Genomic DNA, 56,086 nt, shown 5'->3' with positions numbered 1-56,086 from the left:
TTGTAAATAAGTTTGATGGTCGCCGCCGGAAAGCGGCGATTCGGAACCGAAAACTAGCATGATCGTACATTATGTGCGGAATTAGGGCGTGTCCGCCACGCGACAGTAGAGACTAAAATCGAGATTTTGGCAGATTCCGAGCCGGGAATGTCGAAACTCATCTGGATTCATACCCCTAGTCGTTGTAACACGGCTCCGGATTAGGGCCTGCGAGGGTCCAGATGGGGATGAAAATCCCCGAGGTCACGCTGTTGCCGCATTTTCAAACCAGTGACGGTCTATCGCTGACTTAAATACAGAACGGGAACTATAGATCAGAGTGTTGAAAGGAACCTGTTGATCATGTCCAGCACGAAGACAATCGCTGCCGCATCTGCCATTGCTGGCGCGTTCGCCCTGCTTGCTTCCGCGACGATGCCAGCATCCGCACAGCAGCCGCCGCAGGGCTGGTTCAAGGTCTGCTCGAAGCAGGAAGACAATGATATCTGCAACACGCAGAACATCGTCACCGCGGATTCCGGCCAGCTTCTGACCGCCGTCAACCTCATTGAGATCAAGGGCAAGATCAACCGCAAGATCTTTCAGGTGACGGTTCCTATCGGTCGTCTGATTCCCGCCGGTGTCGGTCTCCAGATCGACAACAATAAACCGGTCAAGCTCGAATACGGCATCTGCTTCCCAGATCGCTGCATCGCTGAAGCTCCGTTGACCGACGATCTCACCAATGCGCTCAAGAAGGGTGGCAAGCTGACCCTGACCTCAGTCAATTATCAGAACAAGCCGAACCCGATTCCGGTTGCACTCACCGGCTTCTCCAATGCTCTGACCGGTCCGGCTCTCAAGCAGTCGGAACTGGAAGAACGCCAGAAGGAACTTCAGGACGCGGTCCAGAAGCGCCAGAAGGACTTTGAAGCCAAGATGAAGGCTGAGCAGGATAAGGCAAAGGGCGCAGCCAACTGAGTTGTTGTACAGTTTGTTATGAGAAAGAGGCGCTTCGAGCGCCTCTTTCATTTTAAGCGTAACTTTAAGAGAAAGCTCTATCTTAGTTAGAATGCTGTGATTTTACGCGATAGGAGCCATTGTCCAGTCGGTCGAATATTTCTGCTATCTGAGGGTGACGCAGAGGCTCGCCACTTAAATCCGGCACAAGGTTCTGTTCGGACACATAGGCGACATATTCGGAATCCGCATTTTCAGCGAGTAGGTGGTAAAAAGGCTGGTCACGATGTGGACGCGCTTCCTCTGGAATGGACTCGTACCATTCTTCCGTATTCGCAAATTCTGGGTCCACGTCGAAGATGACCCCGCGGAACGGGAATAACCGGTGCTTGACGACCTGGCCGATCTGAAATTTCGCGTGCTTTATCTGTGTCATACCCATGCAACACTATGTAGTTCACCGCGTGACAAATTAAAGTCGGCGGGAACCGGCAATCCTATCAGTTTGATGTTTCGGATAATCTGAGAACTATACTAGCTGGAACGTTTTCCGTCGCTTCGGTGTGGGAGGCTCGGCAGTTTCGGCAGCAAATGCGAGAAACCGCTGCCTGGCCGAAGCCCCTCGCGCATGAAGAATGCGCGTAGCGGCGCGAATGAGCGAAGCATTTCCAACCCGACCCCACGCACAATCTGTGCAGGAAGCATGCTGGAGAGAAGCGAACGATTGAGTGCGTCGACCGAGCCGGTGCGGGCCAGAATATCTGGCCGCCGTGCCCGGTCATAGGCACGAATAACCCGATCCGAACCGGGATCGACAGGGTCTCTCTCAATGGCCTTAACCAGCGTTTCGACATCGCGCGAACCAAGATTGAGGCCCTGTGCACCAATTGGAGGAAACACGTGCGCGGCTTCGCCGATCAAGATGGTGCGCTTGGCCGCAAAGATGTGAGGCACGAGGCCGGAAAGAGGCCAGGCCTGCGGCTTGATTTCGAGCGCGATCTTGCCCAGCATGGATTGCATCATCTCTTCGATACGCTGAGCGAGCGTGGCTTCGTCAAGCGCGAGGAGCGCTTTGGCGCGATCGGGATTGACCACCCAGACGAGGCTCGAACGTTTGCCCTTCAAGGGCACCTGTGTGAACGGGCCTTCTTCTGTGTGAAATTCGGTCGAAATGTTTTCATGGTTGAGACCATGAGAGAAGGAAAGGACGATCGCCGTCTGCGGATAGCTCCAGCGGCGTGTGCGGACGCCAGCTGCTTCCCGAGCCATGGAATTGCGCCCATCCGCTGCCACGATCAGCTTTGTGTGCAATGTGTCGCCGCCCGAGAGCGTGACGGTCACATGGTCGCCATTGTGACGATATTCGATGACGGTTGCATTGATGCGCCGGATATTCGGATTGCGTGCAACGGCTTCAGAAAGTTTCTCGTTCAAAACGGCGTTGGGAATGTTGTAGCCGAACGCAGTCTCGTCGATTTCACCGGCGCGAAAGGTCACCACGGGGCTTCTCACGAGACGTCGCGTCGCGTCGATAATGCGCATGGAAGCAAGAGCCGCCGCTTCCGGCTCGATATCCGACCAGACGCCCAGTCCCTCCAGCAATCTGATAGCAGGCATCATGAGCGCTGTCGTGCGACGGTCTCCTTTGTCGGTTTCGGGTCCCAACAACACGGTGCGATAGCCTTTTGCACCGAGCGCCAGTGCGGCCATCATTCCGGCGGGTCCGCTGCCGCTGATGACAATGTCGGTGAGTGGCTTGTTCACAACAAGATCGTTCATCGTGTTTCATCCCTTGTCCGATAGCGCGGACCTCGTGCACCGTCTGATGATTCCAGCCGCACTTAAACCGAATTGCAGTCAAAAGGCCATTCTTCCGTGGGATTATGGCGGATTTGCCTCATGCCTTACTTGCTCTTTTGCGCTTATTCGGGGAAAGCTGCTCAACGAGCATGGCTTTCCCTGGTGGAAAGGCTATTCAACGATCTTGAGGGTTGGGGACGTCAGTTTGTTTGGTGTACGCGTTCCCCATTTGATGAAATATACTCGCTGCCTTGGGGAATGTCTCGGGCGGGATATGCGCGGCGACAAATTGAAATGGCGGACGGCGTGAAAACCAAACTGACCGGAAAACTTAAAGCCAAGAAAGTCACCGCACCGCAAGCCAAGGCGTTTTCGGTTCATCTTCTGACGGCGTCGGGTTCGTTTCTGGCATTCCTTTCCATCGTGGCGGCCAGTGACGGACGCTATACGGCAATGTGGTGGTGGCTCGGATTGGCGCTTTTCGTCGACGGAATCGACGGCCCTATCGCACGCAAGCTCGAGGTCAAATATGTTCTGCCAAACTGGTCCGGCGAGCTTCTCGACAATATCATCGACTATGTCACTTACGTTCTGATACCCGCTTTCGCACTCTATCAAAGCGGATTTATGGGGACGTATCTGTCATTCATATCCGGTGCCATTATCGTGGTTTCGAGCGCGATTTATTATGCCGACACCGGAATGAAGACGAAGGAGAACTTCTTCAAGGGCTTCCCTGTCGTCTGGAATATGGTCGTCTTTACGCTTTTCATCGTCAGGCCGGGCGAATGGGTGGCTTTCGCAACGGTTGTCGTGTCGGCAATCCTGTCGTTCCTGCCGATCAACTTTTTGCATCCGGTGCGCGTCGTGCGCCTGCGACCGCTTAATCTGACGGTTTTCCTGCTCTGGTGTGCCTTTGGCGCGGCTGCGCTCTATTATACTCTTGACGCGCCATTGTGGGTCCGCGTCGGCATATCGGTGACCGGCCTCTACATCTACTTCATCGGCGCTGTTATGCAGTTTTTCCCGGGATTAGGACGGACCGCCACCGTCATCGCGGCTGAAAAAGCCGCTGCCGCAAAGAAGAGTGGAGAAGCATGATGATCAATGCCATTCGCGTCCATCAGACCGGTGGGCCGGAAGTCATGAAATATGAACAGATCGAGATAGGCGAACCCGGCCCAGGCGAGGCGAAGGTGCGCCACGAAGCTGTCGGCCTCAACTTCATCGACGTCTATTTCCGTACCGGACTTTACAAGGCAGCCCAGATGCCTTTCACGCCCGGCAACGAAGGCGCAGGCACGGTCATCGCAGTGGGACCGGGCGTTGACGATGTTCACGTCGGGGATCGCGTGGCATATGTTGCTACGCCGGGTTCCTATGCAGACGAGCGCATTCTGCCAACCGATAGGCTGGTCAAGGTTCCGGATAATGTCGATCTGAAAACCGCCGCATCCATGATGCTGAAAGGTATGACGGCGCAATATCTTCTGCGTCGTACATTCAAGGTGGAACCGGGACAGACGATCCTGTTTCACGCTGCCGCCGGCGGCGTGGGGCTGATTGCCGGGCAATGGGCGAAACATCTGGGCGCCACTGTCATCGGCACGGCAGGATCGGAAGAAAAGATCTCATTGGCCAGAAAGCATGGCTACGACCATGTCATCAACTACCGTACCGAGAACTTTGCCGAAAAGGTGAAGGAACTGACCGACGGAGCGGGGGTTGACGTCGTCTATGATTCCGTTGGACGCGATACCTATATGGGTTCGCTCGACGTGCTGAAGCCGCTTGGCATGTTTGCCTGTTTTGGTCAGTCTTCGGGCGTCATTCCGCCATTCGACCTCGGCATTCTGGCGCAGAAGGGCTCGCTCTTCGCGACACGTCCAACGCTATTCAATTACATCGCCAAGCGGGCGGACCTCGAAAAGACGGCTGCAGAGCTTTTCGATGTGGTGGGAAGCGGCGCCGTCAAGATCGAGATTAACCAGACCTATGCGCTCAAGGATGCGCGCAAGGCGCATGAGGATCTGGAAGCCCGCAAGACGACGGGAACCACCATTCTGCTGCCATGAGCAACATAGGATTGCAGCGGTGCATATGTCCACGGCTGCTTGCTTTTGGGCTTTTCAAGAGCAGACTTGCTGGATAAGGTCGCTTAAAAATACAAACGGGGAACAATGACAGCGCCTTTAACCGACCGGCCTCTTCTGGATGTCCGCCGGCTCACGAAAGTATTTGGTCAGCTGCGGGCCTGCGATGGTATTGATCTCACCATCGGGGAGGGTGAGATTCACGCGCTTCTGGGTGAAAACGGCGCCGGAAAGTCCACTTTTGTGAAAATGCTGTTCGGAGCGCTCCAACCCCTCGAAGGCGAAATCGTGTGGAAGGGGCAGCCAGTTACGATAAACGAGCCTGCTGCCGCAAGAAAACTCGGCATTGGCATGGTTTTTCAGCATTTTTCGCTGTTCGACTCGCTTACCGCCGCTGAAAACATCGCCTTGTCGCTCGACCGTTCATTACCACTTTCAGACGTTGCAAAGCGTGCACATGAGGTTGGCAAAACATACGGTCTTCCGGTTGATCCGCAGGCCCATGTTGGTGATCTGTCAGTTGGCGAACGCCAGCGTATCGAAATTGTGCGCTGCCTTCTTCAGAAGCCGGATCTTATCATTCTGGATGAGCCGACTTCGGTGCTGACGCCGCAGGAAGCCGACAAGCTATTTGAAACGCTGGAGCGTCTGAAAGCAGAAGGCAAGTCGATCCTTTATATCAGCCACCGTCTGGAAGAGGTGAAACGGCTTTGTGACCGCGCAACCGTGCTGCGACATGGCAAAGTTGTTGCGCATTGCGATCCACGTAAAGAGACTGCTGCATCGCTCGCCCGTATGATGGTTGGCAATGACATCAACGTTGTGGCACGCAGCCCCATTGCGGCAGTAAATGCCGGTAATGAAGCGCTTTTGGAAATCAGGTCACTGTCGCAGCCGCCGCGCGGCCCTTTTTCGACGGCATTGAAGGATATTTCTCTCTCGGTCGCCGCGGGCGAGGTTGTCGGTATTGCCGGGGTGGCAGGCAACGGGCAGGGTGAATTCTTCGAAGCCGTTTCCGGGGAAGTACTGCAGTCAAATCCATCGAATGTGCGCATTCGCGGAAAGGATGCAGGCAAGGCTGGCATTAGCGCAAGACGCATGATGGGGGCCGCTTTCGTGCCGGAGGAGCGGCTTGGTCATGGCGCGGTTCCGACAATGTCGCTCACCGACAATCTGTTCTTGTCCCGTTACAGGACGGATGCGAAAATGTTCCTGCGTGGCGGCAAGATGAAGCTGATCGCAGAGAGTGCGCTTCGGGCGGCCGCAAAACGCATTATTGAACGGATGGATGTGCGCAAGAGCGCTGAAAATCCGCCTGCCTCTGCCCTTTCCGGCGGAAACCTGCAGAAATTCATCATCGGGCGTGAGCTTGATCGCTCACCATCGGTCATGGTTGTGAACCAGCCGACATGGGGCGTCGACGCGGGGGCTGCGGCGCACATCCGGCAGGCGCTTGTCGATCTTGCGCGTTCCGGTTCCGCAGTTCTCGTCATCAGCCAGGATCTTGATGAGCTTCTTGAAATCAGTGACCGCATTGCCGTGATGAATCATGGCCAGCTTTCCGATCCTCTGCCGATTGCCGATGTAACTCTGGAAAAGATCGGCCTTCTCATGGGTGGTATTTCCGGAGAAGCTGCATGATGCGGATCGAACTCGTCAAACGCCCGCAGCCATCGAAACTTTTCAGCGCCTTGTCGCCATTGCTTGCGCTGTCGCTGACGCTGGTTTTCGGAGCTATTGCCTTTGCCCTGATGGGCAAGGAACCGCTGCATGCGCTCTATGTCTTCTTCGTCGAGCCGCTTTTCGATATCTGGTCATGGCATGAGCTTCTGGTGAAGGCGGCTCCGCTGATCCTGATCGCGGTCGGCCTTTGCGTCTGTTTTCTATCCAATAACTGGAATATCGGTGCCGAGGGACAGTTTATCGCCGGTGCCATAGCGGGATCGGTCCTGCCCGTCATGTTTCCCGATGTGCAGTCATGGCTGGTTCTGCCCTTGATGATGCTGATGGGGATGGCGGGTGGCGCGGCTTATGCATCCATTCCGGCATTGCTGAAAGTGCGCTTCAATACCAATGAAATCCTGACCAGCCTCATGCTTGTCTACGTCGCGCAGCTGTTCCTCGACTGGCTGGTGCGCGGGCCGTGGCGCAACCCGGAAGGCTATAATTTCCCGGAAACGCGCCAGTTCAACGATAGCGCTATTCTGCCGGAAATCTGGAGCGCATCCGGTCGTGCGCATTGGGGCTTCATCTTTGCGCTCGTTGTGGCGGTTGCCGTCTGGTTCCTGCTCAAGCACACGCTGAGGGGATTTGAGGTCAAGGTTATCGGCCAAAGCCCGCGCGCAGGGCGCTTTGCCGGTTTCAGCGCGGGCAGGATGGTGTTCTTTGTTTTCGCCCTCTCGGGCGCGCTTGCAGGGCTTGCGGGCATTGCGGAAACTTCGGGAGCTATCGGGCAGCTTCGCCCGGTCATTTCTCCGGGCTACGGTTTTACTGCAATCATCGTCGCGTTTCTCGGGCGCCTCAATCCGCTGGGAGCGATAGCAGCCGGTCTGGTGCTAGCGCTTTCCTATCTTGGCGGTGAGGCCGCACAGGTTTCCATCGGCATCTCGGAAAAATCCGCGCGTGTGTTTCAGGGCATGATCCTATTCTTCGTGCTCGCCTGCGATACACTCATCCTTTATCGCATTCGGTTCATATCCGGTCGCCAAGCGGGAAAGGCCTGATCTCATGGATTTGACGCAGGCTATTCTTCTCACGATTGCAACGGCGGCGACGCCGCTCCTGATCGCTGCCATCGGCGAGCTTGTCGTGGAACGCTCCGGCGTTCTCAATCTCGGTGTCGAGGGTATGATGCTGATGGGGGCGGTGTCCGGCTTCGCCATTGCACAAATGACCGACTCGGCCTGGCTGGGCTTGTTTGCCGCTGTTCTGGTCGGTGCGCTTTTTTCTGCCGTTTTCGGCTTTCTGACGCTCATACTCGTCACCAATCAGGTGGCAACCGGACTGGCGCTGACAATCCTCGGCGTTGGCGCATCGGCCTTGCTTGGCGAAAGCTTTGTCGGGCTTCCCGGCGTGCGACTGAACCCGATCCATATTCCCTATCTGACTGACCTGCCGCTTGTCGGGCGCTTCCTCTTCGGTCAGGACCCCATTTTCTATATGTCCATTCTGCTGGTTGTAGGCGTGGCATGGTTTCTGTTCCGCACGCGAGCAGGGCTTACATTGCGTGCCATCGGCGATAGCCATGGCTCGGCCCATGCGCTCGGCGTGCATGTGGTGCGTACGCGCTATCTGGCGGTTCTGTTCGGCGGTGCTTGCGCCGGTCTTGCGGGCGCGCAACTCTCGCTCGTCTACGTTCCGCAATGGGTGGAAAACATGACCGCCGGGCGTGGCTGGATCGCTCTTGCTCTTGTCGTTTTCGCTTCGTGGCGACCGTGGCGCGTACTGATTGGTGCCTACTTGTTCGGCGCGGTGACCATCGGCCAGCTTCATGCGCAGGCGCTTGGCTTTGGCTTGCCCTCGCAGTTTTTGTCTGCGCTGCCTTATCTCGCGACGATTGTGGTGCTGGTCATCATCTCGCGCAACAAACGCCTGACGATGATGAATACGCCGGCTTCGCTCGGCAAGCCGTTCGTGCCGGACCGGTAAAAAGAACGGGTGAGGGGTAAACGCAAACCGTCCCAAGGGTTTTCGTTTTGGTTAGTGGGTAAAAACAAGGAGTGCAGGGAACATGAAAAAGACGCTTATGGCTATGGCCACTGCCGCAAGCTTTATGCTTGGCGGCGCGGCACATGCAGAGGAAAAACTGAAAGTAGGCTTCATCTATATCGGACCTCCCGGCGATTTCGGCTGGACCTATCAGCACGATCAGGCCCGCAAGGAGCTGATCGAGGCGCTCGGCGACAAGATTGAAACCACCTATCTTGAAAACGTGCCGGAAGGTGCGGATGCCGAACGTTCCATCGAACGTTTGGCGCGTGCCGGCAACAAGCTGATCTTCACGACGTCGTTCGGCTATATGGACCCGACCCTCAAGGTCGCCAAGAAATTCCCGGACGTGAAGTTCGAGCATGCGACCGGCTACAAGACCGCCGACAACATGTCTGCCTATAATGCGCGCTTCTATGAAGGCCGTTATGTGCAGGGTGTGATCGCCGCCAAGATGTCGACCAAGGGTGTCGCGGGTTACATCGCTTCCGTGCCGGTTCCGGAAGTGGTGCAGGGCATCAATGCATTCATGCTCGGTGCCCAGTCGGTCAATCCAGACTTCAAGGTCAAGGTGATCTGGGCGAATTCCTGGTTCGATCCTGGCAAGGAAGCCGATGCGGCCAAGGCTCTGATCGATCAGGGGGTGGACATCATCACCCAGCATACCGATTCCACTGCTGCTATTCAGGTGGCGCATGATCGCGGGATCAAGGCTTTCGGCCAGGCTTCGGACATGATCAAGTTCGCACCGGACACGCAGCTTACCGCTGTCGTGGACGAATGGGGGCCGTACTATATCGACCGCACCAAGGCCGTTCTCGACGGCAGCTGGAAGAGCCAGAACGTCTGGTGGGGTATGAAGGAAGGCCTTGTGAAGATGGCTCCTTATACCAATATGCCGGACGACGTGAAGAAACTGGCCGAAGAAACCGAAGCCAAGATCAAGTCAGGCGAACTGAAGCCTTTCACCGGCCCGATCAAGAAGCAGGACGGCTCCGTCTGGCTGAAAGAAGGCGAACAGGCTGACGACAAGACCCTGCTGGGCCTCAACTTCTACGTCGCTGGCGTGGACGACAAGCTGCCGCAGTAGAATTTTTAAGACTGAAATGGAAAAGGGCGCCCAAAGCGCCCTTTTTAGTTTTATCAAAACGGATTGAAGCTGCTTGTTAAAGCGAAAGCTTAAGCCCTTCGTGACTATCCATGAATCCGAGCGACTGATAAAAACGCAGCGCATCGGCGCGTGATTTGTCGGTCGTGAGCTGTACCAGACCGCAGCCGCGCTCGCGGCACTGCTCGATTGCCCACCCAATCATCTGGCGGCCTATTCCACCGCCACGAATGTGGCTTGCAATCCGTACGCTTTCGATCTGTCCGCGCCACATGCCCAACCGCGACAGACCGGGTATGAAGCTGATCTGCATGCAGCCGATAATCTCGCCATCTCGTTCCACGACGGCGAGAAGCTGGTTGGGGTCGGCATCAATTGCCGCAAAGGCGTTGCGATACTCATCCCGCAATGGAAGGCTTGTGTCTTCGCGCTTTGCGCCGAGAGCGTCATCAGCCAGCATGGCGACGATTACCGCCACGTCAGCCGAGATGGCTTTTCTGATCGTTAGGGCAGTTTCCACCGCCATCAGACCGCGATGCCATGCAGATTGTAAGCGTCGCCTGCTTCGATCTCCACCGTCACGATGTCGCCGACGCGAAGCGGGCGGCGCAACTGGATGTGAACGCTGCCGTCGATTTCCGGAGCATTCTCGCGCGTACAGTCCTTGGAGCGGAGGCTGGTGATGATACGTTCCGAATCGACAAGCGCCTTCGGGCAGGCGAGTGAAACGAAACTGACGCGCGGTGCGCTCATGATGATACCTCGCGAGTGTCGGAAAATTGCACGCGGAATATCACGATAAAGGGGCGACGGAAAAGTTGAGATGAGAAAAAAGCCGGAGCAAAAGACGCCGGCTTTCATCAATAATGACGATTGGCTTATTCAGCCTGATCGGCCGGAGCCGCATTGAGCTGACCATAACGCTCTTCGCCGATCTTGGCGAGAAGGTCGAGTTGGGTTTCGAGGAAGTCGATATGACCTTCCTCGTCGGCCAGAAGCTCATCGAAAAGCTGCTTGGAAACATAGTCGCCGAGTTCGTCGCAGATTTCGCGAGACTTCTTGTAGGAAGCGCGTGCGTCGTATTCGCCTGCAAGGTCCGCTTCCAGAACTTCCTTGACGTTCTGGCCGATGCGCAGCGGAGATACGGTCTGCAGGTTCGGGTGACCTTCGAGGAAAATGATGCGGTCAATCAGCTTGTCGGCATGATGCATTTCTTCGATGGATTCTTCCCGTTCCTTCTTGGCAAGACGCGTGAAGCCCCAGTCGTTGAGGAGGCGGTAGTGAAGCCAGTACTGGTTTACAGCGCCAAGCTCGAGGAACAATGCCTCGTTAAGCCGCTCGATGACCTTTGGTTCGCCTTTCATTCCATGAACTCCCGAATTTGTCGCGTAGAGAACGTACACGATCCATGAACTGGACCACGTTTTCGTCCATTTGGTTATGACGAAGATGATACTCTTCAGTCACCCTTATGATCGTTTCTACGACGTTTGGGAAGCAGCCACAGCAACGGCCGCGCTTGGACATGGCATTATAGACGGTGCCAGGAACGATAAGTTGCCAGCAATCCTGATCGAGAAGCTCGATAACAACAGCTTCGATGTCTTTATCGGTAATAACGTTGCAGCTGCAGACTAGCATGAGAAACTATCTTCCATGCTCGCAAAGCTGAAATTAGATGCAGAAAGCATCAAATAGAGAGACTTTACCGGCTCACTTTTTACTTTAACTGTATCGCTGCCTGGAAAGGCTGGCAGCTTTATTTCATTCGTGGCGCGAGGCCGAACTGAACCGGTCAAGGGTTCCTCCAATTGCAAGGGTTAAAGGCCCGAACATTAAAGGCAATACTTAAATGGTGGTTTTTAAACCCACCAAATTAAGTCAAGTTATGACCGGTGAAGCTCCAATCTGTCAATTTTTATGTTTTTGAAACGTTCTAAAAATCAATAACTTAGAATTATTCTAAATATGAGTTAAATAGCTATCTTTAAACGATAATTGGTCGTTTGCCATTGTCATGACGGTGTTCAAAGGGCACCGTCATGATATTGTGCGCTATTTCGCCGCATCTTGTGGATAGTTGTTTCTTTCACCCATCAGGAGCCGAGAACTGAGCTGAAACCTTCAAACTGCGGAGGTCCGAGATAGAGCGGCTTATTGTCTCCAGCGTTGCGATGTGCATCGCGAAACTGTTCGGACTTGGTCCAGGCGACGAAATCATCGCGATTGCGCCAGACGGTATGCGAAGCATAAAGCGTGTAGCCTTCCTCTTCGTTTGTTGCGCCGCGCAGAAGGTGAAAACTCTCAAAACCGGGAAGTTCCGACAGTTTCGAGTCACGATTTTTCCAGACGGTCTCGAAGTCGGCTTCGCTGCCGAGGCGAACCTTGAAGCGATTCATGGCTATGAACATTGCTGATCCTTTTCCATCAGGTTGGGGACTGGCTATAGCGCATCCCGAAAAGTGCAAAGCGGTTTTCGGATGAGATGCGGGTTAATAAAAACAGTTAGAGCATTTTTGACGATTCCCGTCAGGGCTGGAAACGCTTTAACTATACAATTTCCGGCGAGTGCAGCGGTAGGACTGCACTCGCCGCGTCACATCCTGGGATCAGAAGGCCGCCCGCGGTCAGGATGGTCGGACTTCGCAGATGTGACGATCATGAGAGAGGGGGGGAGAAAACACCTCTCTGAAAGTCTAAAATTGGAACTGGGTCGAGACGAGGAATGTGCGCCCCCGGCCAGAACCATAGGTGCTGAGGGCAGGGGTGAATTCCTTGTCGGCAATATTGAGCACCTGAAGCGAAAGATCGACTGTGTCGGTGAATTTGTACTTCGCGAAGACATCGACCAATGTGTAGGGATCGGTATCGTTTCCCGTGATGCTTCTGCCGCTCGAAACGTGCTGAACACGTAGACCGCTCTCAAGCTTGCGTTCGAAGAAGCGCGCTCCGGCTGTAACCGTTACGACATCTTCCGGCAGATACTGGTTTGCCCCGAGGCCCGCCGTTTGTTCCGGAAGTTCGGAGGTGGAATGCGTATAGGCGATGCCGCCGAAGGCGAAGCCAGCATCATAACGCGCGTCAAGTTCGAAGCCCTTTACATCGGAAGTGCCATCCACGTTGATGAACTGACTGTTCGTGCTGGAAGCCGTGATATAGTCTTCAACTCGCATCATGTAATAATTGGCTTTGATGCGCAGACCGTCTTCCGCAGTGAAGATGCCGTCGCGAGCGATATTGACGCCGAATTCCCAGCCCCGCTGCTTTTCGGGACGCAAATCAGGGTTACCTCGCAACCTTCCTGTTCCGGCATGCGCCACGCCGCCAAGGAATGTTTCCTGCAGGCTTGGTGAACGCATTGAATGCGCATAAGTGATATATGGCTGCAGCCAGTCGGTCACATTATAGGCGACGGTGATCTTGGGGCTGAATTCGCTATCGTTGTTGGAAACTGTCCCATCTTCGCTTTCAAGCTTGAAATAATCATAACGGAGGCCGGTAACGACCTGCAGTGCTTGATAATTCCAGGTCGCTTCCGAGAAAACCGCCCCACGATTAGACGTGGCATCTGCGGGGTTAACACCAGTGTTGCTGCCGCCCGCACTATCGTGATTGATTTCAAAGCCGTTCTTCCACGCGACGGCTACATCACCAAAGGTGAAGCGTGACGTGTTCGAGGCGGTCATGCCTGTGGTGTCCGTTGAAATCTGACGCCCGACATAGCTGCCATTGCCGCCCACCCAGTTCTGCAGCGTGCTGTTGTGGTAGATGTTGACATCGAGGTCGATGAGATCGTTGTCGGACGGGTTGTAATTATATTGAGCAAAGAACGTGCGGTTCTGCAGGAACATATCGTAGATTGTATAGGTTCCAGGGCGGTAACCGGTGGCATATGTTCCGTAGTGGTTGTTGTAGAGCACGCCGCCAAGCGTCAGCTTCTGATCTTCGCCAAGGCCGAATTCGGCTTTGAAGAGGCCAGACGTCAGCTCCTCGCCGGACTTCTCGACGGTTGCGCCGTCGCCGTTCTTGTAATCGTTGGAATCGTGACGGCTGATGGCCGCAACAATCCCGATGGAATTGACACGGGCAGCACCTGCCAGCATTTCAGAGAAGCCGGTGCCATTGCTGCCCCAGGAAGCGCGGCCGAGAACGCCCTTGTCCTTGCCGTCGAGAATGACATCATCGACGCCGAGCGTGCGGAAATTGACGCTGCCTGCAAGGGCGGTGCCGCCTTCGGTCGTTACCGCGCCGCGCGTCACGTCGATTTCGGATAGCAGGTTCGGATCGATATAGGCATAGCCCTGCGCATCGTGTGCGGTGTTGCGGTAGTTCTGCGGCACGCCGTCGATCATCATGTTGACACGACCGGAGCCTTCGAAACCACGGATATTGACTGCAACGCCGGGATTGGAACCGTTTTGCAGGGTGAACACGCCAGCCGTGCCACGCAACACGTCATCAAGCTTCGTGCCACCGAAACGATTGATCTCTTCGCGGTCGACCCTACCGACCGGTGCCGCCACGGACGTCGGCGCCTGCGCGTCGGTCGCCCGGCGAATGGTGATCGTCTTCAACGCAACGCCAGCTTCTTCAGAGGCTTTTTGTTCCTGCGCAAAGGCTTGTGACGTCATTGCCACCAGAATGACAGCGAGCCCTGTGCTCGCCAGAATTGATCGTTTGTGAACCCCACCAGTCGCCCGCATTTCCAATGTTTCCTTCGTGAACCAGACGCGCTTCGTCGACCCGACGGGCGACGAAGAAACTAAAAAATTCAATTGTTTATGGCTTCCCCCTCAAGAGAAAGCCGCGTGCTGGCTGGGAAGACGGTTTCTTCCGGGCTTGCGCTGAAAAAAGCGAGATTTAAACTTGACTCGATTATTCCAGTAATGCAGTGATTAATAAACATGACTGTTGATGTCAACAAAACAAATTTGCTGTCATCACCGTGTGAAAAGTCGATGCTGAGGCGAGAAAATGAACAGGCGAATCCATATCGACATGCAGGTGCGGTTACCGCGCGGATCCGTTTCCGACAGAACTGCAAATCGCATTCCTGAAAGCCAGTTCAGCGGCGATTCAACCGAGTCTGTCCCGGCTCAGATAAAACCTCGCTTCGGCGAGAGTGCACTTGAGCCGCAACTGAAAACCTATGGCAGTCGCGAACTCTTCGACGGCTCCCGGGAAGTGGGCATAGAGCACGGCGGCTCGCTCTATCGCCTCAAGATCACCCGCCAAGGCAAGCTCATCCTAAACAAGTAGGCAACCATCAGATGACGACTCATTCCAAGCCCTCCCCAGAGCAGATTCTCAAGGCACGGGCTGATAATCCGAAAATGCGTGAACGCGATTTTGCGCAGAGCCTTGGTATATCAGAAGCCGATTTTGTAGCAGCGCATTGCGGACAAGATGCAGCGGCATCGATTTCGGCCCGGCGTATTCGCGCCGATGTCGAAATGCTATTGAACCGTATTGGGGCGGTCGGCGAAATCATGGCGCTAACGCGCAATGAGAGTGTTGTTCACGAGAAGATCGGACCTTTTGAAAAGACGATTTGGGGGCCGCATGCTTCGCTGGCACTCGGCAAGGAGATTGATCTTCGTATTTTCCCGAAGCATTGGGTTCACGGTTTTGCCGTTGCCAAGCAGGACGGCGAAGCGACGCGCCGCAGCCTGCAATTCTTCGATGCCACGGGCGAGGCGGTATTCAAGATTCATCTGCGTGCGGCTTCCAACGTTGAAGCCTACGAAGCACTTGTCAGCGATTTGCTGCTGGACGATCAGTCGCCTGTCGTTGAGACCAGCCTACTTGCTCCACAAGGGCCGAAGACCGATCTATCGCTTCTCGACATCGACGCATTCCGTGAACGGTGGGGCGCTCTCACCGATGTGCACCAGTTTGTCGGTCTGCTGAAGGATTTCGGGGTGGACCGCCATCAGGCCGTGCATCTTGCCGGTCATGATTTCGCCTGGCGTGTCGATACCTCGTCCGTGGAAGCCATGATGAACCATGCAGTGCAGGAAAAGCTGCCGATCATGTGCTTTGTCGGCAGCCGCGGATGCATCCAGATTCATACGGGTCCGATCCGCGAGATCAAGATGATGGGGCCATGGCTGAACGTGCTCGACCCGACATTCCATATGCATCTGCGCATCGATCACATCGCTGATGTCTGGGTGGTGCGCAAGCCGACGAAGGACGGTCATGTGACATCGCTGGAGGCCTATGATGCCAATGGTGAACTGATGGTCCAGTTCTTCGGCGAGCGTCATGAAGGCGAGGCAGAACTGGCCGACTGGCGCATGATCGCGGAAAATCTTCCGCGTCTGCCGCAGTCGTCTGCTGCATAAGGTGACGGCAATGTCGTTCATTTCCTTGTGCTTCAGGCGCGGAGCTGTTCTGGTTGCCATCGCATTGTCGGTGGCGGGAGGCGGTGCTGTGCGCGCTGAAACCGTCGATCATTTCGACGATACGTCGCGCATCGTTTCTGTCGGCGGCTCGCTGACGGAAATCGTCTACGCTCTCGGTGCAGAAAAGATGCTCGTCGCGCGCGACCAGACGAGTGCTTATCCCGACGCGGTAAAGAAGCTGCCGGATATTGGATATATGCGCCAGCTTGCACCGGAAGGCGTGCTCTCGGTCAACCCGACCGGCATTTTGCTTCTTGAAGGCAGCGGTCCGCTGGACACGCTCGATGTTCTGAAGAAAGCATCCGTGCCGATGATCGTCGTGCCAGAAACTTTTACCGACGAAAGCGTCATCAAGAAAATCGAGATTGTGGGCAAGGCACTTGGTCTGGAAGACAAGGCCAAGACGTTTGCTGCCGAAGTTTCGCGTGATATCGAAGCGGCTGAGAAAGCTGCAGCTGGCCACAGTTCGCGCAAGCGAGTGCTTTTCGTACTGTCGGCTCCCGGCGGGCGCATGATGGCATCGGGTACAGGCACGGCAGCCAATGGCATGATCGAGCTTGCCGGAGGCGAAAACGTCATTACCGAATATCACGGATATAAGCAGCTGACCGACGAAGCTATCGAGAAAGCGGCGCCCGACATGATCCTGATGATGGATACGGGTGCAGACGGGATGACGCCGGAATCGCTGTTGAAAAATCCCCTCATCGCCGCAACACCGGCGGGTCGTGACAAGAATATCGTGTCGATGGAAGCCTCTTATCTGTTGGGATTTGGGCCGCGGACCGGCGCTGCCATTCGTGACCTTTCGGCAAAACTCTACGGCGCTTCCGCGGCGCAATAGCATGATCAGGCTTGCACGTTTGAAAAACATGCAAGCCTGATTGCAAGGATTATTCGAAATGACCAGCCAAAGTCGCGCAGCGCACGAACAGCGCTTTGCAGCGCGCCATTCAGATAATGACGTCACTACCTCCAACGATGGCGTCACGATAGACCGCGCGGCACGTGCGCGGCTCGCCATCATAATGCTCGCAGTTGCTTTATGCATCGCAGCTTTGTTCAGCCTGACGGCAGGCGCTTCAGACGCGTCCGTGCTTTCGGTTTTGCGCGCTCTGACCTCCTCCGGCGCAGCCGAAGGCGCGGATGCATTTCGCCGCGATCATCTGATTATCATGGAGATCCGCCTGCCGCGTATCGTCATGGGCATGCTGATAGGGGCGGGGCTCGCCGTTTCCGGCGCTGTGATGCAGGGGCTTTTTCGCAATCCGCTGGCCGATCCGGCGCTTGTCGGTGTGTCCGCTGGTGCTGGTCTTGGCGCTGTATCGATGATCGTTCTGGGCGGCACGTTTCTCGCGCCCATTATTGCGATCCTCGGTGTTTATGCGTTGCCGCTCGCAGCATTTCTGGGTGGGCTTGCCAGCACTTTGCTGCTCTATCGTGTCGCGACGCGTCGCGGGCGCACCTCTGTTGCAACCATGCTGCTCGCAGGTATAGCGCTTGGTGCCCTGGCGGGCGCTGCGACCGGCGCACTCATCTATCTGGCCGATGACCGGCAATTGCGCGACCTGACATTCTGGGGTCTCGGTTCGCTTGCCGGTTCCACCTGGGCAAAGATTGGCGCTGCTGGGCCGATCATCGCCATAATTCTGGTGGTTTCGCCTTTGCTTGCGCGCGGTCTCAATGCTTTGGCTTTAGGCGAGGCTGCTGCCGGCCATCTCGGCATTCAGGTGCAGCGCGTCAAAAACATTGCCATCGTCACGGTGGCTGCCGCTACCGGCGCGACGGTGGCCGTTGCGGGCGGGATCGGCTTTATCGGCATCGTTGTGCCGCATATGTTGCGCCTCAGCATAGGGCCGGACCATCGTTATCTCCTGCCAGCGTCGGCTCTGTTGGGCGCTACTCTTCTGCTACTGGCGGATGCGGTAAGCCGCACGATTGTGGCTCCGGCAGAATTACCGATCGGCATCATCACCGCGCTTTTCGGCGCGCCGTTCTTCCTCTGGATATTGCTGCGCCAGCGCGGCCTGCTTGATCTGTGAGGCCATCATGATCGAAACAAAGGCATTGGGCGTAAGCCTGTCGGGCAAGACCATCATCAGCGACATCGCCTTTTCGGCTAAGCCGGGCAAGGTGACTGCAATCGTCGGACCGAACGGTTCCGGCAAGACCACACTGTTGCGCGCTCTTTCCGGTGATATTGCCTATACTGGGACAGCCTGTCTGGATGGCCGGTCCTTTGCAGAATTCAAGCCATGGCAAATGGCAGCACGCCGGGCAGTGCTTCCACAGGCAAGCGCCTTGTCGTTTCCCTTCACGGTTCGTGAGATCGTGAAAATCGGGCTTACAGGCGGCTATAGCGGCGTTTCTCGTGATGAAGAGAAACGCTTGCCCGATCTTGCCTTACAGAGGGTTGATCTCGCTAGCTTCGGAGGACGACTTTATCAGGAGCTTTCCGGAGGAGAACAGCAGCGGGTGCAGCTTGCCCGTGTTCTTTGCCAGGTCTGGAAACCGGTCGTGGATGGGAAGGCGCGCTATCTCTTTCTCGACGAGCCGATTTCAAGCCTCGATATACGCCACCAGATCGTCGTGATGGAGATTGCGAAGGATTTCGCGGCGGCAGGCGGCGGGGTGATCGCTATCCTGCATGATCTAAACCTGACTGCCATGTTCGCCGACCGTATTGCAGTCATGAACAGGGGCAAGCTCGATGTGATCGGCACACCGCGCGAAGCACTGACCGACGAACGGCTCGAACGTGTCTATGAATGCACGTTACGCGTGGGCATTCCACCGGAAAGGGGCGTGCCTTTCGTGCTACCGCAATCGGCTTATCGCGCAGCCGCAGAATAAAAAAGGTCCGGCATCAAGCCGGACCTCAGGCTGCTGACAAACCTCCGGCAGGGTCAAAATGACCTCAGATTCACGGAACGTCCCAGATTCAGAACGTGAACAAATCGGAATCAAAACCCCTCGTTTTTGACTGCTTCCAAAAATCGAGGGGTTTGTAATCAATCTGAGGTCCGGCATCAAGCCGGACCTTTTTATTTCAAACGTTGCGTTGAACCGTCAGCTCGCGACGCGCTCTTCTTCCATTTCATCGAGGCCGAGCAGGTGCCGCACATTCGGGCGCGCCTTGACGAGATCTGCAATGCTGTACTTCATCAGCACGCCGAAGAAGGCATTGAGCGCTTCACGGAGCGCTGAATTAAGTGCGCAGCTATCGACCAGCGGGCATTCGGTGGCCTCATTTTCGAAGCACTCTGCCATGGCGAAGTTTTCTTCGGTCACACGCACGACGTCGAACAGCGAAATGTCTTTTGCAGCACGTCCGAGGCGCACGCCGCCATTGCGGCCACGTACAGTTTCCACGAGCTGATGTTCAACCAAAGGCTGAAGAATCTTGAACAAAAACAGCTCAGAAACACCGTAAGCACGCGCAATTTCGGGAATGCGGCTGAGCTTGCCGTCATTGGCGGCGCAGTACATGAGCATACGAACGGCATAATTCGTCTGGCGGGTAAGACGCATCACTGTTCCTTTCAGCACGTCTCGGAGCAATTGCATGCCTCGATGCCGAGGACCACAATGCTCCAATCCTTGAGTTCGCAATTCCAAACCGAAAGCGGTTTATCCCTGTTTCGGAATTGCTCCAAAATTCTGGTCTTGTCGCATTTGCGATCCGGAAAGGTTCAAGGCTCAATCGGATCATGCACTAAAGCAGGTATCTGCTTCTTAACCCACTTTAGAATCGTTCTTAAAATATATGAAATCTTTTCTCACCTTTAAAGGGGAAAAGTTGTTACCGGTATCAATTAACTGCGAGTTCCTCCCAGGCACGCTGCAAAAGCCTATTTCGGCCTACTGGCAAACGTCTATCCATTCGGCGCTGACCAGTTCAGCCATTTTATGCGGGGCAATGCGCACGGCGCTATTGGTCGCTCCGGCTGCGGGTACAACTTCCTCGAAACTCTTCAGCGATACATCGCAGTAAACGGGCAGAGCGCTTGGCAGACCGAACGGACATACCCCTCCGACCGGATGGCTGGTTTCAGCAAGAACGGTTTCGGCATCCAGCATGCGCGGCTTGGTTCCGAATTGATCCTTGAACTTGCGATTATCGATACGCGCATCGCCGCGCGTAACGATGAGAATGGTCTGGTCCTTGGCCGAAAAGGAAAGTGTCTTGGCAATCTGCCCCGGTTCCACACCATGCGCTTCGGCCGCCAGAACAACAGTGGCGGTACTCGTCGGCAGCTCGATCACTTCGATTTCAGGCGCTTTGGTTGCAAAAAATGCCTTTACGGAATCCAGACTCATAGCTTCCCATCTTCTTATTTTGATTATTATACTCAAGTTTATGTCGCAATAAGGAAAAGGACAAGTTCGGTCGTTTCCTTGCGGCATTTTGACAATGCATTTCTATCAGATCGAAGTCTCGATCTGCAACAATGCAGAAGGACGATGAAGGGGCAGAAGAGGTGGGACATCTCATAACACGGCAGCTTGCGGCTCCGTGTTATGAGTAGATTTTGAGGTTGGCGTCAAAGATCGACCGGACGCCCCGAAGCTTCTTCTTCCAAGGTTACAGCCACATCGGCATTGGCAGATAGTCTCACCTTGTTACCTTCGACGTCGGCAACGAAGCCGAGTTCGATATAATGATGATGGTCGCTATGCAGGCCGGAATTATCGGTCTTTTTCAGTTTGATGCGGTTTTCTTCAATGCGGTCAATTGTGCCGACATGCACACCATCGGCTCCGATGACTTCCATATCTTCCTGGATTTTCTGCTGCATGGGGAATCCTCCGTGTTGAATCATACCGGAACGGCAATCTGCGATTGAGGCTGCGTGAAAGAACTTAGTGCGGTTTCTACCGTTGGCCATGGCGTTGGCATAGAAAGTTGTACTTTGAGAGCTGGATCGAGCTTTTGTGACCGGGGCCTGCCGGTAATTTTGTTTGCCAATGTTCAGAATGCTGGCAAATGAAACAGTGCACGTTGACGCGAGAAGAAAAACTGCTAAGAAGTCACTCGCTGAGCGATTGGGCGCAAATCGATAGCTTGCTTCGGTTTGCTGCTTTTCCACACTGCGGGAAAGCATCGATAAAACAATCGCCTGGAGGGGTGGCCGAGCGGTTTAAGGCACCGGTCTTGAAAACCGGCGTGCAGGAGACTGTACCGTGGGTTCGAATCCCACCCCCTCCGCCATGCGCTCTTTCATGCATCATTGATTTGTTTTATTTTTCTTATGACTCATTTGCCTTCTGCATAGGTAATAGAAGCATGCTTTGGTTTAATTACTAAATGGAGCAAGCCCAGGATATGAAACTATCCGTAATGATCGAAATAACCGGAACAGGTCGCAGCAAATGAAAACAGGTAAGTCCGTCCTTTTGATGGGACTACCATCGCTGTTCTTTGTGTTTCTCATCACTGCGTCTTTTTTATTGCCTCTGAAAAGCGAGGCGTCACTCATCTCAGTGGACGGCCAGCTGTCATGTGATGATGAGCAGTTCAGTGAGTATAATAAATACATGCTTCAGGCAGGTGAGATGACTATTTCCAGACAGCCTGATTCCGGCACGCTTCTTCAGCAGCGAAAGATGATTGATGCATTTGACAAGCTGACGCTTCCAAAGGGCAGGACCGTCATCGCTGCGGCGCATGTCGAAACCGGAAAAGTCTATATAGAAGCCTGTAAAAACGAGAAGTGCACGATCGATGAAATGGCAAAGCCCGAACACGCATGTCTCACCGAAAACTGGAATGATTGCCCATATCTGGCAATGCAGTTCAGAGAGAAAAAGTACTGTTTTCTAAAGCCTGCGCGCGAATGATAAGGGCTTCATTGCATTGCTTACGCGATGCCTAGGATGCTTCTTCTTCGATCACATTCTGTGCGACCTGTTCGATACCGCCATTGAAGCGTTCTGCAGCGAGGAGACCGAGCCATACGGCGATGAGGCAAAGGAGGACCGAAAAACCAATATTGAACAGCGCCTTACCGGGTTGGCCAGTGCGCAGAAGATCCATCGTTTGAAGGCTGAATGACGAGAAAGTGGTGAAGCCACCGCACACGCCCACCATGAAGGTGATACGCCAGATCTCGGCTATGGGAAAGCGGCCTTGTTCCAGCGTCAAAGCGCCGAAAAACGAAATTGCGAAAGAGCCGACAATATTGATGACGATAGTGCCCCAGGGAAGTTCGCGGCTTATCGGCAACATCAAGAGGGCAAGCCAATATCGCGCTACACTTCCAATCGCTCCACCGAGCGCCACCATGAGGGTTGCTTGCATTGTTCTGTGTCCATTCAATAATGGGTGGAGGCGTGATCGATAACCTCCGGAAGCTTGATGAAATTGCTTCGAAAAGTCTTGCGACGCACTCTTCTCCTGTTCCGGCAGGAGTCATCAGCCAATTACTGGCAGTTTCGGGAGAACCCCATTCCCATCATGCACCGCGAAAGCAGTCATTGGTTTATACTGAAAATTGAGGTTAACCGTCAATCTGATGAGCGTGGATGCAGTGCCCGTCTCGATCACAAACCAGTAATTAGTTGAGCGAACCGTTCCGGCGGCTCAGTCGGCGCTTTATCGCGTCGCTTGCCCGATAGATGAACGAAGCCGGCGCTGGCAAAGTACGTCGCATGAAAGCGACCTTGCGCAGATAGGTGTCAATTTTCCAGGTTGCCCATGTGCCACCGCGAAAATAGGCAACGTCGCCAGTCCGCAGGGTACGTGTGCCGCCGTCTGCGTCTGTAACGTGGACTTCGCCTTCCAGAATATATACGGTTTCATCCCAACCGAAATACCAGCGGAAGGTGCCTGCAGTGCAATCCCAAATGGCTGTATAGGCCGCACGGTCCTTACTGGCCGATTGCTCGCTGGAACGCGCCTGCGGATTGCCCTCCAGTACCCAGTCGGGGTTGATTGGCGCCGATTTCAGTTCCATTTCCATCGCATTATCGGAGACAACAACTGGTCCCTTGGGCGCGACGTAAATCCTCGGTATCGTCCGCGCAACAGCAAGAACGGCGCTGGCAAACATGAATTTCCAAGCCATGGTTTCTCCCGATTGGCGATTATAATCCAAAATAACAGCTAATCGTCAGAAATGCGTTAAAGCTAATACGGTGGATTTGAAGTTCCTGTCATTTGCATGGCATCTGCGTTCAGGGGCTTCAAATCCGTAAACCACATCAGGGAATAAACTGACCTTTCTTTGCAATTACTTGGTATCTTTCCGATGCCTAGCATATCTTATTGATTTATTACATTTTTATAAAAACAGAAACCACTTGTTCTTCAGGAAGCGGGCGGAATGCCGCCGGAATTGCTTGACAGCAAAAATCATGCGGCGACTATGCCGTCGCGGCGGGCCGGCAGTTCGAAAAGTCTGGCACCGTTATCTGTTCCCTTCTCCACATAGCCGATGATTTTGAACCATTTCACAATGTCGGAACGGTCCAGCCAGCTTCGCGAATGGACCGGCAGATCGCCTGCCAGAGCTTGAATCTGCCGGATATGCCGCTTACAGAAACGCACTGTATTTCGGTTGAAGAATTCTTCCTTCGCCGCAAAAAGCGTTTCTGTTGCGCCGTCTGCTTCGTTCCAGGCGATGATAGCGACCGCCTTGTCGCTTTGTAGCAAAGCGTGCGCACGACCTTCCCGCAAATTCATCATTAGATTGTCATAAGCCGCCTTTGTATCCTTACCAGCGGCGATATATTCGATGGCCATGCGCCTTGAAAGGTCGTGAAAAACACTTTCAAGATCGCCGACGGTCGCTGTGCGTGCCTTCATTTTTCTGGCCTCCCTTCGTTTCACTCTGTCATGTGAGAAACACGACTTCACCATAATGGGCACTTCCAGCCACGGCTTTCAACGTAAAAAGCCGCTACTGGTTCCGATCCGTCGGAGCTGATGATCCTCCGGCACGAGGCTGTAGAGCGTCAAGCCGAAAGAGGCTCGTCTGCAGGCTGAGGGCGGAATGAGATTTCCGTCGTTTTCCTGCAACCCTATCTAAGCCGCTTCGATGTCGCGCATGGGCGGGTTTCCATAGAAGCGGCTATATTCGCGGCTGAATTGCGAAGGGCTTTGATAACCTACGCGGTGGCCAGCCGTACCGGCATCCAGCCGCTCGACCAGCATCAGTCTGCGTGCTTCGTTCAGACGCAGCTGCTTTTGATATTGAACTGGCGTCATTGCCGTGATCGCCTTGAAATGATGGTGAAAGGACGACGCGCTCATATTGACGTGCTCGGCAAGCTGTTCGATCCGCAATGGTGCGGCAAAGTTTTGCCGAAGCCATGCGATTGCCCGCGCTATCCGGTTAGCCTGGCTGTCGGCAGTTGCGATATTGATCAGTCGTTCGCCGCCCGGACCTGTCAGAAGACGATAGAGAATTTCCTGTTCGATCAGAGGGGCCATCACTGGAATGTCGGCAGGGCTGTCGAGAAGGCGCAGCAGACGCAGGGCCGCATCCAGCAGTCCCGCAGGCGCGGCATTGACGGCGATGCCCCATTGATCGCCGTCGGTCATCATGTGCCTGCGAACGTCGGCGCGCCCGATCAGGTCGGTGAGCTTTTCGCTGTCGATGGCGAGGGCCAGACAAAGATGCGGCGCTTCCGGGCTTGCCTCCACCACCCGCCATGTGACGGGCAGGTCGAGTGACGTCACCAGATATTCGCCCTTGGTGTAGTTGATCGTCTCGGAACCGAGACGCAGGGATTTCGCGCCCTGCAGAACCATGGCGAGACAGGGCCGATAGCTGCTATGGCATGGGATGCTTGGCGTTGTCCGCCTGCTGATCCCCAGACCTTCGATTGGTGTGCGATATTCACCGTCCTGTCCGGTGAAACGCTCAGCCAGAGCGGCCAGCTCATTATAGGTGTCTCTCAGTGACGTCATAGGTGATCCGCTTCAGATGAGATAGAGTACAGCAATTATTGATCAGGCAGGCATACATCAGCAATCGTGAAGCAGGCAGTTTTGCAGGATCGTGCAAGAAGCTTGCAGGATTGGTCTACCGCATCTGCCCTTGCTTCCGGCATATTCCGTGTGCTTTCCAAACCCAATAAATGGAGACTAACATGGCCATAGCAAGAGGTTACGCTGCTACGGATGCAGATGAACCGTTGGTTCCGTTCACTTTTGAACGACGTGAACCCAATGCGGATGACGTGGTCATCTCGATCCAGTATTGCGGTGTTTGCCATTCCGACATCCATACCGTCCGTAATGAATGGAAGAATGCCGTTTATCCTATTGTTCCGGGACATGAAATCGCGGGCATTGTCACTGCAGTCGGCGAAGCGGTCACCAAGTTCAGGGTCGGTGACAAGGTAGGCGTCGGCTGCTTCGTGGATTCCTGTGTCGGCTGCGCCAGCCGCGATGTGGACAACGAGCAGTATCTTCCGGGCCTCATCCAGACCTACAATACATTCGATGCGGAGGGAAAGGAGCGGACGCAGGGCGGATATTCCGACCATATCGTCGTCAAGGAAGGCTATGTCCTTTCCATGCCGGATAATCTTCCGCTCGATGCAGCGGCACCGCTGCTTTGTGCTGGCATTACGCTCTACTCGCCGCTACGTCACTGGAATGCCGGTCCCGGCAAGCGGGTCGCAATCATCGGCATGGGTGGGCTCGGGCATATGGGCGTCAAGCTCGCCAATGCCATGGGTGCGCATGTAACGGTTCTGAGCCAGTCACTTTCCAAGAAGGAAGACGGCCTCAGACTTGGTGCCCACGAGTATTATGCCACCAGTAATCCTGCCACCTTCGAGAATCTGGCAGGATCGTTCGATCTCATCATCTGCACGGTTGGCGTTGCCATTGACTGGAATGCTTATCTTGGCCTGCTCAAGGTAAATGGCACGATGGTTGTGGTCGGCGCTCCGGAGCATATGGTGCCGGTGCATGCGTTTTCGCTCATTCCCGGTCGCAAGTCGCTCGCAGGATCGATGATCGGCTCGATCAAGGAAACGCAGGAAATGCTGGACTTCTGCGGTCAGCACAACATTGTTTCGGAAATCGAGAAGATCAATATCCAGCAGGTCAACGAAGCCTATGAGCGCGTTCTAAAGAGCGACGTGCGCTATCGTTTCGTCATCGATATGGCATCGCTGGCAGCTTAAATCGATAGCCTGCACGGCACTTCTTCACGGTGCCGTGCAGGCGAAATTGCGTATCAATTAGCCCTGGTTACATCGTTATCTGCGCCGGAGATCGAGATTGTCGGTTCGGTGGAGCCGTCGGCAAGCGACCAGGTCACCTGATGGTTGGCGCCGCTGACGTCGAATTGCGAAGGTCCATCGATCTTCACATTGACGATGTTCTCTGCGCCCGATACCTCCAGAACTGAAGGTTCCGTTCCTTTCTTCAAGGTCGCGGTTACCAGATTGTTCGACACTTCCACGATCAGATTTTGCGTTGCTCCGCCTGAAACCGTGTTGTTCGTTCCGGATATCGAAATCTTCCGGGTGTTTTCAAAGGTCACCTTATGGGAAACGCCGTGAACGGTCACGTGGCCGCATTCTCCCATGAGCTTGACGGTATTCTCCGCACCGTAGATCCCGACATCTCCAGATTCACAGGTGATTTCCCTGCCGAGGCCCACACCTTCGATTTTCTGTTCGTCGGCAAAAGACGAGGCAGCAGCAAGAAGTGTCAGACTGCTTGTGATCAGTGCAATTTTCAACATCTCGATCTCTTTTACCAAACCCATATGCGGCGATTATTAACCATATCATATCTGTTCTGTATAGATACGACATCATGTCAGTCGATGCCTGCTCGATATATGCATATTATTTATCGCTTATTATCGAGAGCTGAACTACACTTGACTGTGCAACGCGCATGCGGTGGGGGAGCGCTCATTGGGACTCGATCAGAACACGATGTTTTTTGCGGCAGGCATCTGCTCTTTGGCGGTCGCGGCGACGATCCTGAGTGTCTGGTATCAGAACTCACGTGACAAATTTCTGCTCTGGGGCTGCCTCGGCATGATTTTGCTCGGCACGGGGGCTGTGCTTTACTATGCGGGGCCTTTGCCGCTGGCCACGGCCTCCATTGTCGCTTTCGGTCTGGAGAGCGTTGGTTTCATCTTCCTGATCGTCGGATCGCGGCAGATTTCCGGACGTCCGATAAAACGGAGCTTTCTGTTCGTTCTGGCGATTGCCGTCATATGCGCAACGACGCTGCCTATTCTGGCCGGACAGACGGGCACCGGCACGGCGATCTTCAACCTGACTTCGGCTCTGTTACTCCTGCTAACGGTAAAGGAATATTTCCATGTCTATCGGGAAGCGCCGGTCCCGGTCATAGGCATGATCGTTCTTTATACCCTGACGGCGGTTTCGTTCTTTCTGTGCGGCGCTGTCATCCTGCATGAACGACAATGGATCATGACTGCGATCCCGAGCAATTGGGCCGAAGATATCAATGCCATTACCGTCATCATTGGTATTACGGGCATTGGCGCGCTGTCACTGAATTTCACCCAGTCGCGCATTGCGCGCCGTCATGCCAACGAGGCACGCACCGACAGTCTGACCGGACTGCTGAACCGACGCGCGCTTTACGACGTGTTGGACGATAATGAACTGCAGCTCGGGGATTCAGTCGTGATCTTCGATCTCGATGCGTTCAAATCCATCAATGATACGCATGGTCACATTGTAGGCGATCAGGTGCTGGGCACCTTCTCCGATGTTCTGCGCAGCCATGTCAAAGGCGCGGCCCTCATCTCTCGTATCGGCGGCGAGGAGTTCGTTCTGATCCTGAGGCAGAAGCATAATAGCGATGTTCTCGCTCTGGCCGACACCATCCGCAAAGCTTTTGCAGCGATTGCCTTCGAGGCTTCGGCTGGAGAATTTTCAACGACGACCAGTGCCGGAATTGCTTTTTGTACACCGGGAGACGATGATTTCCAGATGGTCTTCCGCAGGGCCGATGCCGCACTTTATCGCGCCAAGCATATGGGCCGTAATAAGGTCTGCACGGAACTGCACAGCGTCGCCTGAGTTCTTCCACATGAAAAAGGGCCTGAAATCAGGCCCTCAGATTGATTACAAACCCCTCGATTTTTGGAAGCAGTCAAAAACGAGGGGTTTTGATTCCGATTTGTTCACGTTCTGAATCTGGGACGTTCCGTGAATCTGAGGTCATTTTGACCCTGCCGGAGGTTTGTCAGCAGCCTGAGGGCCTGAAATCAGGCCCTTTTCACTTTTTATTCCGTCATGATGTCATGTCCCGAAGCGCTCTTCGCTGAGCGCTGCGGCCATCAGGGCTTTGGTGTAATCTTCGCGTGGATGATCGAAGACCTGTCCGGTATCGCCCTGTTCGACGATTTTTCCGTTCTTCATCACGATCACATAGTCCGAGACCGCACGCACGACCGCCATATCGTGGCTGATGAAGAGGTAAGAGAGGCCATAATCCTTCTGGAGGTCGCGCAGCAGGGTGACGATCTGCTTCTGTACCGAACGGTCCAGCGCACTTGTCGGCTCATCAAGAACGATCACACGCGGTTTCAGGATCATCGTGCGCGCAATGGCGATGCGCTGGCGCTGGCCACCGGAAAACTCATGCGGATAGCGGTTGCGCATGGCCGGGTCCATGCCAACCTCCCGCAAGGCTTCCTGCGCACGGCGATCACGTTCCTTTGCCGAAAGGTTCGGTTCGTGGATCAGAAGCCCTTCGGTGATGATGCGCCCAACGGTCATGCGCGGGCTGAGCGAACCGAACGGATCCTGAAAGACGAGCTGCAATTCGCGGCGCTTCGGACGCATTGCCTGCGATTCCGTCGGCAATTCCTTGCCAAGATAAGCAATGCGACCTTCTGACGGGAGAAGACGCAGAATGGCGCGGCCAAGCGTTGATTTGCCGGAACCGGATTCACCTACGATACCGATGGTCTGGCCTTCCTTCAGCGTCAGCGAGACATTGTTGACGGCTGTGAGATAGTTTGCAGCGCCAATCCATGGCTTGTTGATGAGGAAATTGACCTTCACATTGTCTGCGCGCACAAGCACCGGGGAATCGTCGCGGGGAGGGGCCTTTTCACCTTCCGGCTCCGCATCGAGCAGCATCTTCGTATAGGGATGCTCCGGCGTGGTGAAGAGCTTTTCCGTATCGTTGGTTTCAACCACTTCGCCCGAACGCATCACATAGACCCGGTCGGCAAAGCGCCGCACGATGCCAAGATCGTGCGTGATGAAGACCACTGCCATGCCAAGCCGCTTTTGCAGGTCGGCTAGCAAGTCGAGAATCTGCGCCTGAATGGTGACGTCGAGCGCGGTCGTCGGTTCGTCCGCGATCAGGATGTCGGGTTCGTTGGCAAGCGCCATGGCGATCATGACGCGCTGGCGCTGCCCGCCCGACAGTTCATAAGGGTAGCTGTCGATGCGCCGCTCCGGTTCGGGAATGCCAACCAGCTTGAGCAGTTCAAGAATGCGCGGGCGCGCCTGCTTCCTGTTCATGCCGCGATGATAGCGAAGCGGTTCGGCAAGCTGGTCGCCGATCCGGTAAAGCGGATCGAGCGAGGTCATCGGCTCCTGAAAGATCATGGTGATCTTTGCGCCGCGGATATTGTTCAGCTTCTTTTCGGACATGCCGATCAGATCCTGGCCGCGATAGAGCGCCTGGCCAGTCGCCTTGCCGTTCTGGGCCAGAAGACCCATCATCGCCATGGTGGTCTGGCTCTTGCCGGAGCCGGATTCGCCCACAATGGCGATGGTTTCTCCGGCTTTGACGTCGAGATCGATGCCGCGCACGGCCTCCACCGGCCCGTCATGCGTGTCGAAGGTAACGCGCAGGTCGCGCACGCTCAGAATGTTTTCGACTGTCATCTCAGCGGTCCTTCGGGTCAAGGCTGTCGCGCAGGCCGTCGCCAAGGAAGTTCAGCGCAAACAGGATGATGGTGAGCGTTACAGCAGGCCAGATCAATTGCCAGCTTGCGCCGCGCATGTTCTGGGCACCTTCGGAAATCAGCAGCCCCAGAGAGGTGAGGGGATCCTGAACGCCGAGGCCGAGGAAGGAGAGGAGACTTTCAAGCAGGATTGCCTTCGGCACCAGAAGCGTCACGAAAACGATAACCGGGCCGAGCGCATTGGGAATGATATGGCGGGTGATGACGCCGCGCCGCGTCGCGCCAAGCGCTTCCGCCGCCTGCACGAATTCCTGACGCTTGAGGCTCAACGTCTGTCCGCGCACGATGCGCGCCATATCCAGCCATTCCGTCGCGCCAATGGCGATGAAGATGATGAAAATGGATCGTCCGAAGAAGACGAGCATCAATATCACGAAGAAGATGAATGGCAGCGAATAGAGAATATCGACCAGCCGCATCATCACATTGTCGATGCGCCCGCCAAGATAGCCGGAAATCGCGCCATAGCCGACGCCGAGCACCAGAGCCATGGCCGAGGCAAGCAGACCGATGGCGAGCGACATGCGCACGCCTATGAAGATGCGTGTCATCAGATCGCGGCCCAGATTATCGGTGCCGAGCAGGAAGTAATTGCGCGCCACGTTGAGGGTCAGCTTGCCGCTGAGACCGTCCGCGGCCAGTTCGATCTTCGGGTTGCTGAAAAGATCGGAGCGCTGGAAATAACGCAGCACACGTTCATCGGTAGGACGTTGCGACGTTACATCGACAACAAGCTTATCGCCGGAGAGTTCCGGTTCGCCGGACGCTTTCAGTCGTGCGCGGGCGAGTTCCCGTTCAAGGCCCGGCATGACCGTGTCTTCACGCGGATAGGCCTCAAGGCTGGGTGCTACACGCACGAATTGCGGATAAATCTTGTCATAGGGGTGAGGGCTCAGCATCGGGCCGAATATGCCCATAAAAGCCATCAGAAGAAGGACAATGGCGCTTGCCACGGCAGCCTTGTTCTTGCGCAGGCGCAGCCATGCATCCTGCCAGAGTGAGCGGCTGGGAACCTCCAGCTGGGCTGTTTCCGTCGGTACAGAAAGATCAGTCATAGCGAACCCTCGGATCAAGCCATGCATAAAGAAGATCGACGATCAGGTTGAAGACCACGACGAAGACCGAAATAACGACAACGGTTCCCATGACGAGGGTGTAATCGCGGCTGAGCGCCCCCTGCACGAAATAGCGACCGATGCCCGGAATGCCGAAAATCGTCTCGACCACGACCGAACCCGTGAGAAGGGCTGCAGCGGTTGGGCCAAGATAGGAGACGGCAGGGAGCATGGCGGCGCGCAAGGCGTGCACGCCCACAACTACGCGCGAAGGCAGGCCATAGGCGCGGGCGGTGCGCACGTGATTGGCGCGCAATGCTTCGATGGTCGCGCCGCGCACGAGGCGCGCAATGACGCCGACTTGCGGCAATGCAAGTGTCAGAACCGGCAATATCCAGTAGGTTATATTGGCCGACGACCAGCCGCCCGCCGGAACCCATCCGAGAATGACGCCGAACAGGAGACTGAGGAGGGGGGCCACCACGAAGTTGGGCGTGGTGATGCCGAATGTAGCCAGCGCAACGACAAAATAGTCGATGGCCGAATTCTGTTTCAGCGCGGCCAGCGTGCCGAGAAACGTTCCGATGATTGCGGCAAGCGTCAGGCCGAGGGTGCCGAGCATGATTGAAACCGGCAGGCCGGAAGCGAAAAGATCGTTCACGGTGAAATCGCGTCGCGTGAAGCTCGGTCCAAGATCGCCGTGCAGAAGGTTGCCCAGATAAATCAGATACTGCTGCCACAGCGGCGCATCCATATTATAGGCTTTTTTGAGGTTCTCCAGGATCAATGGATCAATCGGCCTTTCAAGGTCGAAGGGGCCGCCGGGCGCAAGCCGGATCAGAAAGAACGTCAGCGTGATGATGATGAATATCGTGGGTATCGCACTACCCAATCGTCGGAGCGTATAGCCCAGCATGTTTTTGTCCCTTCTTTGCCGAACTGCCTTGGGACGGTTCGGCAAATCCCACTAAGGGTATCTTTTGTTTTAGTTTTTAATCGACAGCCACCGCGTGGCATGTGAGTTCATGAGGTTATTGTCGTAACCCTGAACCTTGTCGGCGACCAATGCGGTTGATGAGTAATAGAGCAGTGGAACGACACTGGCGCCTTTAAGAAGAATCTTTTCGGCATCGGCGAGTACCTTTGCTCTTGCGTCGAGATCAGTCATGGTTGCGGCTTTTGCCATCAATGCGTCATAGTCTTTGTTCGACCATTGGGCATAATTGAAATAGCTGTTGCTCTTGAACAGCTCCAGGAATGAATTGGGATCGTTATAGTCCCCGATCCATCCGTCGCGGGCGATATCGAACATGCCCTTCTCTTGGAGATAGTTAAAATAGGTCGTCGCATCGACCTCGTTGAGTGAGGCATTAATGCCGATATCCTTCAACATATCGGCAATTGCCGCCATTGTATTCTTGTGGTTTTCAGAAGTGCCATACCTCAGTTCGACCGAAAGACTTCCAGGCGTGACGCCAGCTTCCTTCAAAAGTTTTTTGGCCTCATCCTGACGGTCCAGAATATCTTCATCGGCAAAGGAAAGGCGGGGCGTTTCCTTGACGTAATCTGCAATTCCGGGTGGTACCATCGAATATCCTGGCAGCATGATACCTCGCCAGACCTCTTCCGAGAGGAAATGGCGGTCAATCGCCATTGAAATAGCGTCTCTTACACGTGGATCGCGCAATTTGCTGTCGGGCTTTCCCTTGATGTCGATATAATAGACTCCGAGATAGGGGGCGTGACGGAATTGCTTGCCAAAATTCTTCTTCACATAATCCATCTGCTCAGCCGCGACATCGGAACAGATGTCGACCTCTTTTGCCTCAAACCGGCGCATACAGCTTGAGCGATCCTGGAATGGTATCCAGTTCACCTGATCGATCTGCACATGGCTGGCATCCCAGTAATAGGGATTCTTTTTCATGACGATCTTGTCATTGGGATTGAAGCTGACAAGTTCATAAGCGCCATTGCTGATCATTTTTCCGGGCTGAGTGAACTTGCTGCCATATTCCTTGACCGCCTTCGGATTTACTGGATAGGCCGTATTGTGCGTCAAGAGCTGAATGAAATAGGGGGCGGGGTCTTTCAGCGTAATCTGTAGGGTCTTGTCATCGAGCGCTTTGACGCCGAGCTGGTCTACCGGCATTTTGCCTGTCGCTATCTGTTCGGCGTTCTTGATTGCATAAAAGACGCTGGCATAGCCGGCAGCGGTTTTGGGGTCCATAAGACGGCGAAACGAGAACTCGAAATCACCCGCCGTAACGGGATCTCCATTCGACCATTTGGCGTTTTCACGCATGTGAAATGTATAGGTAAGACCGTCTTTCGAAACTTCCCATGACGAGGCTGCACCGGGGATTGCCTCTCCTTTCGCATCCTGTGCGACAAGACCTTCGTAAAGATCCTTTAGAACGCGGTCCTCCTGAACCGTTGTGGTGAGTTGTTGATCCAGAGTAGAAGGATCTGCGTCGTTGCCGCGATTAATAACTGTTTCAGCCGAAGCGGAGCCAGCCAGTAAGGCAAGGCAAACACCAGCCAATAAAGCTCTGCGAGACATTGAGAAAACTCCCATATAATTTTTAAATAAACCGCCCCGTAAAAAGAGGGACCCTTCGGCTTCTCTGACCGAAAGAAAAAAGGGCCGCGCCGACAGGCGCAGCCCAAGCTGAAAATTTATTGTTTAAACGAGAGCCAGCGCGTCTTGTGGCTGTCCATCAGGTTGTCGTTCCAACCGTCGATCTTGTCCGAAACGAGGGCGCGCGACGAATAGTAAAGAATTGGAATATTGCTCATCTCATCGAGCTTCAGTTGTTCGGCTTCGGCCAGAACCTTTGCGCGCTCGTTGAGATCGGTAATTTTTTCGGCCTTCGCCAGCAGCGCGTCGTAATCGGCGTTCTTCACCTTGGAATAGTTGAAGCTCACATTGCTCTGGCTGATATAGAGGAAATTCTGCGGATCGTTATAGTCGCCGATCCAGCCGGCGCGGGCAATATCGAACGGACCGTCTTCACGCAGGAAGTTGAAATAGGTAGCACCTTCGGTTTCGTTGAGTTTGGCCTTGATACCGATATTGCCAAGCTGATCGGCGATGGCGGCCATCGTGTTCTTGTTGTTTTCCGAGGTGTTGTACAGCAGTTCGATCGAAAGCGTGTTCGGCTCGACGCCCGCTTCCTTCAACAGCGCCTTGGCCTTGTCCTCACGATCCAGCATATCGTCGGAATAGTCGAGTTTCGGCGCATCCTTCACATAATTGGCGATGCCGGGCGGAACCATCGAATAGCCCGGAAGCATAGTGCCCTGCCAGACCTGATCGGCGATGAAGTCACGGTCGATGGCCATGGAAATCGCCTGTCGGACGCGCGGATCCTTCAGCTTGCTGTCCGCGGTCTTGCCCTTGACCGGCAGGTAATAGACGCCGAGATAGGGCGCCATGCGGAATTCCTTGGACAGGTTCTTCTTCACATAGTCCATCTGCTCGGCCGGAACGTCGGAGCAGATTTGCACTTCCTTGGCCTCGAAGCGGCGCATGCAGCTTGCGCGGTCCTCGAAGGGTATCCAGTTGACCGTATCGATCTTCACTTGATCCGCTTCATAATAATGCGGATTCTTCTTCATCACGATCTTGTCGTTCGGGGTGAAGCTCTCCAGCATATAGGCGCCGTTCGTCACCATCTTGCCGGGCGTGGTGAACTTGTCGCCATTTTCCTCGACGCTTTTCTGGTTCATCGGGAAGCCGGTCTGGTGGGTCAGAAGCTCGAGAAAGTACGGAGCAGGGGCGTTCAACGTGATCTTGAGCGTGTGGTCATCAACGGCTTCGACGCCAAGCTGGTCGGTCGGCTTTTTGCCGCCGGCAATATCTTCGGCATTCTTGATGATGAACAGCATGCTGGCATAGCCGGCGGCCGTCTTCGGGTCCATCAGGCGGCGGAAGGTGAACTGGAAATCTCCAGCTGTAACCGGATCGCCGTTCGACCATTTTGCATCGTCACGCAGATGGAAAGTGTAAACCGTGCCGTCCTCGGAAATATCCCAGGATTTCGCCACGCCGGGAATGGCCTTTCCGTCGGCATCCTGAATGGTCAGGCCGTCATAGAGGTCGCGCAGCACATTGCCTTCCGCAATAGTGGACGTGCGGTGATGGTCCAGCGTCGCCGGATCGGTGTCGTTGCCGCGATTGAGAACGACTTCAGCCGAAGCTGCACCAGCCAGCGCCAGAAGACACACACCTGTCAGTAGAAATTTACGATACACTTGAGAACCCCTCCTTTGAAATTTTTGAAATGGCTCGCATCTTATGGATAAGAACGCCACTTGCAAGAGAACTTATCAACGCTTTGACTTAATTAATATATTCCTGTTTTCTTGCGAAATTTATGCACTGATGTTCTGGTACGGAATTCTCTACTTTCACCGGATTTACAAAGCAGAATGGCTGCTGAACACACCTGAAAAATGCCGTAATTTCCATGATTTGCGGCTTTCGAATGTCAACTTGATCGGTATTGAAAAAAGTGTTGATTCGCTAAAAGTTACACCGACGGTTCATGGCTGCGTCATAATAGTCATTTGGCGCCGTCGCTTCCCAATCTCCTACTGTTTAGTTCCATAATACATATTATGTGATCGATGTGCGCATCAGGGGTGGGTTCTATTTCAAACTGCAACTTCTCCATGAGATCGGTATCCGTAGACCTGAAACTTAACCGTTAATGTTATTGAAAATCGAGCCACGTGGCTTTATGCGAAAGCAATCTTCCATATTTTTCCATGGCAGAGACGTAATGAAATTTTGTTTGCCGGGCTTCGCAGGAAATCTATTGCGCCGGGCTGACAACCGCATCGGAGGAGATGTCAGAATGGATTTCACCCTGACACGCCGTCAGACATTGATGGGGTTTGGCGCGCTGGGGATCAGCACGGCTTTGGGCTCCCCTGCTCGCGCTGCCACGCGCAATCTGGCTGTGCTTCATCTGGCAAGCCACGCGCCAAGTTATATTGCGCATGAGCGCGGTTATTTCAAAGATGCCGGGCTTGATATCGAACTGAAATTCTTCGAAGCCGCCCAGCCCATGGCTGTCGCCATTGCTTCCGGCGATGCCGATTTTGGCGTAACCGCGATGAGCGGCGGCCTTATCAGCCTGGCTGACAAGGGCGCGATCAAGGTCATCGGCGGTGCGCTTGCAGAAGAAAAAGGCATTACGGGAAACGTCATCCTGGCCTCTAACAAGTCCTATGAAGCTGGGCTTACGGAACCGTCCAAGCTGGCGGGACACAGTTTCGGCATCACCACGGCTGGATCGTCATTCCATTTCATGGCGCACAAGATCGCCAAGGCCAATAATATTCCGCTTTCTGAAATCCAGCTCCGCCCGCTGCAGAAGCTCGGCGCCGTGGTCGGCGCCCTGTCAACCGGGCAGATCGATTCCTGGGCCATTCAGCCCAATATCGCCAAGAAGCTTATCCGCGAAGGCGCTGCAAAGCAGATCGGCCTCGTCTCTGATTACGCGCCGGATTATCAGGTCACGACGGCATTTACGTCCACAAAGAATGCGAGCGACGAGCGCGCCATGACGGAAGCCTTCGTCAAAGCCTATTCCAGGGCAATCGATGATTATAATGCGGCCTTCGTCGACAACACGGCAGACGATGCCGCGCGCGACGACATCGCAAAGATCGTGCACAAATATGTCGAAAGCGACAGCCCGTTCGAGACCGCCAAGCAGAACCTGATCGATGGCGCGATGCGCATCAACAAGGGGCTTGCCCTGTCGCTGAATAGCTGCGTGGAGCAGTTGGACTGGTTCCGGTCCGAAGGCATGGTCAAGGAAGCTGTCACACAGGAAAAGCTGTTCGACACATCCTACGTCAAGACAATCTGAGACCGGCTGAATTTCGCTGAGACTGAACATTCCGTGCCCGGCGCATAATGTCGGGCACGAAGACTGGAGTGGAAATGGATCTGCAACTTAAGAATATCAGCCATTTTTATGGTCCGGTCGAAGTTCTGAAAGATATATCGCTTACCATCCCGCAAGGGCAGATTGTCTGCCTGATCGGTCCTTCGGGCTGCGGAAAGTCCACGCTTCTGCGTTTTCTGGGTGGCCTTGAAAAGCCATCCTCGGGCGAGGTGCTGCAGATCGGCTCGCCGCCGAAGGAGTCGCTCAATCCCCTCACCTATGTTTTCCAGCATTTTGCGCTGCTGCCATGGCGTAGCGTAGAAGGAAATATCAAGCTGGTGCTGGAGGATCACGGTCTTGGCCGGGCGGAAATGGACAGGATCGTGACCAATGTGCTGGAGCGCACCCGGCTATCGGATTTCCGGCAGGCTCTGCCGAAGCAATTGTCGGGCGGCATGCGCCAGCGCGTGGCGATTGCGCGCGCCTTGTCGGTGCGCCCCGCCGTCATGCTGATGGATGAACCCTTGTCGGCGCTTGATAGCCAGACGCGGGAACTGCTGATGGACGACCTGATCACGCTGTGGACGCGCCAGCCATTTACCTCGGTCTATGTCACGCACAATCTCAACGAGGCGGTCCGACTTGGCCATCGGGTCGTGGTGCTTTCGCGCAGGCCGGGACGGATCAGGGAAATTGTCGACATCGATATTCCCCTTTCCGAACGCCATCTTGGCGACCCCGTTCTTGAAGAAAAACAGAAGCAGCTCTGGGAGCTGATGCGGGCGGAAGCGCAGGCGGCAGATCAGGAGTTGATCAATGGTTGAGATCGCAGAAATGAAGCAGCCCGGCCCGGATGTTCGCCCCGTTCCTTTCCGGGGCGGCGGCTTTGCGCCCCAACCAGTGCGCCATATGGCCCTGATCCTGTTCGTGGCGCTGCTGGCGCTCGCGGAAATCGGAACCCGCAGCGGCTTCATATCCAATCTGACATTGCCGCGCCCTTCCGCCGTGCTGGAAACCTTCGTCCAGCTCTGGCAGACCGGTCTCTTGTGGCAACATCTGCTGCCATCGCTGCGGCGGCTTATCGTCGGTGCAAGCCTTGGCATCGCGGTCGGTGTCGGTCTCGGCGTAATGATTGGCTTGTTCAGCTATGTACGCGCCGGTCTGGTGCCGCTTGTGGCCGCCCTCTTCCCGATCCCCAAGATCGCTCTCCTGCCGCTCTTCGTGATCTGGTTCGGTATCGACGAGATGTCGAAATACATGCTCATTGCCTTCGGCACCTTTACGCCCACCGTCGTCGCCACTTACGGCGCAGTCGATAATGTAGATCGTTCGCTTGTGCGCATGGGCCAGAGTTTCGGCCTTGGATGGTGGTCGATCGTGCGCAAGATCATCCTGCCCGGCGCATTTCCTGCGATCCTGTCCGGGTTGCGGGTGTCGATCTCCATCGCCATCATTCTGCTGGTCGCAGCCGAAATGCTCGGCGCCCAGTTCGGTGTCGGTTCCTATATTCTTGAAGCCGGATCGCTCTACGACCTTGAAAAGCTGTTTGCCGGGGTTACAATCCTGTCGGTGATGGGACTGATCGTCAATTTCATCATCGGGCAAATTGAGAAACGCTTCCTGACCTGGCGAAGCTGATTCAAGTAATTTGTAGAGAACGGTCTCGGCTTTGGAACGCCTGTCGCATCCACAGCGGCAAAGCGCTCTAACGGCAGATCATATACCAAGCTTTAGACGTCAATCGCGGCAGCAACTTACCTTTGCCAGATCGGCCACACCGATGATGCCGGCATCCGTTCCCAGTTCAGCGGCAACAAGATCGGGAATCATGACAGCGGGATGGTTGGCAAGCGCTTCGCGCAGCCTATCGAGGAAGCCGTCTGCCAGGCCAACCCCACCGCCAATCACCACGCATTCGGGGTCGATGACTGCCTGCAAACCCGCAATGGCGGCGGCCAGATGCAAGGCCGCATCCTGAAGAATGCCATGCGCCCAGCTTTCGCCTGCCGCAGCAGCGCAAAAAACCGCACGCGCATCGCCCGCATGACCCACTTCAAGCGCCCTTTTGGCAATGCCGAAACCGGAGCCCAAAGTTTCCAACCTCACGAGCCCCGATGATCCGGCGACCGGCACCTGCCCCAGGCTTCCGGCAATGCCGCGCGCACCGCGCAGCAGGCGTCCATTGAGAACGATACCGCCGCCAATACCGCTGGAAATCGTGAGAAACACCATGTCGCGCCTGCGCGCCGCGCCGAAGCGATATTCGCCCCATGCCGCCGCCTGCGCATCATTGACCACCTCGACGGGAACGCCAAGCACTGCCCCAATCTTGCGCCCCAGCGGATAATCCTGCGGGATGGCAAGTGTTCCGGGATTGAGCGAAGACCACCCTTCCCCGTCCACGCGTCCCGTCACGGCGATTGCTGCGCGCTGATAGCGCCCATGCCAGCCGGATGCGAGACTGGTTATGGCTTCGATCCATTGTTCGCCGCCAACCGGAACAGGGGTTGCCATGACCCGGCGTTCCACGATTTCCCGGCCCCGGACCAGCGCCGCCAGCGTCTTGGTTCCACCGATATCGAAGGCAAGCACCGGCGATGACGGCTTTGCCGCACTTTCAACGGCATCGCGGAACCAGCCGGTGATATGTTCAGGCCTCGTAATGGCAGAGCCGACAACCACGGCGTCCGCTCCAGCAAGAATCGCTTCGCCTGCCTGCTGCGGGCTATTGTAACGTCCCTCCGCGATGAGAAAGCCACCCAGACGAGAACAGTGCGTGACCAGATCGAGGTCCGGGTCTTTGGGCGTCGGCGCTTCATCCGTATAGCCTGACATTGTGGTGCCGATAATGTCGGCGCCTGCGGCCAGAGCACTTTGTGCTTCCGCGAGAGTGGAAATATCGGCCATGGCGATCCGCCCCCGCCGCTTGATTTCGGCAATCAACTCCGCTGCGGGAACGGAGCGCGGCCGATCTGTCGCATCAACCGCCACAATGGCCGCACCCGCATCGCAAAGCGCCTTCACATCTTCCAGAAAGGGCGTGATACGAACAGGACTGTCATCAAGGTCACGCTTGATAAGACCGATCACCGGCAGATCGCCTGCCTGCACGACCGCCGTGACGTTGGCTGCACCTTCGATGCGCAATCCGCTTGCTCCAGAAGCCCCGACTGCCTGCGCATAAGCGACGACCGAAGCCACATTATCAAACGGGCTTCCCGGCACCGGCTGACATGAGACGATAAGCCTGCCCCGCAGTCTGTCGAATATCGCTTCGCTCATGCTCCATTCCTTCTCCGCATCCTGTGGCAAGCCGCGCATTCGCGCGATAGCCCCTTCGCTCGAACCGCCATTTCGCGTATCTCCCATGATGGTCGAATAACTGATTTCTAAATATCCGATTGACAGATATCCTACAAGTGGATAATTGATGGTTGTCAGCTCAATCGGAGTCCCGCATGTCCAAACCGGAGACGAAGATGAAAAACCCGATCAAGCCCCTGAAGCGCGCACCTTTGCTGCACGTATCGGTTCAGGAGAGCCTGCGTGCCTATATCGAGGATAACGGCCTTAAGGCGGGCGCGCCCCTTCCGCCGGAAGGCGAGCTTGCCGCGCAACTTGGCGTCAGCCGCAATTCGGTGCGCGAGGCGATCAAGGCGCTGGAATCGGTGGGCGTGCTGGAATCGCGCCGGGGCATCGGCGTCTTCGTGAAAGCCTTCTCTTTTGAGCCCCTGCTGGAGAACCTGGCCTACGGCCTTGGCGATGCCTTGCGGCAGATCGAGGAAGTAACCGCTATTCGCCGGGCTCTGGAAGTCGGCCTCATCGACAAGACGCTTGAATTGATCGGTGAAGACGACATCAGGGAACTGCGCGACACGCTGGAGAAAATGCGGCAGCGTGCAGAGCGTGGCGAAGGTTTTCCTGAAGAGGACAGGCACTTTCACCAGCTTTTGTTCCGCTGTCAGGACAATGAAATGCTGCTTCGCCTGATCGAAGTGTTCTGGCTTGCCTTCTACAAGGCATCGAATTTCATGAACCTGGAGAATATCGATCCAATAACGACATGGCGCGATCATGTCGCAATCGTGGATGCGATCGAAGCAGGCGATGTGGTCGCCGTGCGCAAACAGCTCGACCGCCACTATTCGGGCATCAATCAGGTGATCGCCCTCAACAGAACCGCTTCATTGACTGGGAGGAAAACATGAGGTTGCGTAATTTTTATTCAGCACTTGCCCTATCGGCAGCGGTTCTCACCGGGCCGCTTTATGCTGTTGCGCCAGCCATGGCCGCAGGCACGATTTCCGGCGGGTTCGACGTCGGACCCGGCGGCTTTCAGGGAAATTTCAATCCACTGGCCGCGACGGGCGGCTTCACATGGCTCGTCACCTATTTCGAACCGCTGGTGATATACGACGACAAGCTTGAAAACATCGTGGGCGATTTGGCGGAATCCTTCGAGATAAGCCCCGACCAGTTGACCTATACTTTCAAGCTTGCTGACGCCAAATGGCATGACGGCAAGCCGTTTACATCGAAGGATGCGAAATTCACCTTCGACCTCGCCAGGGACGGCAAGACAGGATCGGTTTTCGCCGCCCGGCTCGCTTCCATCGCATCGGTGGACACGCCCGATGAAAAGACCCTGGTGATAAAGCTCAAGGACCCGAGCCCCTCCATGCTCGACACACTCACGAAAGTGATGATGTTGCCCGAACATGCGCTGGCGTCCATCCCGCCCGAACAGCTTGCCAAGAACGCCTGGTGGTCCAGTTCACCGATTGGGACCGGCCCGTTCAAATTCAACAAATATGTTGCCGATCAATATGTCGAACTTGCCGCCAACCCCGATTATCGCGGCGGCAAACCTCAGGTGGACAAGCTCATCAATCGTTATTTCGCCGATCCGGCTGCGGCCATCGCTGCACTGCGTTCCGGTGAAATCCAGTTCACTTACGTCGATTCCAATGATGTTTCGACTTTCAGTAGCGACAACGCCTTTCACGTGATCGAAGGCGACTCCTTCGTGGTCAACTATGTCGGCTTCAATCAGGAGGTTCCGCTCTGGAAGGACCTCAAGATCCGACAAGCCTTCATGTACGCGATCAACCGCGATGCAATCATCCAGAGCCTTTATGGCGGCGCGGCCAAGCCCGCAAACTGCGTCTATGTTGCCGACCGTCTGGTGCCGAAGGAGATCGATGCCTATGCATATGACCCCGAAAAGGCCAAGCAGCTTCTCAATGAGGCAGGTTGGGACAAGATCAATGGCGACAAGCCGATCCCCATCCTGACCTATTACAATTCGCCGCTCGTCGCCAATGTGCTGGCCGCGATGCAGGCTATGCTGGCACAGGTCGGCATCAACATCGTTCCGCGCACGGTCGATACCCCGACCTATAATTCCATCGTTTACAAGCAGGGCGGCAATGCGGGTGAGTTTCCGCTGATCTTCGCCGGTCTGCAGAACGGCCCTGATCCGTCCAATATCAATATCGGCCTCAACGAAAAGCAGATTCCGCCCGCAGGCTCCAACATAATGCGCATCCGTATGCCGGAAGTGACGCAGGCGCTTGACGCTGCCCTTGCCGAAACGGACGCCGCCAAGCGCGATGCACGCTATCAGGATGTCTGCAAGGCGACCAATGCCAATCTTCCCTGGGGTACGATGTGGGTTGCCAACCGCTACGGCGTGGCATCCAACAAGCTCAAGGATTTTGTCTGGATACCTGCACCGGCTGGCGGCCCCTATCAGGCCCATCCGGAAAAGTGGTCGATAGCCGAATAACAGCGCTCCATTTGCAACCAGACAGGGCTGACGGCGACTTGTAAAGACGCCGTCCCGGCCCCTCGCATCCAAACACCAACGACAGGCTGTAGAATTATATGCTCCGCTATTGCCTTCATCGCTTGCTCATAGGGCTCGGCATGTTGCTGGCGCTGACGATATTGATCTTTGTCCTGCTGCAACTGACGCCCGGCGATCCGATCGACGCCTATATCAACCCCAATGTCGCCATGACCCAGACGGAAATGGATGCATTGCGGGCACAGCTCGGCCTCGACCGCCCCTTGCCGGTGCAGTATCTCGCCTGGCTCGGACAGGCCGTGCAGGGCAATCTCGGCCATTCGCTGCAGCGCTTCAACGAAACCGTTTCCGGCCTCATAGCCTCGCGCATCGGGCCGACGCTTCTCCTGATGGCTGCCGGTCTTGCCATTGCCATTGTGATAGGCGTCACGACCGGCATCATCAGTGCCGTGCGCCGCAATTCACTGCCGGATTATTCCTTCTCGGTGCTGGCCCTGCTTGGCATTTCCAGCCCCGCTTTTCTCACGGCGCTGCTCGGCCTTTATATCTTTTCCGTACGCCTCAAATGGGCTCCGTCCGGCGGAATGCTGACACCGGCGACGGATTTCTCCATATCCGATCTGCTGCGCCATCTGGCCTTGCCAGCCCTCGTGCTTTCCATCGGCCATGCAGCGCTCATCATGCGCTATATGCGCTCCTCCATGCTTGAAACACTCAATCAGGATTATGTGCGCACCGCACGCGCCAAGGGCGTGCGCGAATTCTGGGTGGTCGTGAAGCATACTTTGCGAAACGCCATGCTGCCGGTCGTGACCCTCATCGGCTCCACCATCGGCCTTGCAGTGGGCGGCGCGATCTTCACCGAGAGCGTCTTCAACTGGCCGGGCATGGGGCTTCTCCTCATCAATGCGGTCGAGACCCGCGACTATCCGGTCATCATGGGCGCGACGCTTGTGATCGGCGCCTGTGTCATCATCGTCAATATCCTGACCGATCTGGCCTATGCGGTCATCGATCCACGCATCAAGGTTACGTAAGATGGGCCAGTCCGTTACCTCTTCCGCAGGGCCGATGGCCCGCTCCGCGAACCGCTTCATACAGAACCGCGCCGCGATATTCGGCCTCGTCCTGCTCGTCCCGCTTCTGCTCGCGGTGCTGACCTATCCACTGTGGCTGCCTTACAAGCCGAACGATATCGACCTTCTGGCGATGAATTCCGGCCCAAGCTGGAAGCACTGGTTCGGAACCGACGGAGTGGGCCGCGACGTCTTCGCCCGGACGATGGAGGGCGGGCGCATTTCGCTCCTCGTCGCCGTGTCGTCGGTCGTGCTTTCCACGGCCATCGGCTTCCTGATCGGTGCGATCTCCGCCCTTGGCGGGCGCTGGGCAGATGCGATTGCCATGCGTTCGGTCGATCTTGCCATGACGCTGCCGCCGGTCATCTTCCTGCTGGTTCTGGCCTCCATCATCGGTTCAGGCATCTGGTCCACGGTTGTCGTCATTGCGCTTCTTTCTTGGCCGGTGCTTTCACGCATGATCCGCGCACGCCTTCTGGAGCTGCGCGAGCGTGAATTCGTCATGGCGTCGCGCGGCATGGGAGCTGGCCTCGGCCACCTCCTGTTCCGTCATGGCCTGCCCAATTCGATCGATATTCTCGTCGTCTATGCAACGCTGCAGGTGGCCAATGCCATCCTGCTCGAAGCCGGCCTCTCCTTCCTTGGCCTCGGCGTGCCGCCACCGGCTGCAAGCTGGGGCAACATGCTCAACGCCGCCCGCTCCACCGCGGTGCTGGAACAGTTCCCATGGCAATGGCTCTTCCCCGGAGGCGCACTCGTGCTGGCCGTATTGGCGATCAACTTCATCGGTGATGGTCTGAGGGATGCCTTCGACCCCCGCGCAGAACTCAACTGAACCAGAAAGCGAATATGAAATGTCGAAATTCTTTGGCGTTGTCCCTCCCGTTGTCACCCCGCTCAACGACGACCACTCGGTCGATTACGACTCCTATACCCGTGTTCTCGAACATCTGATCGAAGGCGGCTGCCATGGCCTTTTCGCGCTCGGCTCCACCAGCGAAGTGGTGTTCTATGACGAGGCAGAACGGCGCAGGATTCTTGAACATACGGTGAAAGTAGCGAACGGCCGTGTTCCGGTCATTGCCGGCGTCATAGACCCGGCCACCGACCGCGTGATTGCCCATGCAAAAGCCGCGAAGGACGTCGGCGTCGATGCGGTCGTTGTCACCGCTCCCTTCTACACAATCACCAGCCAGCCCGAGATCATCGATCATTTCCGCATGGTGCGCGATGCGGTCGATATTCCGCTGATTGCCTATGACATTCCGGTCTGCGTCCATACCAAGCTCTCGCGCCAGACCGTGGTGACGCTTGCCAATGAAGGCACGATCATCGGACTGAAGGATTCCTCCGGCGATGACGGCAATTTCCGTTATGCATTGCTCGATCTGGCCGAAAACAGGAACGTGTTTCTTATGACCGGCTCGGAAACCGTCGTGGACAACGCGCTTTTGATGGGCGCACACGGCGTTGTTCCCGGCCTCGCCAATGTCGATCCGGCAGGCTATGTGCGGCTTTGGGATGCCGCGCAGCGCGGCGACTGGGTGGCCGCGCGCAAGGAGCAGGAGCGCCTTTGCCGCCTCTTCGAAATCGTCTGGGTTGGCGCAAACCGCGTCAGCGGTGGGGCTACCGGCGTCGGCGGCTTCAAGACTGCGATGCGCAATCTCGGCATTATTTCCACCAACAAGATGGCACGCCCGCGCCAGGCGCTTGACGCGGCGGAAGCAGGCCGCATAGACGCGATCCTGCGCAGCGTCGGCCTGCTGGATTGAGGCGAGCGTCATGAGCCGGCAACCGATCCTCGACATCAAGGGACTGCGCACTGTCTTCCGTACCCGCGCGCGTGAGATCGTCGCGGTCAATGGTGTGGACATCACCGTCGATCCCGGCGAGACCGTGGCGCTTGTCGGTGAATCCGGCTCAGGCAAATCGGTGACGAGCCTCTCCATCATGCGCCTTCTTGCCCGAAAAGTGGGCTTCATCGATGCGGGCTCCATTCTGTTGCGCGGCAAGAGCGGGCAGACCGTGGACCTTGCCGCCATTGATGACGAAGCCATGCGCCGCATTCGTGGCAACGATATCGGCATGGTTTTTCAGGAACCCATGACGAGCCTCAATCCGGTTTATACGATCGGCGACCAGATCGGCGAACCCTTGCGGGTTCACCGGGGCACAAGCCGCCGCGAGGCGCTTGAAGCGGCAGTGGAACTTCTCGACAGGGTAGGCATTCCCGATGCCCGCCGCCGCGCCGGGCAGTATCCGCACGAATTGTCCGGCGGCATGCGCCAGCGTGCAACGATAGCCATGGCGCTGATATGCAATCCGACGCTCCTGATCGCCGATGAACCGACGACCGCATTGGATGTCACCATTCAGGCCCAGATTCTGGACCTCATGCAAAAGCTTCAAAGCGAAAGTGGCATGGGCATGCTGTTCGTCACCCATAATCTGGGCGTCGTCGCTGAAATCGCCCAGCGTGTGGTGGTGATGTATGCCGGCCGGATCGTCGAGAGTGGCCCGGTGAAGGAAGTGTTCCGCAATCCGCGCCATCCCTACACGATGGGGCTGCTGCGCTCCATGCCACGGCTTGGCGACGCCACGGAAATGAAGAGGCGCGGCGAGAAACTGAACACCATTCCCGGCATGGTGCCTGGGCTTGCCGATCTGCCGTCGGGCTGCGCCTTCGCGCCGCGCTGTTCCTTCGCTGTCGAAGCGTGCCACGCGGTCGTTCCGCCGCTCGCATCCGTCAACGAACACCATGGCAGCCGCTGCATTCGCTGGCAGGAGATCGCCGCATGACTGAAACACCCCTCCTATCCGTGCGCGGACTTGCCAAACACTATGAGACCCGCAGCGCCACGCTGAAAATTCTGGACAATATTTCCTTCGATATTGCGCGTGGCGAAGTGGTCGGGCTGGTGGGCGAATCCGGCAGCGGCAAGACGACGATCGGCCGCTCGGTCCTGCGCCTGATCGAGCCGACCGCAGGCCAGATCATGTTCGACGGAACCGACGTCGCGACCCTTTCAGCGGGTGAAATGCGCCGAAAGCGTCAGCGGATGCAATACATATTCCAGGACCCGTTCGCCTCGCTTTCGCCGCGCATGACGATTGGTGAAATACTTATGGAAGGCCTCAATATTCAGGCCATCGGCACCAAAGCGGAGCGGCAGGAGCGGGCACGCAAGGCACTGGAACAGGTGGAATTGCCGCCCGACGCCATCAATCGCTATGCCCATGAATTTTCCGGCGGTCAGCGCCAGCGCATCGGCATTGCCCGCGCGCTCACGCTGGAACCGGATTTCATCGTGGCCGATGAGCCGGTGTCCGCGCTTGATGTTTCCATTCAGGCGCAGGTGGTAAACCTGCTCCGCGATCTCCAGCAGCGGCTTGGCCTGACGATGCTGTTCATTTCGCATGATCTGGCGGTGGTCGAATATATCTGTGATCGCGTCATCGTGCTTTACCTTGGCCGCATCATGGAAATCGCAAGCAGCGAAGATCTTTATGCCCGCCCGGAGCATCCCTATACACGGGCCCTGCTCTCTGCCATCCCCTCTCCCGACCCGGATGCCAGAACGGAACGGCAGATCCTGCGCGGCGACATTCCAAGCCCCGCCAACCCGCCAAGCGGCTGCGTATTCCGCACCCGCTGCCCCAAGGCTATCGATGCGTGCGCCGCAACCGTTCCGCAGTTACGCGAGGTGCGACCAGGCCAGTTCAAGGCTTGTATCCGTGATGACATTTAAATGAGAGCCCGGAAGCTGCGCTGCAAACAATGGATATTTCTGTCAAAATGGGAGTAACGACATGAAAATACTATCCAGATACCTTTCCGGCACCGGCCTTGCGCTGGCGCTTGCCTGCGCAAGCCCGGCACTGGCGGACGGCATCGCGCTTCAATGGAAGGAACTGCCGTCCCTACCTGCCAACACCAAAGCGTGGAACGACGCCATTCCGGTGAAGGAGAAATACTGGCGGCAGATCGGGCTTGCAGGTCCGATCACCGGCGTTCATGGCAATTATCTGCTGGTCGGCGGCGGCGCGAATTTTCCCGAACCGGGCAAGATGCCCAACGAAGCCAACACGCTCGGCAAGGTTTACTGGAATGAGCTTTTCGTCCTCGACCTCGACAAGGAGAGCTGGAAGAAGAAGGAATTCCTGCTGCCTTCAGCCATCGGTTATGCGGCGACGGTAAGCCTGCCCGATGGCGTACTGGTCATTGGCGGAGAAGGCTTCAAGGCGGGGCCGAATGGCGCAAAACGCGCGAAGGTCGAAAAGTCGGCAAGCGTTTTCCTGATGCGCTATGAGCCGGACAAGGACGAGGTCACGTTCAAGGATTATCCCCGGCTCCCCGCCGCCAGCAGCTATGGCGCAGCGGCGCTGATCGGCGAGACTGTCTATTACCAAACCGGCAAGGACGTTTACGCGCTTGACCTCGGCAAGCCCGATGCGGGGTGGAAACCGCTTCCCGCCTTTCCCGGCGAAGCGCGCGACACAGCCCTTGCCGCCGCTGTCGGCGGAAAGTTCATCGTCGCCTCCGGCCGCAACAAGAAAGATGATGTCTGGCATATCCATGACGACGCCTATGCTTTCGACCCGGCCAGCCAGACATGGGAAAAACTGCCCGATATGCCGTTTCCCGCCATGGCGGGCGAAGCATTTGGCGTGAATGATCGCTATATGCTGATCGTCGGCGGTGACAAGGATGTGGACCGCTGGAATGTGCTGTCCGGGCTTGAAACGGAGCGCGCCAAGCATGAGAGCGGAACGCCCGAATGGGAAAAGGCCAATACGGCCCTGACCTTCCTGGCCGACCATCATTTCGGCTTCAATACCGAAATTCTGGCCTATGACACCAAGGACCGGAAATGGGAACAGGTCGGTTCTTTTCCCGGCGCTGCACCCGTCACGACCCAGCCTGTGAACTGGAAGGGCAAGCTTATCTTGCCTTCCGGCGAAATCCGCCCCGGTATCCGCACGCCCAAAATCTGGATGGGCAGCGTTTCGGATTGATACTCCCGGGCGCGCCGTGCACCAATCTGGATGCACGGCGCTCCAACAGAATACCGCTTATGCCTCGACCGCCACTTCCCGGTGCTCGCGCGAAGCCTTGAAGGCCGATTCGATACAAGCGACCACGTGAAGGCCGTCCTCACCTGTTACGGGAGGCACGGTGCCCGTTTCGACTGCCCGGACGAAGGCGCGCCACTGACGGACAAGCGCCTGTTCAGGCACGTCCGGCTCAATCGAATCCTCGACCGGCTGCCATTTGAGAGAGCGTCCCAAGGTGACACCCTTGAAGAAATCCACCGTCAGGACGCCATTATCGAAGACCAGTTCATCGCCCGATATGAAGGCTCCATCGGAATAGCCGATGCTGGCAACCTGCCCCGCAGCCTCATCTCCAAAGCGAAGGAGCAGCAAAGCCGCATCGTCTGCCTTCTGCTGATGAAATGACGTGGCTGTGATGGCACTGACATGGGTTGCGCGACGCCCGGCAAACGCAAGCAGACGGTCCAGCGCATGGATACCGGCGGTAAACAGCATGCCGCCGCCCATCTCCGGATCAAGATGCCAGTCGCGGCGGTTTCCTTCCATCCATAGCTTGACCATGCGGCTCGACCCGTAACGCATGCTGCCAAGCTCTCCCGTATCGATGATCCGCTTCGCTGCCACGAAAGGCAGAGAAAAGCGCATCGTATGGCCGGGCATGAGCGTGACACCGGCCCTCCTGACGGCGGCAAGAATGGCACGGCATTCGGCAACGGTCGGCGCCATCGGCTTCTCTATCATGATGTGCTTGCCCGCTTCGGCGCAGGCGATGGCGACATCGGTGTGCAGATGGTGCGGCAGCGCAATCACCACGGCTTCGATATCGGGATCGGACAAGAGTTCACGATAATCGAGATAGCCCTTGCCGCCGAAAGCTCCTGTGAAAGCCGCAAGGCCCTCCGCATCGTTGCGGCAGGCCGCAGCCAGCCTTGCATTCGGGACAGACTGGAGCGCCTTTGCATGGGCCGCGCCAAAATGGCCCGCGCCGATGATACCGATGCCAAGCATGTCAGACTCCTTCGAGAGCGTAGCAGTGATCGATGATTTCCATGGCGCGACGGCAATCAGCCAGCGACGTGGCAGGCGGCAAGCCGTGCGAAAAACGCTGCAATGCGTCGGCCATGACGTCATTGTAACGATGGGCTGGCAAGGTGATCGGCAAATTCCGCTCGCCCTCGTCGTCGAGTGTCGCAAGCGTCAGCCGGTCGCCAGCATCGGTCAATGACGCATTTTTCGCGGATATTCGCCATTCAAAGAGGCCGCGTGTCATGGAGGCAAATGTGTAACCGGCCTCAACGATGCCGAGCATTCCATCCGACGCGCGCAGCACCACAGCGGCATAATCCTCAACCTCGGTTCCATGAAGCGGGCGCCCCAGCGAACTGCTGACAATCTCGACGGGTTGCGCGCCCGCAAGGGTGAGGAATGCATTGACGCCATGAATGCCGAGGTTGCGCAAGGCCCCTCCTCCACCAATGCCGCGATCAAGCACCCAGGATACGCCGTCATTCACATAACGCTGGGGTGGGCCGTTTATCAGCCGGAAATGCGAATGCGAGATCGCACCGAGGCGTCCCGCCTCGGCAAGGCTGTGCACCGCCTTCATCATGCCCAGCCCATGCGGCAGCGCCACGGCGACAAAGGCCTTGTTGCGTTCAGCCGCGGCAATAAGGGGCTCCGACGCCGCAGCCGATATGCCTATCGGCTTTTCGATGAGCAACGGTATGCCAGCCTGCATAACGGCAAGGCCGCGATCCGCAATCTCGAAGGGACGCCCCATCACCACGGCGAAATCAGCATCCTTGAGAGCGTCCTCAAGGCTTGAGGCGGCAGCGCAGGAAAATTTATCGGCGAAGGCCGCCGCAGCCATCATATCGGGGTCCCAGGCCACACTGACGGTTGCCCCCGCTGCCAGTGCCGCTTCGGCATGCATGGTTGAATGCCAGTGACTGACACCCAGAAAACTTAACTTCATCACACGACCTATATGATATAGGATAAGTGGATTACCCATATCTTAAATAGCAACGGCAGGCAACCTTTGTGCTCTCCTTGGAGACGTTGTCCAACAGGGCCGGGAGTGAAGCCGTATCATGATTTTGAAAGTCGCCGCAGGCCCAGGCAATCCACAATGCAATGTATGCCCTTAACGACGGCGAAGGTCGGCTGACTGCTGCTTCCTTTGACGCCTTCGCCAACGGCTTGATGCACTCAGGGTGGACGCTTCATTTACCATGTTGCAGTTCCTCGATCGCGAAACTGAAGCAACATAATGCGATGGCGGTGTCAGAGATAGATTATCTATATATTTCCGGCTTATAGCGGCTGCCGAGACGGTAGCGATTGCCGGCATAGACCAGCTTATTGACGGTCGCTACCGTTTCACCAGTCCATGTCCGGCGGTCCAGAAGCAGGCAGGCAACCCCGTCATCAAGACGAAGCAAGCGTGCTATCTCGGCGTCGGGTGTGATCGCCGAAATGACCTGCTCGACTTCGGTCATCGGCGTGCTTTTCTGAAGATAGTCGTAGGTCGTGATCGCCCGAAAATCCTGCAGTTCATAATGCTGCACAAGGCTGGTATTGACGAACCGTTCCTCCAGCTGCACCGGTACGTCGTTTTCGAAATGCACGATCAGCGAATGGGCGATGGGAATGTTTTTTTGAAGTTCGAAAGCATTGAGCAGGCCGGGCGTTGGCTCAATGATATCGAGGGTAATGACCTCGGCGCTGTGCTGTCCTCCCCGTGCCTTGATTTCATTGGCAATATTGACGACTTCGATCAGCGTCGTTTCCGGCTTTGGAGGGGCGACGAAAGTGCCGACGCCCTGAATGCGCTTCAATATGCCCTGATCGGTCAGTTCCCGCAGGGCTCGGTTGACGGTCATGCGGGAAATGCCGAGTGCATCCACCAGTTCGTGTTCCGACGGCAGGCGATGATTGCCGGGCCAGCGACCGGAGCGGATGTTATCCAGCACCTGCGCCTTGACCTTTTCATAGAGCGGCCCGGCGGTTTCGGGCAGTTCCATGCCAGCGGCATGATGGGATTCCGATTTGTCGCCAGCATCCATGGGTCACATCCCTGTCCGTATGATCGTTTTCAGGCCGTTCGCCTCACCCGCTATCAGCCGGGCATAGGCATCCGGAACCTCATCGAGCGAGATTTCCCGGTCGACAAGCTGTAACAGCGGCGCCTCAAGATCAGGCAGAAGCTTTGCAATTTCATGCAGTTCGTCCTGATAGGCATGGCAGCCGATCAGGCTTATCTCCCGCTCGACCAGACTGTTCGGATCAAGCTCGATCTTGCCATGGGATATGCCGACCAGTGCCAGTGAGCCGCCGCCGGAAAGCACGTCGAGCGTTGCCTTGAGGACGCTGATATTACCGGTGGCATCGATCGCATAGCGGATTGGCCGGCCATCAAGTGCGGCTTCAATTGCCGACTTGTCGAGCGGAACCTTGATTGCGCCGGTGACGGTTGAAACGAGATCGGCGCGCTGATCGTTGCGGTCACAGACCAGCACCGGACCATCATGCAAACGGGAGAGAATAAGCGCGGCAAGCCCGCCAATCGGACCGCAACCCACAACGAGAACCGCTTCGCCCGACGGCACGCGCTGCTTGCGGATCGCGTGTAGCGCCACCGAAAGCGGTTCGCCCAACGCGGCGACCACGGGGTTGATGGCCGGATCGCAGTGAACGAGGAGCCGTGCAGGAAGTGCTGTCTCCTCGGCAAAACCGCCATCGCAGACTTCACCGATGAACCCCAGCGTTTCGCAGACATTGTGCCTGCCGCTTTTGCAGGACTGGCATTCGCCGCACCAGTAGCGGGAGTCCGCGATCACCGTATCGCCGGGTTTGAAGCCGGTCACGCCGGCGCCAGTTTCGGTCACGACACCTGCAAATTCATGGCCTGCGACCGAAGGCGAACGGCTGATCCACTGCCCGGTCATGAAATTATGCAGATCGGAGCCGCAAATGCCCGCGGCCGACACTTTGAGCCGAACCCAGCCCGGTTCAAGCGCCGCAGGCGGGTCGATCATCTCGACCCGCAAATCCTTCGCCGCATAAAGCCGGACAGCCTTCATCGTCAGCCTCCCCGCCTCTTTCTAGAGGTAATCCTTGCGGATTTCCGACACGGCGTTCTCGTGCGAGGAGAACCCTTCGTAACGCGCCAGCGTGCGGGCATGTTTTGCAAATTCCGGATAGGCGGAAGCGGTCACATAGCCGATGGACGAACGCTTGACGAAATCCGTCACCGAAAGCGGACCATAGGTGCGCGCCCAGCGGCTGGTTGGTAGCACAGCATTGGGGCCAAGGCCGAAATTGCCGATGACGACCGGCGTATGCGGTCCCATCAGGATTTCGGCAGCTTCGGTGATGTGGCCAAGATGCGCGAACGGATCGGTTGAAAGAAGCTCCAGATGTTCCGGCGCATAGTCGTTGATGAACTTATAGCTCTCTTCCACGGATGACGTAAGCACGATGCCGCCATATTTGCCGGTAAGCACGGTTTTGGAGAAGCCGACGCGCTGTTCGGTCATGCGTGCCCAATGGTCCGGTAATGCGGCAAGCGCTTCTTCCGCGACGCGGCGGCTGTGCGTGACGAGCCAGGCCGATGAGTCCGGGCCATGTTCCGCCTCGATCAGGAGGTCGAGTGCAGCGAGCCCGCCCTTTACCGTATCGTCGGCGAAAATGACGGCTTCGGAAGGCCCCGCAGGCAGGCCGGGATCGATGACGCCGCCAAGCAGGCGCTTGGCAGCAACCACCCATGGGCTGCCGGGGCCAACGATCTTGAGCGCCGGTTTCACCGTTTCCGTGCCATAGGCGACGGCAGCAACGGCCTGCGCGCCGCCAACCTTATAGACGGTTTCCACACCGGCAAGGCGTGCGGCAACAAGTGTTGCAGCATCGACGGAACCGTCGGGCGTCGGCGGGGTGACGATTGCAAGTTCCGGCACACCGGCAACCACAGCGGGCACGGCGGTCATCATGGTGACAGACGGAAACGCGCCCTTGCCGCGCGGAATATAGAGCGCGACGGAACGGATCGGCGTGAAGCGGTCACCAGCATAGGCGCCGGGACGCATTTCCTTCAGCCACATCGCTTCCGGCTTCTGCTCTTCATGGAAGTGACGAATATTGTCGATGCCGAACTGAATGGCCTCGATCACGTCCTTTTCCACCTTGTCGAAGGCGGCATCGAACTCGGCTTCCGTCGCCTTGATGTTCGCCGGATCGACCTCAGCCTTGTCGAGATCGCGCGCAAACCGCACCAGCGCGGCATCGCCTTCGGTGCGAACGGCTTCGATGATCGGCTTCACCTTCTCGATAAAGCCGGACAGATCGGTTTCCGAGCGCTTGAGAAGTTCGGCGCGCGCTGCGTCGTCCAGTTTTGCCAGTTCGTGAAAAGAAACATCGGACATGATCGGCTCCTTGCTGGTTGCGGTGGTGGCGCAACCGGTCATTTCGATTTGAGGAAGATGTCGAGCCCGACCAGCCGGTCGAGCAGAAAGATGGCGGCAGCGGCACAGGCGATGAAGACGACGGAAATGGCCGCAAGGTCTGGCGTGATGATGGACCGGATCGAATTGTAGATCTGTACCGGCAGCGTCACGATGCGCGCATCGACCAGAAGCAGGCTGACCAGAAATTCGTTGAGCGCCAGAATGAACATCAGAAGCGAGCCGCTGATGACGCCCGGCACCACGACCGGCAGCGTGACGAAGAAGAATGTCGAGATCGGCCCTGCCCCGCAATTGGCGGCGGCAAGTTCCAGATCGGCATCGAGATTGGCGGCACTTGCTGTCACAGCCCAGATCATGAAGGGCAGATTGATGACGCAGGCTGCAATCCCCACCGGCCAGAGCTGGCCCAAAATTCCAGCCTGACCGAAGATCAGCATGAGACCGATGCCGGAACCGATCAGCGGAATGGTGAAGGGCAACAGCAGATAAATCTGGATCGTCTTTTCAAACCGCACTGCATATTTCGCCAGCGCTATGCCAGCGAGCGTTCCGACCGGAATGGCGACGATAGTGCAGATGAAGGAGACGTAGAGCGAGCGCAGAAATGCATCCCAGAGGTCGCTCGTTCCGGCGATCTTCTGATACCATTTCAGCGAAAACCCTTCCGGCGGAAAGGTAATCATGTTGCCGGATGTGAAGGAAGCTCCAAGCACCACGATGGTCGGTGCGGAAAGCAGCACAAGAACGGCGATCACGAATGTCCAGATGACGATGGATTTCGACAGTGGCGAGGTCATTTGCGCGCCCTCCCCATGGCAAGCGTGCCTGCCCCGAACAGCGTGAACACGATCCCGACGAGGATGGAGCCGACGCCGACCAGAAGCAGCGCCAGCGTTGCGCCCAGTCCCTGATCGGACGTGCGGAAGAACTGGTCATAGATCGCATTGGCGATGAAATCCTGCGATCCGCCGCCCAGAATGGCCGGTACGGCAAAATCGGTGAGCGACAGCGTCATCACCACCAGTCCCGCGCCGATCAGACCCGGGCGGGCCATGGGCAAGACGACATGGGCAAAGGTCCGCAGCCAGTTTGCACCGAGCGAACTTGCCGCCGCTTCCATTTCTTCCGGAATGGCGGTCAGCGCCGGTGCAAGCATCAACACGGCGAATGGCAGCATATATTGAATGAGACCGAACAGAACCGCCGGATAATTATAGAGCAGCCGCATAGGCGCGATGCCGACAAGACCAAGCGCCTCGTTGACCATGCCCTGATTGCCGAGAATGATAAGCCAGCCATAAGCGCGCACGACCTGCCCGATGAAGAAGGGCAGAAACAGCGCGATTAGCAGGAATTTGCGCAATGCCGCCGACGGCGTGCGCACCATGAGATAGGCATAGGGAAAGGCCAGAATGAGCGTGAACACGGTCACGACGAGCGAGCCGAACAGGCTGCGCCATGCGACGGTTGCAAACAGGGTTTCCGTCAGCGCGCGCTTGTAATTGGCGAGCGTGTAATAATCCGACATCAGGAATGTCGCGGTGTCGAGCGTGCGCAGGCTGGTATCCGCGATCTGGATCAGGCCCAGCACCAGCAGCCCCACCAGCACGATGGCCGGCAGCAGCATCAGATAGGGCACGGCGCGGTTGACCCGCGCGGGCCACAAAAAGGCTGCGATTGCTTCAAGCGCGTCCATGATGCGCCAGACAACCGGATAGGCAGTGCGTG

The 56,086-nt window shown here is 56.3% G+C and carries 56 protein-coding genes, 1 tRNA gene, 1 pseudogene and 1 riboswitch; of the genes and pseudogenes, 28 read left to right on the top strand and 30 right to left on the bottom strand.

Annotated features, from left to right (window positions below; translation table 11 throughout):
* Positions 1–342 precede the first annotated feature (342 nt).
* Positions 343–960 (top strand): invasion associated locus B family protein, encoded by a 618-nt coding sequence (locus tag JNC70_RS00290; protein WP_104756864.1) that lies wholly within the window; start codon positions 343–345, stop codon positions 958–960.
* Positions 961–1,042: 82 nt separating this feature from the next.
* Here JNC70_RS00290 and hspQ read toward each other — a convergent pair whose 3' ends face one another.
* On the bottom strand, positions 1,043–1,381 hold the full coding sequence (gene hspQ / locus JNC70_RS00285) for a heat shock protein HspQ (RefSeq protein WP_104756863.1): 339 nt from the start codon (positions 1,379–1,381) through the stop codon (positions 1,043–1,045).
* A gap of 92 nt (positions 1,382–1,473) precedes the next feature.
* Positions 1,474–2,718 (bottom strand): UbiH/UbiF family hydroxylase, encoded by a 1,245-nt coding sequence (locus tag JNC70_RS00280; protein WP_104756862.1) that lies wholly within the window; start codon positions 2,716–2,718, stop codon positions 1,474–1,476.
* A gap of 315 nt (positions 2,719–3,033) precedes the next feature.
* Here JNC70_RS00280 and pcsA point away from each other — a divergent pair, with 315 nt between their 5' ends.
* The 6 genes from pcsA (at position 3,034) to JNC70_RS00250 (ending at position 9,630) form a co-directional block, all read left to right on the top strand.
* Positions 3,034–3,840 carry a phosphatidylcholine synthase gene (gene pcsA / locus JNC70_RS00275; protein WP_061345370.1) on the top strand — a complete coding sequence of 269 codons (807 nt, stop codon included), beginning with the start codon at positions 3,034–3,036 and terminating at the stop codon, positions 3,838–3,840.
* Positions 3,840–4,814: a quinone oxidoreductase family protein gene (locus JNC70_RS00270; protein WP_104756861.1), complete on the top strand. Its 975-nt coding sequence runs from the start codon at positions 3,840–3,842 to the stop codon at positions 4,812–4,814. Before pcsA ends, JNC70_RS00270 begins: the two co-directional genes overlap by 1 nt.
* A gap of 105 nt (positions 4,815–4,919) precedes the next feature.
* Positions 4,920–6,473: an ABC transporter ATP-binding protein gene (locus tag JNC70_RS00265; RefSeq protein ID WP_104756860.1), complete on the top strand. Its 1,554-nt coding sequence runs from the start codon at positions 4,920–4,922 to the stop codon at positions 6,471–6,473.
* Entirely contained in the window at positions 6,473–7,555 is a 1,083-nt protein-coding gene (locus tag JNC70_RS00260) for an ABC transporter permease (RefSeq protein WP_104756874.1), read from the top strand. The genes JNC70_RS00265 and JNC70_RS00260 overlap by 1 nt, the downstream gene beginning before the upstream one ends.
* Positions 7,556–7,559: 4 nt before the next feature.
* Positions 7,560–8,480, top strand: a complete 921-nt coding sequence (locus JNC70_RS00255) for an ABC transporter permease (RefSeq protein WP_104756859.1) — start codon at positions 7,560–7,562, stop codon at positions 8,478–8,480.
* 82 nt (positions 8,481–8,562) lie between these two features.
* Positions 8,563–9,630, top strand: coding sequence for a BMP family ABC transporter substrate-binding protein (locus tag JNC70_RS00250; RefSeq protein WP_104756858.1), 1,068 nt, complete (start codon positions 8,563–8,565; stop codon positions 9,628–9,630).
* 76 nt (positions 9,631–9,706) lie between these two features.
* Here JNC70_RS00250 and JNC70_RS00245 read toward each other — a convergent pair whose 3' ends face one another.
* The 6 genes and pseudogenes from JNC70_RS00245 to JNC70_RS00220 all read right to left on the bottom strand — a co-directional run bounded on the left by JNC70_RS00245 (position 9,707) and on the right by JNC70_RS00220 (position 14,351).
* The gene (locus JNC70_RS00245) at positions 9,707–10,174 is read right to left on the bottom strand and encodes a GNAT family N-acetyltransferase (RefSeq protein WP_104756857.1); all 468 of its coding nucleotides are present in this window, start codon (positions 10,172–10,174) and stop codon (positions 9,707–9,709) included.
* Positions 10,174–10,314: pseudogene (locus JNC70_RS00240) on the bottom strand (30S ribosomal protein S12 methylthiotransferase RimO); the annotation flags it as partial. The pseudogene JNC70_RS00240 and the gene JNC70_RS00245, both read right to left, overlap by 1 nt.
* Before the next feature lie 212 nt (positions 10,315–10,526).
* Positions 10,527–11,012, bottom strand: a complete 486-nt coding sequence (gene bfr / locus JNC70_RS00235) for a bacterioferritin (RefSeq protein WP_104756855.1) — start codon at positions 11,010–11,012, stop codon at positions 10,527–10,529.
* On the bottom strand, positions 10,978–11,289 hold the full coding sequence (locus JNC70_RS00230) for a (2Fe-2S)-binding protein (RefSeq protein WP_104756854.1): 312 nt from the start codon (positions 11,287–11,289) through the stop codon (positions 10,978–10,980). The genes bfr and JNC70_RS00230 overlap by 35 nt, the downstream gene beginning before the upstream one ends.
* A 455-nt stretch (positions 11,290–11,744) precedes the next feature.
* Positions 11,745–12,059 carry a heme-degrading protein HmuQ gene (gene hmuQ / locus JNC70_RS00225; protein WP_104756853.1) on the bottom strand — a complete coding sequence of 105 codons (315 nt, stop codon included), beginning with the start codon at positions 12,057–12,059 and terminating at the stop codon, positions 11,745–11,747.
* A gap of 285 nt (positions 12,060–12,344) precedes the next feature.
* A complete protein-coding gene (locus JNC70_RS00220) occupies positions 12,345–14,351 on the bottom strand; it encodes a TonB-dependent receptor domain-containing protein (RefSeq protein WP_104756873.1) in 2,007 nt (668 codons plus the stop codon).
* Between the two features lie 397 nt (positions 14,352–14,748).
* Here JNC70_RS00220 and hemP point away from each other — a divergent pair, with 397 nt between their 5' ends.
* From hemP to JNC70_RS00195, 5 genes are read left to right on the top strand one after another with little or no spacing between them, the layout of a single operon-like run.
* Positions 14,749–14,907: a hemin uptake protein HemP gene (gene hemP, locus JNC70_RS00215; RefSeq protein ID WP_339561766.1), complete on the top strand. Its 159-nt coding sequence runs from the start codon at positions 14,749–14,751 to the stop codon at positions 14,905–14,907.
* A gap of 11 nt (positions 14,908–14,918) precedes the next feature.
* Entirely contained in the window at positions 14,919–15,995 is a 1,077-nt protein-coding gene (locus JNC70_RS00210) for a hemin-degrading factor (protein ID WP_104756852.1), read from the top strand.
* Between the two features lie 10 nt (positions 15,996–16,005).
* Positions 16,006–16,899 (top strand): heme/hemin ABC transporter substrate-binding protein, encoded by an 894-nt coding sequence (locus JNC70_RS00205; RefSeq protein ID WP_104756851.1) that lies wholly within the window; start codon positions 16,006–16,008, stop codon positions 16,897–16,899.
* A 58-nt stretch (positions 16,900–16,957) separates the two neighbouring features.
* Complete coding sequence (locus JNC70_RS00200; RefSeq protein ID WP_104756850.1) at positions 16,958–18,097, top strand: FecCD family ABC transporter permease; 1,140 nt, start codon at positions 16,958–16,960, stop codon at positions 18,095–18,097.
* A gap of 7 nt (positions 18,098–18,104) precedes the next feature.
* Positions 18,105–18,908, top strand: a complete 804-nt coding sequence (locus JNC70_RS00195; RefSeq protein ID WP_104756849.1) for a heme ABC transporter ATP-binding protein — start codon at positions 18,105–18,107, stop codon at positions 18,906–18,908.
* On the opposite strand, the gene JNC70_RS00190 is transcribed toward JNC70_RS00195, so the two are convergent.
* The 4 genes from JNC70_RS00190 to JNC70_RS00175 form a co-directional block, all read right to left on the bottom strand.
* Positions 18,873–19,067 (bottom strand): hypothetical protein, encoded by a 195-nt coding sequence (locus JNC70_RS00190; protein WP_374788535.1) that lies wholly within the window; start codon positions 19,065–19,067, stop codon positions 18,873–18,875. The two genes, JNC70_RS00195 and JNC70_RS00190, sit on opposite strands and share 36 nt — an antisense overlap.
* Positions 19,068–19,124: 57 nt before the next feature.
* Positions 19,125–19,586: an iron-responsive transcriptional regulator RirA gene (rirA, locus tag JNC70_RS00185; RefSeq protein WP_104756848.1), complete on the bottom strand. Its 462-nt coding sequence runs from the start codon at positions 19,584–19,586 to the stop codon at positions 19,125–19,127.
* Between the two features lie 330 nt (positions 19,587–19,916).
* Positions 19,917–20,375 carry a YbaK/EbsC family protein gene (locus tag JNC70_RS00180; RefSeq protein ID WP_104756847.1) on the bottom strand — a complete coding sequence of 153 codons (459 nt, stop codon included), beginning with the start codon at positions 20,373–20,375 and terminating at the stop codon, positions 19,917–19,919.
* A 224-nt stretch (positions 20,376–20,599) separates the two neighbouring features.
* Entirely contained in the window at positions 20,600–20,854 is a 255-nt protein-coding gene (locus tag JNC70_RS00175) for a DUF2171 domain-containing protein (RefSeq protein ID WP_104756846.1), read from the bottom strand.
* A 323-nt stretch (positions 20,855–21,177) separates the two neighbouring features.
* On the opposite strand from JNC70_RS00175, the gene JNC70_RS00170 reads away from it, so the two are divergent.
* Together JNC70_RS00170 and JNC70_RS00165 are read left to right on the top strand one after the other, a co-directional pair.
* Positions 21,178–21,267: transfer RNA gene (locus tag JNC70_RS00170), tRNA-Ser, on the top strand.
* A gap of 161 nt (positions 21,268–21,428) precedes the next feature.
* Entirely contained in the window at positions 21,429–21,896 is a 468-nt protein-coding gene (locus JNC70_RS00165; protein ID WP_104754589.1) for a hypothetical protein, read from the top strand.
* A gap of 31 nt (positions 21,897–21,927) precedes the next feature.
* Here the strand turns inward: JNC70_RS00165 and crcB are convergent, their stop codons facing one another.
* The 4 genes from crcB to JNC70_RS00145 all read right to left on the bottom strand — a co-directional run bounded on the left by crcB (position 21,928) and on the right by JNC70_RS00145 (position 24,969).
* Positions 21,928–22,356: a fluoride efflux transporter CrcB gene (gene crcB / locus JNC70_RS00160; protein WP_104754588.1), complete on the bottom strand. Its 429-nt coding sequence runs from the start codon at positions 22,354–22,356 to the stop codon at positions 21,928–21,930.
* A 98-nt stretch (positions 22,357–22,454) separates the two neighbouring features.
* Positions 22,455–22,518, bottom strand: a riboswitch (Fluoride riboswitch).
* Between the two features lie 94 nt (positions 22,519–22,612).
* Complete coding sequence (locus tag JNC70_RS00155) at positions 22,613–23,122, bottom strand: cupin domain-containing protein (RefSeq protein ID WP_104754587.1); 510 nt, start codon at positions 23,120–23,122, stop codon at positions 22,613–22,615.
* 287 nt (positions 23,123–23,409) lie between these two features.
* Positions 23,410–23,862, bottom strand: a complete 453-nt coding sequence (locus tag JNC70_RS00150; protein ID WP_104754586.1) for a hypothetical protein — start codon at positions 23,860–23,862, stop codon at positions 23,410–23,412.
* A gap of 219 nt (positions 23,863–24,081) precedes the next feature.
* Positions 24,082–24,969, bottom strand: coding sequence for an AraC family transcriptional regulator (locus JNC70_RS00145; RefSeq protein ID WP_104754585.1), 888 nt, complete (start codon positions 24,967–24,969; stop codon positions 24,082–24,084).
* Between the two features lie 182 nt (positions 24,970–25,151).
* Between JNC70_RS00145 and JNC70_RS00140 the strand changes: the two genes are divergently transcribed.
* Positions 25,152–26,198 carry an NAD(P)-dependent alcohol dehydrogenase gene (locus JNC70_RS00140; RefSeq protein WP_104754584.1) on the top strand — a complete coding sequence of 349 codons (1,047 nt, stop codon included), beginning with the start codon at positions 25,152–25,154 and terminating at the stop codon, positions 26,196–26,198.
* 53 nt (positions 26,199–26,251) lie between these two features.
* On the opposite strand, the gene JNC70_RS00135 is transcribed toward JNC70_RS00140, so the two are convergent.
* Positions 26,252–26,764: a DUF3060 domain-containing protein gene (locus tag JNC70_RS00135; RefSeq protein ID WP_104754611.1), complete on the bottom strand. Its 513-nt coding sequence runs from the start codon at positions 26,762–26,764 to the stop codon at positions 26,252–26,254.
* 178 nt (positions 26,765–26,942) lie between these two features.
* On the opposite strand from JNC70_RS00135, the gene JNC70_RS00130 reads away from it, so the two are divergent.
* On the top strand, positions 26,943–28,088 hold the full coding sequence (locus JNC70_RS00130) for a GGDEF domain-containing protein (protein WP_104754583.1): 1,146 nt from the start codon (positions 26,943–26,945) through the stop codon (positions 28,086–28,088).
* Between the two features lie 44 nt (positions 28,089–28,132).
* The gene (locus tag JNC70_RS00125; protein WP_374788534.1) at positions 28,133–28,336 is read left to right on the top strand and encodes a hypothetical protein; all 204 of its coding nucleotides are present in this window, start codon (positions 28,133–28,135) and stop codon (positions 28,334–28,336) included.
* Here the strand turns inward: JNC70_RS00125 and JNC70_RS00120 are convergent.
* The 5 genes from JNC70_RS00120 to JNC70_RS00100 form a co-directional block, all read right to left on the bottom strand.
* Positions 28,311–29,915, bottom strand: coding sequence for an ABC transporter ATP-binding protein (locus JNC70_RS00120; protein ID WP_104754582.1), 1,605 nt, complete (start codon positions 29,913–29,915; stop codon positions 28,311–28,313). The genes JNC70_RS00125 and JNC70_RS00120 overlap by 26 nt on opposite strands.
* Position 29,916: 1 nt before the next feature.
* A complete protein-coding gene (locus JNC70_RS00115) occupies positions 29,917–31,050 on the bottom strand; it encodes an ABC transporter permease (RefSeq protein ID WP_104754581.1) in 1,134 nt (377 codons plus the stop codon).
* Positions 31,043–31,966, bottom strand: coding sequence for an ABC transporter permease (locus JNC70_RS00110; protein WP_104754580.1), 924 nt, complete (start codon positions 31,964–31,966; stop codon positions 31,043–31,045). The genes JNC70_RS00115 and JNC70_RS00110 overlap by 8 nt, the downstream gene beginning before the upstream one ends.
* Positions 31,967–32,035: 69 nt before the next feature.
* Positions 32,036–33,613, bottom strand: coding sequence for a peptide ABC transporter substrate-binding protein (locus JNC70_RS00105; RefSeq protein ID WP_104754579.1), 1,578 nt, complete (start codon positions 33,611–33,613; stop codon positions 32,036–32,038).
* A gap of 116 nt (positions 33,614–33,729) precedes the next feature.
* A complete protein-coding gene (locus JNC70_RS00100) occupies positions 33,730–35,307 on the bottom strand; it encodes a peptide ABC transporter substrate-binding protein (RefSeq protein ID WP_104754578.1) in 1,578 nt (525 codons plus the stop codon).
* A gap of 605 nt (positions 35,308–35,912) precedes the next feature.
* Here JNC70_RS00100 and JNC70_RS00095 point away from each other — a divergent pair.
* The 3 genes from JNC70_RS00095 (at position 35,913) to JNC70_RS00085 (ending at position 38,591) form a co-directional block, all read left to right on the top strand.
* Entirely contained in the window at positions 35,913–36,935 is a 1,023-nt protein-coding gene (locus JNC70_RS00095; protein ID WP_104754577.1) for an ABC transporter substrate-binding protein, read from the top strand.
* A gap of 74 nt (positions 36,936–37,009) precedes the next feature.
* Positions 37,010–37,777, top strand: coding sequence for an ABC transporter ATP-binding protein (locus JNC70_RS00090; RefSeq protein WP_104754576.1), 768 nt, complete (start codon positions 37,010–37,012; stop codon positions 37,775–37,777).
* On the top strand, positions 37,770–38,591 hold the full coding sequence (locus JNC70_RS00085) for an ABC transporter permease (protein ID WP_104754575.1): 822 nt from the start codon (positions 37,770–37,772) through the stop codon (positions 38,589–38,591). Before JNC70_RS00090 ends, JNC70_RS00085 begins: the two co-directional genes overlap by 8 nt.
* Before the next feature lie 99 nt (positions 38,592–38,690).
* Here JNC70_RS00085 and JNC70_RS00080 read toward each other — a convergent pair whose 3' ends face one another.
* Positions 38,691–40,235 carry a putative N-acetylmannosamine-6-phosphate 2-epimerase gene (locus JNC70_RS00080; RefSeq protein ID WP_104754610.1) on the bottom strand — a complete coding sequence of 515 codons (1,545 nt, stop codon included), beginning with the start codon at positions 40,233–40,235 and terminating at the stop codon, positions 38,691–38,693.
* 176 nt (positions 40,236–40,411) lie between these two features.
* On the opposite strand from JNC70_RS00080, the gene JNC70_RS00075 reads away from it, so the two are divergent.
* The 8 genes from JNC70_RS00075 to JNC70_RS00040 all read left to right on the top strand — a co-directional run bounded on the left by JNC70_RS00075 (position 40,412) and on the right by JNC70_RS00040 (position 48,854).
* Entirely contained in the window at positions 40,412–41,161 is a 750-nt protein-coding gene (locus JNC70_RS00075) for a FadR/GntR family transcriptional regulator (protein WP_104754574.1), read from the top strand.
* Positions 41,158–42,741, top strand: coding sequence for an ABC transporter substrate-binding protein (locus JNC70_RS00070; RefSeq protein WP_104754573.1), 1,584 nt, complete (start codon positions 41,158–41,160; stop codon positions 42,739–42,741). Before JNC70_RS00075 ends, JNC70_RS00070 begins: the two co-directional genes overlap by 4 nt.
* Positions 42,742–42,839: 98 nt before the next feature.
* Entirely contained in the window at positions 42,840–43,799 is a 960-nt protein-coding gene (locus tag JNC70_RS00065) for an ABC transporter permease (RefSeq protein WP_104754572.1), read from the top strand.
* Position 43,800: 1 nt separating this feature from the next.
* Entirely contained in the window at positions 43,801–44,673 is an 873-nt protein-coding gene (locus JNC70_RS00060) for an ABC transporter permease (RefSeq protein WP_104754571.1), read from the top strand.
* A 19-nt stretch (positions 44,674–44,692) separates the two neighbouring features.
* Positions 44,693–45,610, top strand: a complete 918-nt coding sequence (locus JNC70_RS00055; protein WP_104754570.1) for a dihydrodipicolinate synthase family protein — start codon at positions 44,693–44,695, stop codon at positions 45,608–45,610.
* Positions 45,611–45,620: 10 nt separating this feature from the next.
* Positions 45,621–46,637 (top strand): ABC transporter ATP-binding protein, encoded by a 1,017-nt coding sequence (locus JNC70_RS00050; RefSeq protein ID WP_104754569.1) that lies wholly within the window; start codon positions 45,621–45,623, stop codon positions 46,635–46,637.
* Entirely contained in the window at positions 46,634–47,587 is a 954-nt protein-coding gene (locus JNC70_RS00045) for an ABC transporter ATP-binding protein (RefSeq protein ID WP_104754568.1), read from the top strand. Before JNC70_RS00050 ends, JNC70_RS00045 begins: the two co-directional genes overlap by 4 nt.
* Positions 47,588–47,648: 61 nt before the next feature.
* On the top strand, positions 47,649–48,854 hold the full coding sequence (locus JNC70_RS00040; RefSeq protein ID WP_104754567.1) for a tRNA wybutosine-synthesizing protein 4 beta-propeller domain-containing protein: 1,206 nt from the start codon (positions 47,649–47,651) through the stop codon (positions 48,852–48,854).
* 57 nt (positions 48,855–48,911) lie between these two features.
* Here the strand turns inward: JNC70_RS00040 and JNC70_RS00035 are convergent, their stop codons facing one another.
* The 7 genes from JNC70_RS00035 to JNC70_RS00005 form a co-directional block, all read right to left on the bottom strand.
* Entirely contained in the window at positions 48,912–49,901 is a 990-nt protein-coding gene (locus tag JNC70_RS00035; RefSeq protein ID WP_104754566.1) for a Gfo/Idh/MocA family protein, read from the bottom strand.
* A gap of 1 nt (position 49,902) precedes the next feature.
* Positions 49,903–50,868, bottom strand: coding sequence for a Gfo/Idh/MocA family protein (locus tag JNC70_RS00030; protein ID WP_104754609.1), 966 nt, complete (start codon positions 50,866–50,868; stop codon positions 49,903–49,905).
* A 322-nt stretch (positions 50,869–51,190) separates the two neighbouring features.
* Entirely contained in the window at positions 51,191–51,961 is a 771-nt protein-coding gene (gene hutC, locus JNC70_RS00025; protein WP_104754565.1) for a histidine utilization transcriptional repressor HutC, read from the bottom strand.
* A 3-nt stretch (positions 51,962–51,964) separates the two neighbouring features.
* On the bottom strand, positions 51,965–52,978 hold the full coding sequence (locus JNC70_RS00020) for a zinc-dependent alcohol dehydrogenase (RefSeq protein ID WP_104754564.1): 1,014 nt from the start codon (positions 52,976–52,978) through the stop codon (positions 51,965–51,967).
* A gap of 21 nt (positions 52,979–52,999) precedes the next feature.
* A complete protein-coding gene (hisD, locus tag JNC70_RS00015; protein ID WP_104754608.1) occupies positions 53,000–54,316 on the bottom strand; it encodes a histidinol dehydrogenase in 1,317 nt (438 codons plus the stop codon).
* Between the two features lie 38 nt (positions 54,317–54,354).
* The gene (locus tag JNC70_RS00010; RefSeq protein ID WP_006468850.1) at positions 54,355–55,155 is read right to left on the bottom strand and encodes an ABC transporter permease; all 801 of its coding nucleotides are present in this window, start codon (positions 55,153–55,155) and stop codon (positions 54,355–54,357) included.
* The coding region (locus tag JNC70_RS00005) for an ABC transporter permease (protein WP_374788516.1) at positions 55,152–56,086 on the bottom strand (935 nt) is incomplete at its 5' end. The genes JNC70_RS00010 and JNC70_RS00005, both read right to left, overlap by 4 nt.

Origin of the sequence: Brucella oryzae (genome assembly GCF_041929965.1) — a bacterium.
In the GTDB taxonomy this organism is placed as follows: Bacteria; Pseudomonadota; Alphaproteobacteria; order Rhizobiales; family Rhizobiaceae; genus Brucella; species Brucella oryzae.
The sequence above is the reverse complement of the archived record's forward strand: the minus strand, read 5'-3'. Positions and strand labels throughout refer to the sequence as shown.

Coding starts and splice junctions, on each gene's coding strand:
- JNC70_RS00120 (WP_104754582.1), bottom strand. CDS start 29,915: ATGACAGTCGAAAACATTCTGAGCGTGCGCGACCTGCGCGTTACCTTC.
- JNC70_RS00150 (WP_104754586.1), bottom strand. CDS start 23,862: ATGAAGGCACGCACAGCGACCGTCGGCGATCTTGAAAGTGTTTTTCAC.
- JNC70_RS00055 (WP_104754570.1), top strand. CDS start 44,693: ATGTCGAAATTCTTTGGCGTTGTCCCTCCCGTTGTCACCCCGCTCAAC.
- JNC70_RS00035 (WP_104754566.1), bottom strand. CDS start 49,901: ATGCTTGGCATCGGTATCATCGGCGCGGGCCATTTTGGCGCGGCCCAT.
- JNC70_RS00095 (WP_104754577.1), top strand. CDS start 35,913: ATGGATTTCACCCTGACACGCCGTCAGACATTGATGGGGTTTGGCGCG.
- JNC70_RS00070 (WP_104754573.1), top strand. CDS start 41,158: ATGAGGTTGCGTAATTTTTATTCAGCACTTGCCCTATCGGCAGCGGTT.
- JNC70_RS00175 (WP_104756846.1), bottom strand. CDS start 20,854: ATGCAGCAGAAAATCCAGGAAGATATGGAAGTCATCGGAGCCGATGGT.
- JNC70_RS00135 (WP_104754611.1), bottom strand. CDS start 26,764: ATGTTGAAAATTGCACTGATCACAAGCAGTCTGACACTTCTTGCTGCT.
- hisD (WP_104754608.1), bottom strand. CDS start 54,316: ATGTCCGATGTTTCTTTTCACGAACTGGCAAAACTGGACGACGCAGCG.
- pcsA (WP_061345370.1), top strand. CDS start 3,034: ATGGCGGACGGCGTGAAAACCAAACTGACCGGAAAACTTAAAGCCAAG.
- JNC70_RS00040 (WP_104754567.1), top strand. CDS start 47,649: ATGAAAATACTATCCAGATACCTTTCCGGCACCGGCCTTGCGCTGGCG.
- JNC70_RS00060 (WP_104754571.1), top strand. CDS start 43,801: ATGGGCCAGTCCGTTACCTCTTCCGCAGGGCCGATGGCCCGCTCCGCG.
- JNC70_RS00155 (WP_104754587.1), bottom strand. CDS start 23,122: ATGGCTTGGAAATTCATGTTTGCCAGCGCCGTTCTTGCTGTTGCGCGG.
- JNC70_RS00195 (WP_104756849.1), top strand. CDS start 18,105: ATGATCGAAACAAAGGCATTGGGCGTAAGCCTGTCGGGCAAGACCATC.
- JNC70_RS00220 (WP_104756873.1), bottom strand. CDS start 14,351: ATGCGGGCGACTGGTGGGGTTCACAAACGATCAATTCTGGCGAGCACA.
- JNC70_RS00180 (WP_104756847.1), bottom strand. CDS start 20,375: ATGAGTCTGGATTCCGTAAAGGCATTTTTTGCAACCAAAGCGCCTGAA.
- crcB (WP_104754588.1), bottom strand. CDS start 22,356: ATGCAAGCAACCCTCATGGTGGCGCTCGGTGGAGCGATTGGAAGTGTA.
- rirA (WP_104756848.1), bottom strand. CDS start 19,586: ATGCGTCTTACCCGCCAGACGAATTATGCCGTTCGTATGCTCATGTAC.
- JNC70_RS00250 (WP_104756858.1), top strand. CDS start 8,563: ATGAAAAAGACGCTTATGGCTATGGCCACTGCCGCAAGCTTTATGCTT.
- JNC70_RS00050 (WP_104754569.1), top strand. CDS start 45,621: ATGAGCCGGCAACCGATCCTCGACATCAAGGGACTGCGCACTGTCTTC.
- JNC70_RS00280 (WP_104756862.1), bottom strand. CDS start 2,718: ATGAACGATCTTGTTGTGAACAAGCCACTCACCGACATTGTCATCAGC.
- JNC70_RS00165 (WP_104754589.1), top strand. CDS start 21,429: ATGAAAACAGGTAAGTCCGTCCTTTTGATGGGACTACCATCGCTGTTC.
- hspQ (WP_104756863.1), bottom strand. CDS start 1,381: ATGGGTATGACACAGATAAAGCACGCGAAATTTCAGATCGGCCAGGTC.
- JNC70_RS00255 (WP_104756859.1), top strand. CDS start 7,560: ATGGATTTGACGCAGGCTATTCTTCTCACGATTGCAACGGCGGCGACG.
- JNC70_RS00210 (WP_104756852.1), top strand. CDS start 14,919: ATGACGACTCATTCCAAGCCCTCCCCAGAGCAGATTCTCAAGGCACGG.
- JNC70_RS00110 (WP_104754580.1), bottom strand. CDS start 31,966: ATGCTGGGCTATACGCTCCGACGATTGGGTAGTGCGATACCCACGATA.
- hutC (WP_104754565.1), bottom strand. CDS start 51,961: ATGGATGCTGGCGACAAATCGGAATCCCATCATGCCGCTGGCATGGAA.
- JNC70_RS00010 (WP_006468850.1), bottom strand. CDS start 55,155: ATGACCTCGCCACTGTCGAAATCCATCGTCATCTGGACATTCGTGATC.
- JNC70_RS00030 (WP_104754609.1), bottom strand. CDS start 50,868: ATGAAGTTAAGTTTTCTGGGTGTCAGTCACTGGCATTCAACCATGCAT.
- JNC70_RS00105 (WP_104754579.1), bottom strand. CDS start 33,613: ATGTCTCGCAGAGCTTTATTGGCTGGTGTTTGCCTTGCCTTACTGGCT.
- JNC70_RS00020 (WP_104754564.1), bottom strand. CDS start 52,978: ATGAAGGCTGTCCGGCTTTATGCGGCGAAGGATTTGCGGGTCGAGATG.
- JNC70_RS00260 (WP_104756874.1), top strand. CDS start 6,473: ATGCGGATCGAACTCGTCAAACGCCCGCAGCCATCGAAACTTTTCAGC.
- JNC70_RS00115 (WP_104754581.1), bottom strand. CDS start 31,050: ATGACTGATCTTTCTGTACCGACGGAAACAGCCCAGCTGGAGGTTCCC.
- JNC70_RS00065 (WP_104754572.1), top strand. CDS start 42,840: ATGCTCCGCTATTGCCTTCATCGCTTGCTCATAGGGCTCGGCATGTTG.
- JNC70_RS00075 (WP_104754574.1), top strand. CDS start 40,412: ATGTCCAAACCGGAGACGAAGATGAAAAACCCGATCAAGCCCCTGAAG.
- JNC70_RS00045 (WP_104754568.1), top strand. CDS start 46,634: ATGACTGAAACACCCCTCCTATCCGTGCGCGGACTTGCCAAACACTAT.
- bfr (WP_104756855.1), bottom strand. CDS start 11,012: ATGAAAGGCGAACCAAAGGTCATCGAGCGGCTTAACGAGGCATTGTTC.
- JNC70_RS00265 (WP_104756860.1), top strand. CDS start 4,920: ATGACAGCGCCTTTAACCGACCGGCCTCTTCTGGATGTCCGCCGGCTC.
- hmuQ (WP_104756853.1), bottom strand. CDS start 12,059: ATGTTCATAGCCATGAATCGCTTCAAGGTTCGCCTCGGCAGCGAAGCC.
- JNC70_RS00200 (WP_104756850.1), top strand. CDS start 16,958: ATGACCAGCCAAAGTCGCGCAGCGCACGAACAGCGCTTTGCAGCGCGC.
- JNC70_RS00090 (WP_104754576.1), top strand. CDS start 37,010: ATGGATCTGCAACTTAAGAATATCAGCCATTTTTATGGTCCGGTCGAA.
- JNC70_RS00270 (WP_104756861.1), top strand. CDS start 3,840: ATGATCAATGCCATTCGCGTCCATCAGACCGGTGGGCCGGAAGTCATG.
- JNC70_RS00230 (WP_104756854.1), bottom strand. CDS start 11,289: ATGCTAGTCTGCAGCTGCAACGTTATTACCGATAAAGACATCGAAGCT.
- JNC70_RS00205 (WP_104756851.1), top strand. CDS start 16,006: ATGTCGTTCATTTCCTTGTGCTTCAGGCGCGGAGCTGTTCTGGTTGCC.
- JNC70_RS00245 (WP_104756857.1), bottom strand. CDS start 10,174: ATGGCGGTGGAAACTGCCCTAACGATCAGAAAAGCCATCTCGGCTGAC.
- JNC70_RS00140 (WP_104754584.1), top strand. CDS start 25,152: ATGGCCATAGCAAGAGGTTACGCTGCTACGGATGCAGATGAACCGTTG.
- JNC70_RS00145 (WP_104754585.1), bottom strand. CDS start 24,969: ATGACGTCACTGAGAGACACCTATAATGAGCTGGCCGCTCTGGCTGAG.
- JNC70_RS00080 (WP_104754610.1), bottom strand. CDS start 40,235: ATGAGCGAAGCGATATTCGACAGACTGCGGGGCAGGCTTATCGTCTCA.
- JNC70_RS00290 (WP_104756864.1), top strand. CDS start 343: ATGTCCAGCACGAAGACAATCGCTGCCGCATCTGCCATTGCTGGCGCG.
- JNC70_RS00085 (WP_104754575.1), top strand. CDS start 37,770: ATGGTTGAGATCGCAGAAATGAAGCAGCCCGGCCCGGATGTTCGCCCC.